22 protein-coding genes and 4 pseudogenes (1 of these 26 running past the window's edge) are annotated in these 57671 nt (G+C 49.1%); 19 read left to right on the forward strand and 7 right to left on the reverse strand.

Annotated elements, in window-relative coordinates:
• From AC58UW_RS19105 to AC58UW_RS19115, 3 genes and pseudogenes are all read right to left on the reverse strand, one after another.
• Positions 1–531 (reverse strand): annotated as a pseudogene (locus tag AC58UW_RS19105) (DUF6385 domain-containing protein); the annotation flags it as partial.
• Between the two features lie 132 nt (positions 532–663).
• Positions 664–1194: a DUF6385 domain-containing protein gene (locus AC58UW_RS19110; protein ID WP_497422202.1), complete on the reverse strand. Its 531-nt coding sequence runs from the start codon at positions 1192–1194 to the stop codon at positions 664–666.
• A gap of 1096 nt (positions 1195–2290) precedes the next feature.
• Complete coding sequence (locus AC58UW_RS19115) at positions 2291–3331, reverse strand: hypothetical protein (protein ID WP_497422203.1); 1041 nt, start codon at positions 3329–3331, stop codon at positions 2291–2293.
• A gap of 339 nt (positions 3332–3670) precedes the next feature.
• On the opposite strand from AC58UW_RS19115, the gene AC58UW_RS19120 reads away from it, so the two are divergent.
• The 16 genes and pseudogenes from AC58UW_RS19120 to AC58UW_RS19195 all read left to right on the forward strand — a co-directional run bounded on the left by AC58UW_RS19120 (position 3671) and on the right by AC58UW_RS19195 (position 53078).
• Entirely contained in the window at positions 3671–5395 is a 1725-nt protein-coding gene (locus tag AC58UW_RS19120) for a M20/M25/M40 family metallo-hydrolase (RefSeq protein ID WP_497422204.1), read from the forward strand.
• 279 nt (positions 5396–5674) lie between these two features.
• Complete coding sequence (locus AC58UW_RS19125; RefSeq protein ID WP_497422205.1) at positions 5675–6442, forward strand: MBL fold metallo-hydrolase; 768 nt, start codon at positions 5675–5677, stop codon at positions 6440–6442.
• Between the two features lie 34 nt (positions 6443–6476).
• Positions 6477–7499 carry a 2-ketoarginine methyltransferase gene (locus AC58UW_RS19130; protein WP_497422206.1) on the forward strand — a complete coding sequence of 341 codons (1023 nt, stop codon included), beginning with the start codon at positions 6477–6479 and terminating at the stop codon, positions 7497–7499.
• Positions 7500–7504: 5 nt separating this feature from the next.
• Complete coding sequence (locus tag AC58UW_RS19135) at positions 7505–8653, forward strand: beta-methylarginine biosynthesis bifunctional aminotransferase (RefSeq protein WP_497422207.1); 1149 nt, start codon at positions 7505–7507, stop codon at positions 8651–8653.
• Positions 8654–8771: 118 nt separating this feature from the next.
• A complete protein-coding gene (locus tag AC58UW_RS19140) occupies positions 8772–9386 on the forward strand; it encodes a YqcI/YcgG family protein (protein WP_497422208.1) in 615 nt (204 codons plus the stop codon).
• 45 nt (positions 9387–9431) lie between these two features.
• A pseudogene (locus AC58UW_RS19145) lies at positions 9432–13838 on the forward strand (amino acid adenylation domain-containing protein); the annotation flags it as partial.
• Positions 13839–20045, forward strand: a pseudogene (locus tag AC58UW_RS19150) (amino acid adenylation domain-containing protein); the annotation flags it as partial.
• A gap of 81 nt (positions 20046–20126) precedes the next feature.
• Positions 20127–27800: pseudogene (locus AC58UW_RS19155) on the forward strand (amino acid adenylation domain-containing protein); the annotation flags it as partial.
• Between the two features lie 37 nt (positions 27801–27837).
• A complete protein-coding gene (locus AC58UW_RS19160) occupies positions 27838–34833 on the forward strand; it encodes an amino acid adenylation domain-containing protein (RefSeq protein WP_497422209.1) in 6996 nt (2331 codons plus the stop codon).
• A 79-nt stretch (positions 34834–34912) separates the two neighbouring features.
• Positions 34913–44629, forward strand: coding sequence for a non-ribosomal peptide synthetase (locus AC58UW_RS19165; protein ID WP_497422210.1), 9717 nt, complete (start codon positions 34913–34915; stop codon positions 44627–44629).
• 14 nt (positions 44630–44643) lie between these two features.
• Positions 44644–45819, forward strand: coding sequence for a cytochrome P450 (locus AC58UW_RS19170; protein WP_497422211.1), 1176 nt, complete (start codon positions 44644–44646; stop codon positions 45817–45819).
• A gap of 12 nt (positions 45820–45831) precedes the next feature.
• Entirely contained in the window at positions 45832–48873 is a 3042-nt protein-coding gene (locus tag AC58UW_RS19175) for a cyclic peptide export ABC transporter (protein WP_497422212.1), read from the forward strand.
• 30 nt (positions 48874–48903) lie between these two features.
• The gene (locus AC58UW_RS19180; RefSeq protein WP_497422213.1) at positions 48904–49584 is read left to right on the forward strand and encodes a 4'-phosphopantetheinyl transferase family protein; all 681 of its coding nucleotides are present in this window, start codon (positions 48904–48906) and stop codon (positions 49582–49584) included.
• Positions 49585–49777: 193 nt separating this feature from the next.
• A complete protein-coding gene (locus AC58UW_RS19185) occupies positions 49778–51493 on the forward strand; it encodes a M20/M25/M40 family metallo-hydrolase (protein WP_497422214.1) in 1716 nt (571 codons plus the stop codon).
• A gap of 98 nt (positions 51494–51591) precedes the next feature.
• Entirely contained in the window at positions 51592–52740 is a 1149-nt protein-coding gene (locus AC58UW_RS19190) for a beta-methylarginine biosynthesis bifunctional aminotransferase (RefSeq protein WP_497422215.1), read from the forward strand.
• 122 nt (positions 52741–52862) lie between these two features.
• Positions 52863–53078 carry a YqcI/YcgG family protein gene (locus tag AC58UW_RS19195; RefSeq protein WP_497422216.1) on the forward strand — a complete coding sequence of 72 codons (216 nt, stop codon included), beginning with the start codon at positions 52863–52865 and terminating at the stop codon, positions 53076–53078.
• 104 nt (positions 53079–53182) lie between these two features.
• Here AC58UW_RS19195 and AC58UW_RS19200 read toward each other — a convergent pair whose 3' ends face one another.
• Complete coding sequence (locus tag AC58UW_RS19200) at positions 53183–53401, reverse strand: hypothetical protein (RefSeq protein ID WP_497422217.1); 219 nt, start codon at positions 53399–53401, stop codon at positions 53183–53185.
• Between the two features lie 160 nt (positions 53402–53561).
• Positions 53562–54326, reverse strand: coding sequence for an AIM24 family protein (locus AC58UW_RS19205; RefSeq protein ID WP_497422218.1), 765 nt, complete (start codon positions 54324–54326; stop codon positions 53562–53564).
• 545 nt (positions 54327–54871) lie between these two features.
• Between AC58UW_RS19205 and AC58UW_RS19210 the strand changes: the two genes are divergently transcribed.
• The 3 genes from AC58UW_RS19210 (at position 54872) to AC58UW_RS19220 (ending at position 56568) form a co-directional block, all read left to right on the forward strand.
• Positions 54872–55237 carry a DoxX family protein gene (locus tag AC58UW_RS19210; protein ID WP_497422219.1) on the forward strand — a complete coding sequence of 122 codons (366 nt, stop codon included), beginning with the start codon at positions 54872–54874 and terminating at the stop codon, positions 55235–55237.
• Positions 55238–55727: 490 nt separating this feature from the next.
• Entirely contained in the window at positions 55728–56099 is a 372-nt protein-coding gene (locus AC58UW_RS19215) for a hypothetical protein (protein ID WP_497422220.1), read from the forward strand.
• 76 nt (positions 56100–56175) lie between these two features.
• A complete protein-coding gene (locus tag AC58UW_RS19220; protein WP_497422221.1) occupies positions 56176–56568 on the forward strand; it encodes a VOC family protein in 393 nt (130 codons plus the stop codon).
• A 79-nt stretch (positions 56569–56647) separates the two neighbouring features.
• Here the strand turns inward: AC58UW_RS19220 and AC58UW_RS19225 are convergent, their stop codons facing one another.
• Complete coding sequence (locus AC58UW_RS19225) at positions 56648–57052, reverse strand: VOC family protein (protein ID WP_497422222.1); 405 nt, start codon at positions 57050–57052, stop codon at positions 56648–56650.
• A 344-nt stretch (positions 57053–57396) separates the two neighbouring features.
• Positions 57397–57671, reverse strand: partial view of a YhgE/Pip family protein gene (locus AC58UW_RS19230; protein WP_497422223.1) — the end only. It continues 1645 nt past the right edge of the window; 275 of the gene's 1920 nt are visible here — the last part of the coding sequence; its start codon lies off the right edge, out of view — the gene reads right to left on this strand; it ends in the stop codon at positions 57397–57399.

Consider the following 57671-nt stretch of genomic DNA (forward strand, 5'->3'; position numbering starts at 1 on the left):
ACCGCCGGCAATCGTCGCGCTTTCCACAGCCGTGAGTGTACCAGCAGTGATGGTTGTTCCAAGGACGGCAGCCAGAGTACCGGTTGTGATCGTTGCGCCAAGTAGCGCATTTAGCGTACCACCGGCAATCGTCGCGCTTTCCACAGCCGTCAGTGTACCTGCTGTGACGGTCGTTCCAAGGACGGCAGCCAGAGTACCGGTTGTGATCGTTGCACCAAGCAACGCGCCAAGCGTACCGCCGGCAATCGTCGCGCTTTGTACAGCAGTGATCGTACCTGCAGTGATCGTGGTACCAAGAATCGCAGCCAGAGTACCAGTTGTGATCGTTGCGCCAAGCAACGCATTCAGCGTACCGCCGGCAATCGTCGCGCTTTCCACAGCCGTGATCGTACCAGCTGTGATCGTAACTCCCCCAATCAATAATTGACCGTTGGAGTCGACGGCTATCGGCAGGGTTGTTGTTCCGTCTTTACCAAAAATGAGTGTTCGCAGATCATCAGGATCTGTATTGAATGCTGCAAAGTTTGGCATGTTATATCACCTTCCTATTTAAGTTGTTTTAGTACGGTTCATAGTATGACGAATCTATAAACATTGCCTGTACTAATACCAGACTTATATAAATAGGGCAGGCCGGTTAATGCAAACCATTAATAAGAATCATCATGTTATTGACTGCGCCTGGAAGTAAATATCCAATCGCACATTCCCAGCTTCTTTCAAACTAGTACGTACCGCAATCCGAGTAAACTTTAAAAATTTCGTCGGTACGATTGCCGATACACTTTCAGGATTTACGGTATCCTCGCGGTCGAGTGTAAAATGCTTGCTATCCGGGCTAATTTCCACGCGAACCAAAACAGGATTGCTGCTCCTGTTTATTACCGCGTAGGAATAAGTAGTTAGCATAGCTGTCTCCTGAGTGGGGAGATAAGTCCATTGTTGATCGGCATGTGTATCGGGAAATATTTCTTCATGAAATTTTCGAGATGATGGCGGTTCTACTACACTGACCTGCAGTACGCCTTGTTTATTGGTTCTTATCGGATTAACTTGGTTCCTATTGAGACCAAATATGATAACTTCGCGCCGTTTTCGCCGTAGAGACTTCCTGCTCTTTTTTAATTTTCTCTTTTTTTTGCAACAGCATGATAATCGGCTCACTTCCTTGTTTGACTTGTTTTTTTTTGTCATTGTCATTCCTCCAAGAATGCCTGCTTAAGCAGTATATGAACCTAAAAGATACAGTAGGAACGGCTAATGATGGTATACGTTAGGATTATTTAACCCCTGTGAGGAGTCGTATGACGCCGGACGAAACGGCTGTCGTTAACGGGTAAGCAGAGATCAGCCGGAGTAACCGCTGTCTGTAGAAGCGCTGCGAACGAATAACTGTGCCATTATGTCAAAGGAGGATAACAAAAGGTGATCTTGTGGCGCTGTTTACACCTAACGGCTCTTTGTTATTTTGATCTGTTGTTCGCTTGCACTCACATTGGGGCTAAGGATTTACAAAAAGGAGCAGGAAATCTTATTGTTTTTTTGTGCAAAATTAAAGGAATATAGTGAGTGACACTAAATACAGCGTTGAATAAATGTTCCAAATGTTTCTTCTTTTCCAGAATGCCTCAAAAAGTACCTTATGTTCACAACAACTTAGTATTCTTACGTTCACTAGATTACAAAGTGCCTCCATTGCTGTCTAGCGACACAAATCAACCTAATTGTATCGAAGTATTCAGATTGACTAGTATTTGATTGCCTATATTGTTAATGTCTATGAGGGCGGAAATTGTATGGAAGCTAAGAACGATTTTGAAAGGGGGATGCGGACGTGACGGTGGGGAAGGACCAGTAAAACAACAGGATAGAACAAATGGGGAGTGAAAGCCGAGCCATTGTGGAAGCAGCGATTTACTTTTTTACTTGTAATTACTGACCAATATCTTGCCCGAATCCCAATGAGTTGAACAACATGCCGCCTTTCCATGTATCTTCACTCTGTCCAAGAATCATAAATCTGACCACCAGTGACAATACTAACAGATATATCTTTTCGAATATTCCAAAACCGAGTAAAACCTAATCCAAAAAGCAGAAACCCGACCTTTTAATAAGGTCGGGGAAGTGAAGTGCTTAATCAGCTTTGTAAGTGAATATTGAAGTGTCACTACGTTCTAAGGATATAAAAACGATTTAATGTCCTCGGTATCACGCTCCTTCGTTTTATTAAAGCATATTTTGTTGTGGAGTGTATGTGGTAGTGACAGGAGCATATCAAAAACTTTTATTATAGCGGCATATCCGGTTGCACCCACATATCTCCGGCCCAGGTATGAATATGGTACCACCGTTCGTTTTGCGGATCGGTCCATCGTTCAAATGCATCTACGGTTTGAGCCGATAGTACCCCGAAGGATGGGAAAGGCATCGTTGGAAACAGATAGAGCCTCACGTCCTTCAATAGATTGAGCCGTTCATTGATAGGCTCGGCACCTACAGGTTGTGAGAAATTCGGCTCAACCCAAAATGTCTTGCCATCCTGAGACCGAACATGGTAAATTCCATTCTGTGTTTTTTCCAAGGCAAATACCTTCTGCGGTGGAATCAGCTTGGCATCCGAGGGACGTTGCAAACGACTCGACGTATCATAATCCTCCATGTACAAGGTTTCTGTCGGCAGATCCATCTCCTGATTCAAAATTTCCATATCTATTAGCATCCGAGGCTGAGAGACAACCCACATATCCCCTAACCACGAGGTCTCAATTCGATAGGAGTTGGACAAGTACGAGACAGGTGATTCGAATACGGCATTCGCATGAACCGTTTGCGGAGCGAGCACGACATCTGTCATCGTAGATAGGGATGGTTGCTTATAGAGAGCGGCCTCCCAGGTCAGTGTAATGTTCGTATCGAGCGGCTTGACGACGCCAATCTTGTCATAGTCCAGGTGCATCCAGAGATCACCTGCCCACGTGGTTTTGATTTTGATCCATACCTTGTCACCACGCTGCTTGGTGTACCATGCTTGCTCTGCATCGACCGAAGTCACATCTTGAGGAGTAAGTGCCGCTAATGGTTTGCGCGAATCGTCAGGTGTGGAATAGAGCGGCGTCTGTTCGAATAAGGTGATGACCGCTGGCACTTTGGGCGGGACAAATTGTTTATGCGGGAGCAATCCTGCATTTGCCTGCAAATTGCCGTAAGTGGGAAGGCTGACTTTGGAATTAACTGCAGCGTAAGCGACTGACGAAGATAGCGGATACGATAGCAAAATTGCTGCAACAGTAGTGAGAGCTAAGAATTTTTGGCGACCAAATCTCTTCATTGGGGTTTCACCTCATGTATTATACTTTTTCCACCTTCTATTGCCTAATGTTGTAAATATAGACTCAAAAGTTGAGTAAATTGTTGCGTTAGGAAATGGATTTTTTTGCAACCATACCATAAATCTCCATGTCTAGTATTAACAATTCCGGTGTTAGTGCTGGACATTTGTCCATTATGAAGGATTGGAAATACGGGGACTTAATCATTATAAATCCGATCACCAATGATAATACTAAGCGTTGCTTCAGCCTTGTAAGTGAATATTGAAGTCAGTACGTTCGTGTACTTTACTATGGAACGCATATGGCAGAATGTGAGCCAGAAGGAGTTATTCAACATGAATAAAGAAGTTGCCGACAAATCTCGTCATCGCCTGCATTCAGGAATCAACATGTTGCTTGCATTTGCTTGCCTTATCGTTCTAGTTTCCCTGACATTATTGTTACAGCGACCGCCAGCACCGAAAGCAAGCACTGCATCCGAGCAGGATTTTTCAGCAGAACGGGCGATGACTCATCTTCAAATGATTGCGTCGGAAGTTCATCCGTCCGGATCTCCAGCACAAGAAAAGGTTAGAGAATATCTAGTCAAACAAATGGAAACTCTTGGATTAAACCCTAAAGTAGAGGCATTCAAAGAAACAGTTGACTTAGGATCGGGCGAAAACGAAATCGAGTTGTCGAATATCGTTGGTATTTTGAAAGGGACGGAAAACGGCAAAGCCGTTATGCTGACTGCCCATTACGATTCAGTACCTGAAGGTCCCGGAGCCAATGACGATGGGACCGCGGTCGCCGCTTTGCTTGAAACCGCGCGGGTGCTAAAAGCGGGGGGACCCCTGAAAAATGATATCTGGTTCGTGTTGACCGATGGTGAGGAAGAAGGATCGTTAGGCGCGAAAAACTTTTGGGGCAACGGCGAACATAAACAAAAAATCGGATTCGTCGCCAATTTTGAAGCGCGAGGTTCGGGCGGTTCCTCGATGATGTTTCAAACGAGCGACGGTAACGGCAAGCTGATTCGGGAACTCGCGAAGGCTTCCCCGCCGAACGTACTTTCCAACTCTTTTATGGGCGATGTATATAAAATATTACCGAACTACACGGATTTTACGATTTCCTTACGAGCTGGAATACCTGGTTTTAATTACGCTTACATTGACGGTTGGGATAAATACCATTCCAAGGAAGATGACCTGAATCATGTTGGCATGTCATCGTTCCAGCATCAGGGAGAGAATGCGTTAGCCGTAGCAAGGCAATTTGGGAACATGGATTTAAGTGATTTGCGTGCGGATGATGAAATTTACTTCAGTGTTTTTGGAAAACTGATCCATTATCCTAAATCGTTTGACTTGCCGTTATTCGTTTTACTTATTGTATTGTTTATCGGGCTTTTGATCGCTTCTTTCAAAAAAGGCATCGTACGTCTGAAAGGAATTAGCAGCAGTGTGCTAATGACCATATTGTGCATCGTCGGCTCTGTCGCAATTTCGTATGCGCTATGTTATGGGATTTTTGCGCTATGGGCAGATCGGATGGTGCTTAACACGGGGTACGCGTTCGACTCTAAAAAGTATGATTTCAGCTTCTTGCTGTTTACTATGATCATCAATGCACTGCTCTTTAAGTTATTCCGAAAAAAAACAAACGACATGGAAATCATGCTGACAGGTATGTTATTTTTCATTCTTTTGCTCCTTAGTTCACTCCTATTCTTGCCTGGCGCAAGTTATTTGATGACCCTGCCTTTGCTCGTTCACACTGTCGTTATCGGATATGCGCTCACAAAGGCTGATCCTATTGCTGTGTTAAACAAGCCAATCGTTAGTGTTATCGCCGTGATTTTACCCATCATTTTGTTTACAACGGTGTTCTATCTTCTGTTTATTGGTCTCAATCCGACGTTGAATGTTGTGGGGGCACTATTGCTTTCGTTTCTTCTCCCCATGATTCATCCCGTCAACAAACGAATTATCGGATTACCCAGAATTTTGATACTGCTCGCATCGGTTGTCATAGTTCTGTTAATCGGCGCAGGCGCGTATCAAGCGTTCCAGTAAACATGCTGCAGGAATCGCACCTAATAATTTCCATATAACGATAAGCACCTAATCGCTGAGCGGCGGGGGTGCTTTTTTGTGTTCTAATCCGAGAGTCCTCGCAGGCAGAAATAACGTGTAAACATGCAAACCGATTAGCGCCGACCATCCCTGTTTATGCAATGTGTGGAATTATGCGCTTACAAGATGGAATTTATCGTTTTTCGCGTTAAATATCTCCAGAAATGAGTTTTACTTCGCATAGAACGAAGGAGTAAGATGTATCCTATGAATTGAAAATTGTCGAAAATTCGTACTGGAACTGGATTAGTAGGAGGAACTTTTTCGTCCATTAACGGAGTAAATACGGGTAATTTGGAGAGGGAATTAGCTGTGGATCCACTTTATGAAGTTCATCGGTTGAAGGTTAAGGGCGAGGAATCCATCAATTACTGTTATGTGATTGTGGACAAGTCAACCCGCACTGCGGCAATGGTTGATCCTGCATGGGAAATAGACAAAATTAATCAGTTAATTCATGAACTTGATGTTGAGTTGCACTATATTTTATTGACTCATTCCCATGAGGATCATGTGAATGCAGTTGATTTGCTTGTGGGACAATATGAACCACAAGTGTATTTATCTCAGGTTGAAAAAGAGTATTACAGTTTCGAAAGTGCGTCATTACATTGTTTTGCGGATGGCGACCGAATTCAACTTGGTTCTACGGTCATCACATGCTTATTAACTCCTGGACATACAGCGGGAAGTGCTTGTTTTTTACTGAAGCGTGATATTTTTACCGGCGATACCCTTTTTATTGAGGGTTGCGGCGGTTGTGATTCTAAAGGAGCTGACCCCTATCAGCTTTTCGATAGCGTGCAGAGATTGAAGAAGATGCTCTCATCCAACATTTGTGTTCATCCGGGTCATTCTTTTGGGGAACCGCTTGGACAACCCCTGAGCCGCTTATTCACGCATAACATTTATTTTCAGTTGGAAAAAGAGGATTTTGTCCATTTCCGAATGAGAAAAAATCAAACGCTCACGCACAGTTTTGTTTAGGCTCAGTAAAAAAATCAAAGGGTGGATTAGGATAATGACAACAGAAACTCGGTTAATAGAAGCAATACAACCTATTCGTTATTTTAGCTTGGCCGTCAGTATTTATCATCTATTTGAAACGGGCATTTACGACGTTCTTCTGAAACAAGGTCCGGTTTCGGTTGCTCAACTGACGAAAGATCTTGAACTCGATGAAAAAAAGTTGCGGGGATTTTTGAAGTATCTGAAAAACGAAGATATGATCCTGGAGACGAACGATCATTATCAATTGAGCCCGAAGGGGATCGAAATCGGGGATTTCCGCGGTTGGTACATTATGCTGATCGGCGGGTATGCAGAAACTTTTCTACAGATGGGTCCCAAATTGAAGGCGAATTCGGGCTGGGCAACGCGCAATTTGATGCAAGTCGGGGTAGGAAGCTGCGATATCAGCCATTACGACGCGATTCCATTAACGCAAAAGTTGATGACACAAATCACCGGTGAGAAGAAGAAATTGTTGGATTTGGGGTGCGGAAACGGTCGTTATTTGGTTGAGTTTTGTACGATTTTCCCGGATATCAAAGCGTATGGCATCGAGCCGAGCGAAGGCGGTTATTCCGAAGCGGTGAAATTGGTGGCCAAATACGGCCTTGAAGACCGGATTCAATTAATGCAAAGCTCGGCTTACGATTTTTTGAATCGCGACTTCGATTTTAAACCGGATTTTATGGTACTGGGCTTCGTCTTGCATGAAATTCTCGGTCAGAGCGGCGAAGAGGGCGTCATCAGCTTCCTCAATCAAATTACGGACCGATTCCCGGACATCAATATCATCATCATCGAAGTAGACGACCTTATCGACGATGCGAAAAAAATGGACGAAGGCTATGCATCGGCTTACTACAATCCGTATTATCTCCTTCACTATTTTACGAATCAACTGCTTGCGAAAGAAAAATATTGGGACGATTTGTTCGAGAAACTGAACTTTAAGGTCAAAGCCAAAGAAAGAGTCGACCACGACGTCGATTCAACCGATTTGACGATCGGATACCTTATCACGAAGGAGAAATGACGATCATGCAACGCGTCACCACGTCTTCCAGCCCGTTTACTTTACTGCAGCAGCGACTAAAGTACGTTAGTCTCCATCCGGATCGGAATTGGAATGTCTGGGTAGAAAACGTACCTCAATGGGACAAGCCCCCAGCTATTGAGGAGTATGACAATTTCCCATTCGTTAAAAGGTACGCTCCATGCGAAGGCTATGATTTTCTTTTGGACGCGATTCGCTGGCGTGAACAAACGATGTACGGCATTTCTCCGAATGAAGAACAGATGATGGTAACGAACGGTGCTCTTCACGCTGTCTCCCTCATTTTCCGTTTATTGTATCGACCCAATGCGGTTGCCCTGTGCCAAGGTCCAATATTAGGAAGCATCGGGTCCATATTGGAGAAATACGGTTTCCGCATCATCTATTTTTCAACCGAACAGGGAGAGGTCGATATCGAAAGGCTAGCGCGGGAATTCGATCATGCCGACGTTCGTTTGATATATATCAATACCCCCCACAATCCAACGGGGGACATCCTGTCGGAAGGCGCGATCTCCCGAATTTTGAAGCTCGTTAATGACAAAGGCATCAAGCTGATTTGCGATATGATTTACGATACGATCACCTTCGGTGGGGCGAAGACGAATTCTCCATTAAGTCAAGGATCGGATTGGAGAAACGTGTACTCGGTTCATTCGATGTCCAAAAATTACGGCTCACCGGGCTTGCGAATCGGCTGGATCGTGTCGGATCGGGAAAACATCAAACCGCTAGCCGGGCTCTTGGAACAGGAGTGCGTAGCAATTAGCGGTATTTCTCAGAAGAGAGCGCAGCTCCTGATCGAACATGGCAATCGTGAACTGCTGGAAAGCATCAATCAGCGCAAAAAAGAAGTTGAGCGATTGCTGCCCTTATTCAGCGATATTCAGTATGCCGTTCCTCGAGGAAGTACGCAGTATTACGTTAAATTCCCGGTGGACGATGTGGATTTATTCGCGGATTACCTTCTTGTCAACTGCAATCTGGCCATTACGACAATCAGTAATTACCATGGCGGCAGCGGCTCCTATATCCGAATACCGATTGTTTATCCGGTCGAGGCAACAAGGGACGCAATGAGGCTTCTTTCCGAAGGGCTTAAGCAATTTCAAAATAACCATGTATTTGCATGATCTCATTCCATTAAAATAACGAAGAAGTGAAGGGATAAACATGTTGCAAAACAGCGAAATATTAGCATTCGAGGAATCGGATTGGAGGAAAGAGGTTTTCCAATTTTTCGAGGCCGATATGAGGAGCGAATCACCGGCGTTTCCTTGTGTATTTGGTGCGACGGGATTTGCTAAAAATCAAATGAGATATACCTTCTTGGAAGACACGGAAGAAGGTTCCATTCGGCAATTAGGCGAGGCATTGAGCGAATACGTGAAAATCGGACGCGGACTCGGCCCTTATACGTCTTTCGCTGCTTTCTTCAATATCGATAAAACCAAAGCGATCGGGGACTATGAAAGTCTATTTTGGAGGCTCCTTAACCGGCTTCATGAACTTGATCCAAAGAAATGGCCGGAGCAAATACCGGCCGATCCAAATGATCCGAAATGGGAATTTTCGTTTGAAGGAGAGCCGATATTCGTCGTTTGCAATACGCCTGCTCATCAATTGCGCAGGAGTAGAAGATCGCAAACCTTTATGCTGACCTTTCAGCCAAGATGGGTGTTCGAAGAGGTTACGCAGCAACAAATTATGTACGTTAGAAGCTTGCTGAAAAAGTATGATCCAATCGCTCCGTTTCCTCTATTGGGAACATACGGGGATTCGAAAAATAGGTCCTGGATGCAATATTTTATTCCGGACACCAACGAAGCTGAAGTGAAGGGCTGCCCTTTCCATCAAAACACTTAATTTTCAATAGACATAGGCAAGAAATACGGACTCAGGGAGACTAGCATGTTAAATACGCCATTACTACCACTTTCTCATGCTCAAAAAAGGATTATGTATACGGAAGCGCTGTATCCCGGAACGAGTGTTTGCAATTTAGCCGGGGCAGCGGATTTTGAAGGCGAAGTGGATGAGCGAGTCCTTAATCGAGTCGTCAATCATCTGGTTTCGCAAAACGATGCTCTTCGAATCCGTATGGTCGCCCAGCTGGGAGAAGAGCCTAAACAATATATCGTTCCGTTTGCGGAGCATGCTATCGATATCGTCGATTTTAACCATGCTCCGGACGCCATGCACGCGTGGGAAGAGCAACAGACCCGAAAGCCTTTCGAGCTGTTTGACTCTCCTTTGTTTTATGCCGCATTTCTTCGGAAGGGTGCATCCGAGGGAAGGCTCTACTTGAAATTCCATCACTCAATTCTCGACGGGGTTTCAGTGAATTCACTTTGCCAACAAGTCATGAGTCTATATCCGAAATTTATCGCTAACGAAGAAATCGTAACGGTGGAGGCCGGATTTTCTTATTTGGATTACCTTCAAGAGGAAGAGCTCTATTTAGCTTCGACGAGATTCGAGAAAGATAAATTGTATTGGAATGAGCAATTTCATGCACCGCCGGCATGGCCAGGGCTGAAGCACTATCAAACGTATGAAATTAGTACGCGCGCAGACCGCGAAACCTTATACTTGGACAGCCGATTAGAGGGATTAATTCAAGGGTTTAGCTCGAAGCATGCGATGAGCCCGCCCTCTATTTTTTTATCTGCCTTGTATTTAACGTTGCATCGGTTGACTTCCCTTGACGACATCGTCATCGGCAACTCTTTCGCCAATCGCACCAGCAAAGCCGCCAAAGAATTGTTGGGAATGACTGTGAGCACGACGGCCTTGCGGATGAAAATAGATCCTGAACTCGACGTCCTTACTTTTATATCGCAAGTCGTCAAACAGCAGGCGGCAGCGCTTCGTCATCAGAAGTATCCTTTTAATTTGCTCGTTAACGATATTCGAGAAAGGGATCCCGAGTTTGATAGGTTTTTTGGCGTTTCCTTCGAGTATCGTCCGATTCTAAATAATAGCCTGCAATATGACTGGCTCTTTAATGGTGCGGAAACGAACGAGCTTATGTTTCACGTCGAACATAACATTCCAACGGGAGCCATCCTGATCCATATGGATTACTTGCAAGCTCTGTTCTCCAAAGAAGAAGCTCGCAGAATTCTAGCCTGTCTTCAGACGATCTTATGCGACTCCTTATTGAACGAAGAGAAGAATCTAGTGGAATTGGAATTCGTACCAACGGTTGAGAAAGCGCATATCCTGGGTGATTTCAACGCAACGAGAGTGGATTATCCGCGTGATAAAACGATCCATGATTTGTTCGAAGCGCAGGTAGAGAAGGCGCCGGTTAACGTAGCGGTCGTTTTTGAAGAGCAAACACTTACATACAGAGAGCTTGACACGCGGACGAATCGACTCGCGCGTCTTCTACGTCGTAAGGGCGTGCGACAGAATGAGCTCGTAGGCTTGATGATGGAGCGCTCACCGGAAATGATAATCGCCATCTTAGCAGTCTTGAAAGCGGGCGGCGCGTACGTGCCGATCGATCCGTCGTTACCAATGGAACGGATTCGCTACATGCTGCAGGATTCGGGAGCGAAGCTGCTGCTCACGCAGAGGCGACTTCAGGAGATGATTTCGTTCGAAGGCGAATCGATTGATCTGGATGATCAGCAATCGTACGATGCAGATGGTTCGCGCTTAGAGCCTGTATCTACGGCAACCGATTTGGCTTACGTTATCTATACTTCCGGTTCAACGGGACAACCGAAAGGTGTCATGATCGAACACCGTTCGGTCGTCAACTTTATTCAGGGAATGACGGATCGGATAGATTTTGCCGGCGGGAAGTCGGTGCTTTCGATGACGATGTTCTCGTTTGACATCTTCGGACTGGAAACGTTCGTGCCGCTTAGCCAAGGGGCCAAAGTGGTGCTAACGAGCAGCGAGCAACAGGATAATCCGAATACGATGATCGAGTTCATCGCGAAGCAGCATGTGGACATCGTGCAAATGACGCCGTCGAGGATGCAGCTTCTTCGCCAAGCAGGAGATAGCGCCTGGATGCGGCAGATTCAAGCCGTACTGATCGGGGGAGAAGCATTCCCTGAAACGCTGTTGGGAGCCTTGCAAAACGAGACGTCGGCACGTTTGTATAACATGTACGGTCCAACGGAAACAACGATATGGTCGTCTATGAAAGACGTGACGGAGGATTCGACGTTATCGATCGGGCAACCGATCGCGAATACGCAAATGTATATCCTGGATGCATACCACAGACTGCTACCCGTAGGGATAGCGGGCGAACTGTGCATCGCGGGAGATGGTTTGGCACACGGGTACTTGAACCGTCCGGAACTCACGGCGGAGAAATTCGTATCCAACCCATTCGCAGCCAGTGAGCGGATGTACAAAACCGGTGATCTTGCGAGATGGCTACCGGATGGCAACATCGAGTACTTAGGCCGGATCGACCACCAAGTGAAAATCCGTGGCTATCGGATCGAGCTTGGGGAGATCGAAGCGCAGCTGCTGCAGGCGGAGCTTGTGCAGGAAGCGATTGTCGTGGCTCGCGAGAATATTCAAGGGCAAAACGAACTGTGCGCTTACGTGGTGGCGAAAGGCGAGCTAACAATCGCGCAGCTGCGCGAAGCGCTCGCGAAGACGCTGCCAAGCTATATGGTTCCGACGCACTTCATTCAACTGGAGAAGCTGCCGCTGACGCCGAACGGAAAGCTAGACCGCAAGGCACTCCCCGCGCCGGATGGCAAGCTTTCGACGGGCGTCGCTTACGTAGCGCCGCGCAGCGAAACCGAGCGGCAGCTTGCCGCTATTTGGCAAGAGCTGCTTGGCGCCGCGCAGGTCGGCGTAAACGACAGCTTCTTTGAGCTGGGCGGACATTCGCTGAGGGCGATGACGCTTATTTCCCGCATTCACCGGCAGTTCGAGGTGGAAATCAGTTTGCGCGACATATTCCGCTTTCCAACACTAGAAGCGCAAGCGGCGGTCATCGACGGTAAGGCGAAGAGCGCGTATGCGGTCATTCCGCAGGCGGAAGAGCGGCCGAATTATCCGGTAACGTCCGCGCAAAAACGGATGTACGTGCTCAGCCAAATGGAAGAGGCGGGCACGAGCTACAACATGCCGGCCGTTCTGCAAATCGAGGGGAAACTGGATCACGCTCGGCTGGCGGCAGCTATGAACGGTTTGATCGCGCGACATGCATCGCTACGGACGATGTTTATGCGTTTTGGCGAAGACGTCACACAAATCGTACACCCTACAGCAGCTTTTATATTAAATGAGAAGCGTTGTACGGAAGCCGAGGCGAAGGCGTATATCAAAAACTTTGTGCGCCCATTCGATTTGACGCAAGTTCCGCTGCTTCGGGCAGAATTGCTCGAACTTGCGGAAGAAAACCATTTGCTGCTGCTTGACATGCCGCATATTATCTCTGACGGTGTTTCAATTGGGATCTTGGTGGAGGAGTCTACGAAGCTGTATGCCGGAGAAGAGCTTCCAGCATTATTGATCCAGTACAAGGATTACGCGGTTTGGGAGAAGGAACGGCAAGGCAGCGAAGCGATGAAGGAGCACGAAGCGTATTGGCTGGAGCGCTTCTCTGGCGAATTGCCAGTGCTGCAATTGCCGACAGATTATGCAAGACCGGCGGTGCGCAGTTTTGAAGGCGATAGGATGTCTTTTACAATTGACAGAAAGTTGACGCAATCGCTTAGACGACTTGCGGAAGAGTCGGGAACAACGCTTTATATGGTTCTGCTGGCAGCTTACAAGACGCTGTTGTATAGGTACACAGAACAAGAAGACCTCATTGTTGGCACTCCGGTTGCGGGCAGAGAACATGCGGATTTGGAGAGACTCATGGGTCTGTTCGTCAACACGCTGGCGCTGCGGAGCTACCCGTCGGGCGAAAAGACGTTTGTGGATTTCCTCGGGGAAATCAAACAACAGACGCTGGAAGCTTTTGAACATCAGGCATACCCGTTCGAAGCGTTACTCGAGCAGCTCAATATGAAGCGGGATACGAGCCGGAATCCGCTGTTCGACACGGTATTCGTGCTGCAAAATACGGCAACTCAAAGGTTGGAGTTGCCAGGACTGCGGATATTGCCTTATGAAACCGACAATCGGATTGCGAAATTCGATTTAACGATGGAAGCGACGGAGACCGAAACGGAAATTTCTTTTTGCGTCGAGTATAGCACCGCGTTGTTCAAAGCTGAGAAAATTCAGCGGCTGATCGGCCATTTCCGTCAGCTGATGGAAGCCGCCGTTCATGATCCAAAGGCGCGGTTGGCGGAATTGGTACTGCTGACCGAAGCGGAGAAGATGGAAATCCTTAACGACTTCAACGCGACAGAAGTGAAATACCCTCGAGCTAAGACAATTCACGAGCTGTTCGAGGCGCAAGTGGAGATTACGCCGGACCATGTCGCAGTCGTGTTCGAGGAAGAGGCGCTGACGTACCGGGAGCTGAACGCACGCGCGAATCAACTCGCGAGGGTGCTGCGAGAGAAGGGCGTACGGTCAGATCACCTGGTCGGCATCATGTTGGAGCGCTCACTTGAGATGAGCGTGGGTATTCTGGCGATCATGAAAGCCGGCGGCGCGTATGTGCCTATTGATCCAGAATATCCAATGGAGAGAATTCACTTCATGTTGGAGGATTCCGACGCCAAGATCTTGCTGACACAGCAACATCTGATGAGTCCGAGCGAATTTACAGGTGAACGGTTATACCTAAATGAGACCAGCTTATTCAAGGGGGATGCAACCAATTTAGAGCCGCTCTCTGCATCACATCATTTGGCGTATGTGATTTATACCTCAGGCACGACTGGGAAAGCGAAAGGAGTTTGTATTGAGCATCGGGCTATCGTAAACACCTTGGTGTGGCGCAAGCGGGCTTATGCGTTCGGAGAAACAGATCGTGCGATTCAATTGTTCTCCTATGCTTTCGATGGCTTTGTTTCGAGCTTTTTTACGCCGGTTCTATCTGGCGCAAGCGCCATATTGGTAAGGGAAACGAACAATCCGATTGCCATTATCGAAATCATTGAGAAGCGGCAAGCGACTCATCTCTTTTGCGTGCCTACCTTGTATCAGGCAATCTTGGAAAGTCTGAAGAACCAAGAAGGACGAAGCCTGAAGGCCGTTACTCTCGGCGGCGAAAAAACAACGAAGCAGGTTGTCGAGCTTAGTGATCAAAAGCTTGCCGGAACTCAGTTAATGAACGAGTACGGTCCTACTGAGAACAGCGTAAATTCCACGATGTACAGGTATCAGGCCCATCGGTTTGTCCCCACCATCGGCGCGCCGATCGATAATATAAAGGCGTATGTGGTAGGAGCGGAAAACGGCCAACTGCAGCCGATCGGCATCGCGGGCGAGCTTTGCGTCGCGGGTGCAGGTTTAGCGCGCGGCTACCTGAATCGTCCGGAGCTGACTGCGGACAAGTTCGTTAAGAACCCTTTCTCGCCAGGCGAGCGGATGTACAAGACAGGCGATCTCGCGAGATGGCTGCCAGACGGGAACCTTGAGTACTTGGGGCGAATCGACCATCAAGTGAAAATCCGGGGATACCGGATCGAGCTAGGAGAAATTGAATCGCAGCTGCTGCAAGTCTCGCATGTAAAAGAAGCGGTCGTCATCTCTCGGGAGAACGAGCGGGGACAAAACGAGCTGTGCGCGTACGTGGCGGCGGAAAGCGAGTTGACGGTAGCGCAGTTGCGCGGAGAGCTCTCGCAATCATTGCCGAACTATATGATTCCGGCTCACTTCATGCAACTGGAGAAGCTCCCTTTGACACCGAACGGCAAGATCGATCGCAAAGCGCTGCCGGAGCCGGACGGCAAGCTTTCTACGGGGGTGACTTACGTTGCGCCACGCTCAGATGTGGAGAAGAGGCTTGCCGCAATTTGGCAAGAGATTCTTCACGCAGAATCGGTAGGTGTACTCGATTCTTTCTTCGAATTAGGCGGACATTCGCTCAATGCAATGACTCTTGTTTCCCGTCTCCATCAGCAGTTCGAGGTGGAAGTAAGTTTGCGGGATGTGTTCCAGCATCCAACACTGCATGCTCTTGCCAAGAAGATTGAGTCATTGGGATCAAACGAGTATGCGGCTATTCAGCCGGCAGGGGAACGGACCTTTTACCCGGTATCGTCGGCTCAAAAGCGGTTGTATGTTTTAAGCCAAATGGAAGCTGCTGGCACGAGCTACAACTTACCGGTCGTGCTTCGCCTGGAAGGGAAGCTGGACTGCGATTATTTGTCGCACGCGATGAACCAATTGATCGAACGTCATGAATCCTTGCGCACTTCCTTTGAACTGGTCGCAGGAGAAGCCGTGCAAGTCGTTCATCCTTCGGTGCCGTTTGAGATCAGCGTAAATAGGGCTTCGGAGGCTGAAGCGGACGCGTTGGTGGAAGTTTTTATTCGTCCTTTCGATTTAAGCCAAGCTCCGCTGTTAAGAGTGAAAGTAATTGAGTTAGACGATGAGAGTCACCTGTTGCTGCTCGATATGCCTCATATCATTTCCGACGGCGTTTCTATGGGCATATTGGTCGAAGAATTTACAAAGCTGTATGCCGGAGTATCATTGCCCAAGCTGCGAATCCAGTACAAAGATTACGCGGTGTGGGAGCAAGAGCGTCAAAGCAGCGAGGCAATGGCGAAGCATGAGTCATTCTGGCTTGACGCGTTTGCAGGCGAGCTTCCGGTGCTGCAGTTGCCGACGGATTATCCAAGACCGACTATACAGCGCTTTGAAGGCGATCGGATGGCTTTCACGCTAGACGCTGCGTTGACGGATCGTATTCATCGCATTGCGAAGCAAACCGGTACGACGCTGTATATGGTGCTATTTGCCGCTTACAATGTGATGCTGTCGAAGTACACGGGACAGGAAGATCTCATTGTCGGTACGCCGATCGCGGGCCGAGCGCATGCAGATCTGGACCGAATCATGGGGATGTTCGTAAGTACGCTGGCGCTGCGCAGCTATCCGTCGGGAGAAAAAACGTTTGCGGTTTTCTTAAACGAAGTGAAGGAACAGACTCTTGAGGCGTTCGAACATCAGGAATATCCATTTGAGAAATTGGTGGAAAAGCTGAATTTGTCTCGTGATTTGAGCCGTAATCCACTGTTTGACACGATGTTCGTGCTGCAAAATACGGAGATGCAACAACTAGAGATGGCGGGACTTGGCGTAACCACAGTTGAAATCGAGAATCACATCGCAAAATTCGATTTGAAACTGGAAGCAGTTCAAGTAGAATCTGAGCTCAGCTTTAGCTTGGAATACAGCACGTCGCTGTTCAAGCCTGAGACGATATCGCGCATGATCGGTCATTTCAGACACCTAATCGAAACGGCGGTAAGCGAGCCGGAAGTCCAGATTTCGGAGCTGGAGCTGCTGACTGCAGTAGAGAAACATCAGATTCTTGTCGACTTCAACGCGACGAATGCGGAGTTTCCGCATGACTCGACGATCCATGAGCTGTTCGAAGCGCAAGTGGAGAAAACGCCGGATCAAGTGGCGGTAGTCTTCGAAGATCTGGAACTCACGTACTCTGAGCTGAACGCTCGAGCGAACCAACTGGCGCGGGTATTACGGGCGAAAGGCGTAGAGCCGAACAACCTCGTCGGTGTTATAGCGGAACGTTCGCTGGAGATGATCGTTGGCCTCTTGGGGATACTGAAGGCGGGCGGCGCATACGTACCGATCGATCCGGCGTTTCCGGAGGAACGAATTCGCTACATGCTGAAGGATTCGGGAGCGAAGCTACTGTTGACGCAGCGGCGGCTGCGGGAGCGGATCTCGTTTGAAGGCGAGTTAATCGAGCTAGATGATCAGCAATCGTATGATGAAGCCGGTTCGAGCTTAGCGCCGGTATCTGAATCCACCCATCTGGCTTACGTTATTTACACTTCCGGTTCGACTGGACAACCTAAGGGCGTCATGATCGAACACCGGTCGGTTGTCAACTTTATTCAGGGGATGGTTAACCGGATTGATTTTGCCGGGGGGAAATCAGTCCTATCGACGACGACGTTCTCGTTTGACATCTTCGGTTTAGAAACATTCGTGCCGCTAAGCCAAGGGGCCAAAGTGTTGCTGATGAACAGTCAGCATCAGGAAGACCCGAAAGCAATGCTCGAATTTATCGAGAAGCAGCACGTGGACATCGTGCAAATGACGCCGTCGCGGATGCAGCTCCTTCGCCAAGCGGGCAACAGCGATTGGTTGCAGAAGCTTCAAGCGGTGTTGATTGGGGGAGAAGCATTCCCCGAATCGTTGCTGGGAGCTCTGCAGTACGAGACAACGGCTCGTTTGTTTAACATGTACGGCCCAACGGAAACGACGATTTGGTCCACTATGAAAGACGTAACGGATGCGAAAACGTTATCGATCGGACAACCGATTGCAAATACGCAGATTTATATCGTAGATGCGAATCGAAGGCTTCTTCCCGTTGGCGTAGCAGGCGAGCTATGCATCGCGGGCGAAGGATTGGCGCGCGGCTACTTGAACCGCCCGGAACTGACGGCGGAGAAATTCGTGGGGAACACATTCGTCCCTGGAAAGCTGATGTACAGAACCGGGGATCTTGCGAGATGGCTGCCCGACGGAAACATCGAGTACTTGGGCCGGATCGACCATCAGGTGAAAATCCGGGGTTACCGGATCGAGCTTGGGGAAATCGAGGTCCAGCTCGTCCAGACGGGGCTGGCCAAGGAAGCAGTTGTCATCGCGCGCGAGAATGAGCAAGGACAAAACGAATTATGCGCGTACGTGGTAGCGGAAGACAAACTGACAGTCACGCAATTGCGAAGAGCTTTAGTCGAAACATTGCCGAGCTATATGGTTCCGGCGCACTTTATGCAGCTTGAGAAATTGCCGCTGACGCCGAATGGGAAAATCGACCGCAAGGCGCTGCCGGCACCGGAAGGCAGCCTGTCTTCAGGGATTACCTATGTGGCACCGCGCAGCGAAATGGAGCGGCAGCTAGCTGCGCTCTGGCAAGAGATTCTCCACATTGAGCAAGTAGGCGTACATGATCACTTCTTTGATCTAGGCGGTCATTCGCTTCGCGCAATGACACTTGTCTCTCGAATCCACCGTCAGTTCGAGGTGGAAGTGAGTCTTCGGGACGTGTTCCAGCATCCGACGCTTGAAGCGATGGCGACTGTCATCATTTCGCAAGGAACGAGTGCGTTCACGGCGATTCAACCTGCAGCGGTACGGCCGTACTATCCAGTATCGTCAGCGCAAAAACGGATGTATGTGTTAAGTCAGATGGAAGGAGCCGGCACGAGCTACAACATGCCGGTGGTGCTTCGTCTAGAAGGAAAACTGGATCGTAAGCGTTTGGCGCAAGCTTTGAACCAATTGATTGCACATCACGAGTCACTGCGTACCTCGTTTGAGCTGGCCGAGGGAGAAGCCGTGCAAGTGATTCATCCTTCAGTGCCATTTGCAATCACTGAGAAGCAATCCTCGGAATCCGAAGCAAACGCACAAGTGCAAGCTTTTATTCGTCCATTTGATTTAAGCAAAGCTCCGCTGTTGCGTGCCGAAGTAATAGGGCTGGATACAAAGGGAGAGCGTCACTTGCTCCTGTTGGACATGCCGCATATGATTTCTGACGGCGTATCTTTGGGAATATTGGTCGAGGACTTTACGAAGTTGTATGCCGGAGAAGAGTTGACGGAGCTGCGGATTCAGTATAAGGATTACGCGATTTGGGAGCAAGAACGGCAAGGCAGCAAGTTGATGGAGGAGCATAAGACATTCTGGCTGGAGGCATTCACGGGAGATCTGCCTGTGCTTCAACTGCCAACGGATTACCCGAGACCGGCGGTGAAGCAATTTGAAGGCGAACGGATGACGTTTACACTGGACGCCAAGCTGACCAAAGATATCAAAATCTTAGCAGATGAATCCGGTACGACGCTCTATATGGTGCTTTTGACGGTGTACAACGTGATGCTGTCGAAATACACGGGACAAGATGACCTCATCGTGGGTACGCCGATTGCTGGAAGAACGCATGTCGACCTAGATCGGGTCATGGGGATATTCGTGAACACGCTGGCGCTGCGGAGCTATCCATCGGGCGAGAAGACGTTTGCGACCTTCTTGGACGAAGTGAAGCAGCACTTGCTCGAGGCGCTTGCGCATCAGGAGTATCCGTTCGAGGCACTTGTGGAGCAGTTGGATTTGTCGCGGGATATAAGTCGCAATCCGCTTTTTGACACGATGTTCGTGTTACAGAATGCGGAGATGCAAGCACTGGAGATGCCCGACATTTGCGTAGCTCCGTACGAGTTGATGCACAATATTGCCAAATTCGATTTGATGCTGGAAGCTTCGGAAGCGGCAGAAGAAATTCACTTCAACCTGGAATACAGCACGGCGCTGTTCAAGGCCGAGACCATTGCGCGGATGATTAACCATTTCCGCCAACTGATCGAAGCGGCAGTGAGCAAGCCGAAATCACGAATTGCAGAGATGGACATGCTGACAGAATTCGAGAAACAGCAAGCCCTTCAGAACTTCAACAGCGCGAAAGCGGAGTATCCACGGGATCAGACGATCCATGAGCTGTTCGAGGCACAAGCGGAGAAAACGCCTGACAACGTGGCGGTCGTATTCGAGAAAGTGTCGCTTTCATACCGGGAACTGAACGCGAGGGCGAACCAGCTCGCTCGGGTATTGCGCGAGAAAGGCGTTCAGCCGGATGACTTAGTCGGCCTCATGACAGATCGTTCGCTAGAGATGATCGTCGGCATTGTCGCGATCTTGAAAGCTGGCGGCGCGTACGTACCGATCGATCCGGAATATCCGGACGAGCGGATCAACTATATGCTGGAAGACAGCAGGACGCGGCTTCTGGTGACTCAGTCGCATTTGCAAGCACCGGCTTCCTTCATGGGAACGATTATTGAATTGGACGACAAGCGATTGAACGATGTGAACGATACCAATCTGGAGCCCGTATCCGGTCCAACCTCGCTGGCGTATATTATCTACACCTCGGGCTCGACAGGACGGCCGAAAGGAGTGATGATTGAGCACCATAATGTCGTGCAATTGCTCCTAAACGATCGGCTGCCGTTTGATTTCGGTGATGAAGATGTGTGGACGATGTTTCATTCGTACTGCTTCGATTTCTCGGTCTGGGAAATGTATGGAGCGCTTCTGTACGGCGGACGGATCGTCATGGTGCCGAAAATTGTGGCACAGGATCCGTCGGCGTTCCTTAAACTGTTGTCGGAGAAAGGCGTAACGGTGCTGAATCAGACGCCGACGGCATTTAGCGGTTTGATTCAGGAGACCGCAAACAACGCCGTGCCGCTCAGCTTGCGCTATGTTATCTTCGGAGGAGAGGCGCTGCAGACAATGATGCTGCGCTCGTGGAAAGAGCACTATCCGAGGATGCGTATGATCAATATGTACGGCATCACGGAAACAACGGTCCACGTCACGTTCAAGGAAATCGGCGAAGCGGAAATTGAAGAGAACCGAAGCGTGATCGGCTTGCCGCTCCCGCCGTTAACCGCCTATGTATTGGATCAGGCAGGCAAGTTTGTGCCGACAGGAGTTGTTGGAGAGCTGTACGTCGGCGGTGCTGGCGTCGCTCGAGGCTATTTGAACCGCGAGGATCTAACGCACGAGCGGTTCGTGAGCAACCCCTACCGCCAGGAAGAGCGGTTGTACCGTTCAGGAGATTTGGTCCGACGGCTCGAAAACGGGGAATTGGAATACTTGGGGCGGATCGACCATCAAGTGAAGATCCGGGGCTTCCGGATCGAGCTAACCGAGATCGAAGCGAAGCTGCTGCAGATGGAGCAGGTGAAGGAAACTATCGTTCTTGCGCGGAAAAACGCGCAAGGACTAGAGGAGCTGTGCGCGTATGTGGCAGCGGAAGAAGAACTGACAGTGGCACAGCTGCGCGCGGAGCTCTCGCGAACTTTGCCGAGCTATATGATTCCAGCGCATTTCGTCCAACTGCCGAAGCTGCCTTTGACGTCAAACGGCAAGGTTGATCGCAAAGCGCTGCCGGCGCCGGACGGCAATCTGTCATCAGGCGTCCCTTATATCGCGCCGCGCAACGAAATGGAGCAAGCGCTGATTGATATTTGGCAGTCACTCTTAAAAACGGAACGCGTGGGGGTTCATGATAATTTCTTCGAACTAGGCGGCGATTCAATCAAAGCGATTCAGTTGATGTCGCGTCTGCATGCACGGGGATGGAAGCTGGAAATGAAGCAGCTGTTCCAATTTCCGACATTAGCTGAGGCGGCGCTGCAAATTCGTACGATAGAGATACGTGCAACGCAGGAGCCTGTAGAAGGTGAATTGGCCCTGATTCCGATTCAGCGATGGTTCTTCGAGTCGGCCTTTCAGGATGAACATCACTGGAATCAGTCCGTGATGCTCTATAGTGAAAATGGCTTCGACGAGCGCCTCGTGAGGGAAACATGGATGAATCTTGTACAGCATCATGATGTTTTGCGCAGTGTGTTTCGCAGAGATACGCAAGGCGTGAAGGGATGGAACCGCGGAGCTTTGGAAGCGGCTGAAAGCTGCTTCCGCCTGACGGTGAAGGACATAACGGACGCAAGAGATATAGCGGCTAGTGTCCAAGCTCAAGCAACACAGGTGCAAAGTGGTCTTAATCTGGGCGAAGGCCCGTTGGTAGGTATGGGATTGTTCCACACGGCAGGAGGAGACCATTTGCTGATTGCGATCCATCACTTGGTGGTGGACGGAGTGTCCTGGCGGATTCTGCTGGAGGATTTCGCGCAAAGCTACGCGCAAGCGGAGCTGGGTCATGCAATCGTACTGGCTGAGAAAACAGCGTCTTATCAGGCGTGGGGCAAAGAGTTGCAACAATACGCTCAAAGTAGCGCGCTGCGTCGGGAACGAGATTACTGGCAGAGGCTGGAGGCGACTGAGTTGAAGCCGCTGCCGCAAGACGGAGTCGTCAGCAAGCGGCTGACGGTAGAGCGGAAGAGCGTCATCATCGAGCTCTCGCCGGAAAATAGTTCGAAGCTCGTGAAGGAAGCGCCGCGCGCCTACCATACTGAAATTAATGACTTGCTGCTGACGGCGCTGGGGAAAGCACTCGGTGAATGGAGCAGCGAGCATCACGCGGCCTTCACTTTGGAAGGGCATGGCCGGGAACAAATTGCGGAAGGGCTGGATGTCAGCCGGACCGTAGGCTGGTTTACGACGATGTATCCGGTTGTATTGAAGCTTAGCGAAAGCCATGACCTGGGCGAACAGCTCATCGAGGTGAAGGAGCAGCTTCGGCGCATCCCGAATAAGGGCATCGGATACGGTGTTCTGGCCTTTTTGGCGGGAGAAGAAGGTCAACCTCCAATCTTAAGAGGAAGCTTGCATCCGCAAGTGAGTTTCAATTATTTAGGTGAGTTTGGGGAAGAGTCGGTAGGGAATTGGCGTATGTCATCCTTACCGGCGGGCTGGGAAAGCAGTCCTAACAGTGTCAGCCCTTACGCCTTGGACATCAATGGTACGTTAATCGAAGGGAAATTATCCTTCCGGTGGAGTTACCACCCGTCGGAATTTCGAGAAGAGACGATTCGAACACTAGCGGAAACGTTCTCGAATCATCTGCAAGAGTTGGCGGCGCACTGCGCGGCGAAAACGGAAAGCGTATGGACCCCATCGGATTACGGTTACGGCCGGCTGTCGATGCAAGATCTCAGACATTTACAACGAGAATTGCAGGAGCAACTCCCTGGCGCCGAAATTGAGCAGATTTATCAGATCAGCCCGATGCAAGAAGGGATGCTGTTCCATGCACTCTTGGATCCGGTTTCGAATGCGTATTTCCAACAGTCGAGTATGACTCTAAATGGAAAGCTTGAAATAGAGAGCTTCGCGGCGAGTTTCCGTAAGCTGGCGGAGCGCCATGATGTGCTGCGGGCGTTGTTCGTGCACGAAGGGCAGAGCCAGCCGCTGCAAGTGGTGCTGAAGACGCGAGAATTACCGGTACAAATCGTAGATTTGTCGGGAATGACCAACGAGGAGCAAACGGCATATATCCAGCAATGGGAAGAGCAGGATCGGAGTCGCGGCTTCGATCTGTCGCGCGATCCACTCATGCGCCTCGGAATTTTACAAACCGGCGCATCCGTCCGGATCGTGTGGAGCCACCATCATGTGCTGATGGACGGCTGGTGTCTGTCAATCCTGATGCGGGAATGGCTTGAACTGTACCGTGCGGAAAGGACAGGAACGCCGGCGCGATTGGGCCCGGCATTGTCATATCGTATCTTTATCGATTGGCTGGAAGCGCAAGAGAAGGAAGAAGCACAGGTGTACTGGCAAGCGTATGTTGCGGGATATGACACCCCGGCGGAATTGCCGAAACGGTCTGCCATTGCTACAAACTGCGGATACGAAAAGCGCGAAACGGTCCTAATGGTGGAAGAAGCGATGACGGCGCAGTTGGAGGCATTAGCGAAACAGTACCGGGTAACGGTCAGCACGGTGATGCAATCACTGTGGGGGATTATGCTTGGTCGATACAACGGCACGCAAGATGTGGTTTACGGCAGCGTCGTATCAGGCCGTCCAGCGGATATTGTCGGCGTAGAGGAAATGATCGGACTGTTCATCAACACGATTCCAGTACGAGTGAACTGGGATACGGAGCAGCGTTTCGCAGATGTGTTAAGCGAAATGCAGCGACGCGCAGTGGAGATGAAAGCGTACGATTACGTACCTTTGGCCGATATTCAGGGGCAAAGCGATCTGAAACGAGATTTGTTCAGCCATATTCTGGTGTTCGAGAATTATCCGGTGGAAGAAGGCTTTATGGAAGCCGGGGATGAAGAGATCGAGATCGTGGACGTGTCCGGATTCGAGCAGACGAATTACGACTTCGATGTGGTTGTTTTACCAGGTAAGACGATGCAGATCAAGTTGAAATACAACGCACTGGTCTATGAGCCAGAGATGGTGCAGCGACTGAAGGGACATCTTCTGCGTCTGATCGAAGCAGCTATCAGCAATCCGCAAGCGCGGATCTCGGAGCTCGAGCTTCTGACGGAACCGGAGAAACGGCAAATTTTAAGCGACTTCCAGGCGACGGAAGCGGAGTATCCGCACGATAAAAAAATTCACGACCTATTTGAGGCTCAGGCGGCGAGGACGCCGAATGGCCTCGCAGTCGTATGCGGCGAGGAGAAACTCACTTACGCGGAGCTTGGCCGATGCGTTGATCGACTTGTTCGCGCACTTCGCGAGCAGGGTGTAGGGCGGGAAGCCGTTGTAGCGCTCGCGCTTGCGCCTTCCGTCGAGACGATCGTCTCTATGCTTGGCGTCGCGAAGGCTGGGGCGGCTTTCCTGCCGATGGATACGGAAATGCCGAGGGAACGAATCCGTTACATGCTGGAGGACAGCGGCGCAAGTCATCTTCTGACCCAGCGGGAGTATGCTTCCGAGCTTTCCGTCCTATTCGATGGAATCACGATGGATGCCAGTCATTATGGGAAGCCGGAAGGCGACGCCATCGCACCGACAGTAGAAACGGAACTTTCGGATGAAGGTTCAGCAGACGATCTGGCTTATTTGATTTATACGTCAGGAACGACAGGCAAACCGAAAGGCGTTCAGCTGACGCATCGCGGACTTGTTCATTATGCGACCTGGTTTTGCGATGAAGCGCATCTTACGCCTGCGGACCGGACGGCGCTCCTCTCATCGTACGCGTTCGATCTCGGGTATACGAGCTTGTTTCCGATCCTGCTGGCAGGCGGACAGCTTCATCTCCCAACGAAGGATACGTACACGGATCCTGAGCTGCTCAGCACCTATCTCGGAGAGCAAGGTATCACATATTTGAAAATGACCCCTTCGCTATTCCAAATGCTCGTTGGCTCGCACGGCTTCGCCAGCGACAACAAGCTGTCGAAGATTCGGCTAATCGTGCTAGGCGGGGAGAGCATTCATGCGGCTGATCTGCTTCAGTTCCATGGTCAATATGCCGAAACGGTTTTCATGAATCATTACGGCCCAACGGAGACAACCGTTGGCGCCGTATACCATCGCATCGAGCCGGAACAATTGGCTTCATTCGCCGCACGTCCGGTTATCGGCCGTCCGATTCGGAACGCCGGGGCGTTCATTCTCGACTCGACGCGGCAACCGGTGCCGATCGGCATTATCGGCGAGCTGTATTTGGCGGGACCCGGCATGGCACGCGGTTATTTGAACCTGCCGGAGCTGACGGCCGAGCGGTTCGTGAGCAGTTCCTTCGATCATTACGATCGGATGTACCGGACAGGGGATTTGGCAAGATGGTTGCCGGATGGGAACATCGAATACCTTGGCCGGATCGACCACCAAGTGAAAATTCGCGGTTACCGGATTGAGCAGGGAGAGATCGAGGCGCAGCTGCTGCGAATGGAGAACGTGAAAGAAGCGGCCGTCATTGCAAGCGAGAATGAACAAGGTGAGCATGAGCTGTGTGCGTATGTGGTGGCGGACAAGGAGCTGACGGTAGCGCACCTCCGGGGTGAACTGGCTCAGACCCTGCCGAATTATATGGTTCCGACGTATTTCATGCAAATCGAGAAACTGCCTTTGACGCCGAATGGAAAGCTGGATCGCAAAGCGTTGCCGGTGCCTGACGGCAGGCTCTCGACGGGCGTTGCTTACATTGCGCCTAGAAACGAAACGGAGCAAGCGCTAGCCGAGATCTGGCAGATGGTGCTAAACGCCGTTCAAGTCGGCGTTCACGACAACTTCTTCGATCTCGGAGGACATTCCCTCCGGGCGATGACGCTCGTTTCCCGCATCCACAAGCAATTCGAGGTAGGCGTGAGTTTGCGCGAGGTCTTCCAGTATCCGACGCTGGAAGAGATGGCAGCCGTCATCGCTTCGAAGACGACCAGAGCTTATGCGGACATTCCGCAAGCGGGAGAGCGTCCTTATTATCCGGTATCGTCCGCGCAAAAAAGGATGTACGTGCTCAACCAAACGAATGAGATGGATACGAGCTACAACATGCCGGCTATGCTGCGCTTGGAAGGAAAATTGGACCGCGAGCGCCTTCTGGCGGCGATGAATCAATTGGTCGCGCGGCATGAATCGCTGCGGACGTCGTTCACATTTTCCGGAGGAGAGGCCGTACAAATCGTACACCCTTCGGTCGCCTTTGCGATCAGCGAGAAAAGCTGCAACGAAGCAGAAGCGAAGGTATACGCAGAATCTTTTGTCCGTCCATTCGATTTGACACAGGCACCGCTGCTGCGAGCAGAAGTCCTTACGTTTGCGGAAGATCGCTATTTGCTCTTGCTGGATATGCCGCATATCATCTCCGACGGCGTGTCGAGAGCTATCTTGGTGGAAGAGTTTACGGAACTGTATAGCGGAAAAGAGCTTCCTGATTTACGCATCCAGTACAAGGATTACGCGGTATGGGAGCATTCCATGCAAGGCAGTGAAACAATGAAGGTGAATGAGGCGTACTGGCTGAGGCGTTTCGCGGGCGAATTGCCGGTGTTACAGCTTCCGATAGACTATCCAAGGCCAGCGGTACGCAGCTTTAAAGGTGACCGAGTCTCATTTACGCTTACCAAAGCGCTGACAGCGGAATTGAGACAAATAGCAGTGGAGACAGACACAACGATGTATATGGTGCTGCTTGCGGCTTACAAGGTCATGCTGTACCAACTCACGAGACAGAAAGACATGGTTGTCGGCACGCCGGTTGCGGGCCGAGTGCATGCGGATCTCGAAAGGGTCATCGGCATGTTCGTAAATACGGTGGCGCTCAGAAGCTATCCAACTGGAGAGAAGACATTTGCAGCATTCCTCGAGGAAGTGAAGCAGCTTACGCTAGAAGCGTTCGAGCACCAGGAATATCCGTTCGAGACGCTGGTGGAGCAGCTTCACCTACCGCGAGATTCAAGTCGTAATCCGTTGTTTGACACGGTGTTCGTGCTGCAGAACACGGGGATGCGGAAGCTAGAGCTGCCGGGACTGCGAATTTCTCCTTATGAATCCGGCCAATGGATCGCGAAGTTCGATCTGTTGCTGCAAGCTACGGAAGAGGAATCGGGCATCCGAATCGACCTGGAATACAGTAAGGCAGTGTTTAGCGACGATACCGTGCAAAGAATGGCCGACAACTATCTCTTCGTGATCGAATTTATTATCAACAATCGGAATACGGTCCTTGAAGGTTTCCCTTTGAATCTGAAAAAGAAATCGCAGGCGATCGAAGAAGAAGTGAATTTTAGCTTCTAATTGTGCTGCAATGGATGGAAGAACGCGGAGGTACAACATGACGGATGATCAAATCATCTTAGACAGCGAATACGAGTTGGAAAGGGAGTATTGGATACAGCAGCTGAAAGGCAGCCCTGTTCCCAGTCGGTTTTTTGTCAAACCAGATTTAAGAACCCACTCGGAGTATGGCGTTTTTCAAACCGTGTTGCCAGCTGGACTATCCGACAAAATTGAACAAGTGACAAAGGGCTCTTTCTTCGCAGTGTATATTTTGCTGCTAAGCGGAGTCAAACGGTTGCTGTCGATTTACTCGGGCGACGAAGATATTTTGGTCGGCATGCCTCTATTGGGCGCGAAGAATGGAGAAGCGAATCATTTGCTTGCGCTCAGAACGAATATGGATTCGACGGCTACATTCAAGCAACTGCTGAACCAGGTCAAGGCCACCGTCGTTGAAGCCGACAAGCATCCGAACATTTCGTACGAGGAAATATCCAAGTTGATGAATCAATTGGAGCAGCAAACCGTGTTAGCGGATTTAGAAACCGTCGTGCTTCTGAAAAACGTTCATGATGCTTCTCGTATGGATTTTCGAGGAAAAGATATGATTTTTACCTTCCATGCTCAAGAAGGAACGATCGATCTGCAGCTGCAATACGACAGCCAAGTTTACGGTGCAGATACGATGGCTTCGTTGGTCCAACATTTCATTTCGTATCTTCACCAAGCATTTGAGAAACCGGATTTACCGGTTTCTCAAATCGAGATTTTATCTATGGAAGAAAAGGAGTTTCTCTTAGAACCATTCAACCGAGCGAAAGCGGAGTACCCGCGGGACAAAACGATCCACGAGCTGATTGAGGCGCAGGCGAAGAAAACGCCGGACAACGTGGCAGTCGTGTTTGAGAACGTATCGCTTACGTACCGGGAGTTGAACGCGCGGGCGAACCAGCTCGCACGAGTATTGCGCGAAAAAGGCGTGCAGCCGGATGATTTGATCGGCCTCATGACGGACCGTTCGCTTGAGATGATCGTCGGGATCCTCGCGATTTTGAAAGCGGGTGGCGCGTACGTGCCAATCGATCCTGATTATCCGAACGAGAGGATCGACTATATGCTGAAGGACAGCGGGACGAGACTTCTGGTGACCCAGTTGCATTTGCAGGCACCGGCTTCCTTTACGGGAACGATCATCGAACTGGATGACAAGCGATTGAATGAGGTGAATGATGCCAATTTGGAGAGCATATCCGGTCCAACCTCATTGGCGTACATCATCTATACTTCGGGCTCGACGGGACGGCCGAAAGGGGTCATGATCGAGCACTGCAACGTCATTCAGTTGCTAATGAACGATCGGCTGCCGTTTGATTTTGGCTCGGAAGATGTGTGGACGGTGTTCCATTCGTACTGCTTCGATTTCTCGGTTTGGGAAATGTACGGAGCGCTTTTGTACGGCGGACGCATCGTCATGGTGCCGAAAATCGTGGCTCAGGATCCTTCTGCGTTCCTGAAACTGTTGTCGGAAGAAAGCGTAACGGTGCTGAATCAGACGCCGACGGCGTTTAGCGGCTTGATTCAGGAGTCTGCGAACAACCAAGTGCCTCTCAGTCTGCGCTATGTCATCTTCGGAGGAGAGGCGCTGCAGACGGCGATGCTGCGCCCGTGGAAAGAGGGTTACCCGAAGACGCGTTTGATCAATATGTACGGCATCACGGAAACGACGGTCCACGTCACGTTCAAGGAAATCGGCGAAGCGGAAATTGAAACTAACCGAAGCGTGATCGGATTGCCGCTTTCGCCGTTAACCGCCTATGTGCTGGATCAAACAAGTAAGCTCGTGCCCACCGGAGTCATTGGAGAGCTGTATGTCGGTGGGGCCGGCGTCGCGCGCGGTTATTTAAACCGTGATGAACTGACGAGCGAGCGCTTCGTTAGCAACCCCTACCGCCCGGAAGAACGGCTGTACCGTTCGGGTGATTTGGTCCGACGACTCGAAAACGGGGAATTGGAATACTTAGGTCGGATCGACCATCAAGTGAAGATCCGGGGCTTCCGGATCGAGCTAGCGGAGATCGAAGCAAAGCTGCTGCAGATGGAGCAGGTGAAAGAAACGATCGTACTTGCACGGAAAAACGCGCAAGGACAAGACGAGCTGTGCGCGTACGTGGTAGCGGAAGAAGAGCTGACGGTGGCGCAGCTGCGCGCGGAGCTCTCGACATCGTTGCCGAACTATATGATTCCGGCGCATTTCGTGCAGCTCTCGAAGCTGCCATTGACATCGAACGGCAAGGTCGACCGCAAAGCGCTGCCGGCGCCGGACGGCAATCTGTCGTCAGGTGTAGCTTATGTCGCGCCGCGCAATGAAACAGAGCGGGTGCTGGCCGAAATTTGGCAGGAGCTTCTCCAAGCCGAGCGAGTTGGCTTAAATGACAACTTCTTTGATCTGGGCGGTCACTCACTTCGCGCGATGACGCTTATCTCCCGGATTCATCAGCAGCTTGAAGTGGAAGTGAGTTTGCGCGACGTGTTCCGTCAACCGACGCTGGAATCGTTAGCCGCGATCGTAGCCTCACAAGCGAAGAGCGCGTATATTTCCATTCCGAAAGCGGAAGAGAGAACGCACTACCCGGTATCGTCCGCGCAAAAACGGATGTACGTACTCCAACAATTGGATGCGGCAAACGTGAGTTACAATATGCCGACCGTGCTGCGCTTAGAAGGGAAGCTGGCACGCGAGCGTTTGTCGACGGCGTTGAACGGGTTGATCGCTCGGCACGAATCGCTGCGGACGTCGTTTGCGCGATCCGGTGAAGAAGTCGTGCAGATTGTACATCCTTCTGTGGACTTCAAGCTCGGCGAGAAGCGGTGTACCGAAGAGGAAGCGAAGGCACTTGTCGTGGCTTTCATCCGTCCATTCGATTTGGCGCAGGCGCCGCTGCTTCGCGCTGAATTGCTCACATTTGATACAGAAAACCATATGTTGCTGCTCGACTTGCCGCATATCATCTCCGACGGCGTGACGAGGGGCGTATTGATAGAGGAATTTACGAAGCTGTATGCCGGGGAAGAACTGCCGGCATTACGGATCCAATACAAAGATTACGCGGTGTGGGAGCAGGAGCGCCAGGCTAGCGAAGCGATGAAGGGGCACGAAGCGTTCTGGCAGGATCAGTATGCGGGCGAAGTGCCAGTACTGCAACTGCCGACGGATTATCCAAGACCGGCGGTTCAGCGTTATGAAGGGGCCCGAGTTTCGTTCACGCTAGGCAGAGAACTGACGGAAGGACTCCGAAGACTAGCGGAAAAGTCTGGCTCGACGTTGTATATGGTGCTGCTGGCGGCCTACAAGTCGCTGCTGTTTAAATATACAGGGCAAGAAGACCTCATCGTGGGTACGCCGGTCGCGGGCAGAGAGCACGCAGATCTGGAGAGAGTTATCGGTCTGTTCGTCAATACACTGGCACTGCGGAGCTATCCGTCGGGCGAGAAGACGTTCGCGGCTTTCCTGGAGGAAGTGAAACAGCGGACGCTGGAGGCGTTCGAGCATCAAGCGTATCCGTTCGAGGAGCTAGTAGAGCAGTTGGATTTGACGCGGGACACAAGCCGCAATCCGGTGTTCGACACGATGTTCGTGCTGCAGAATACGGAGATACAGAAATTAGAGCTGTCGGGCTTGCGGATTTCTCCTTATGAGTCCGATAATCGGATTTCAAAATTTGATCTTACGTTGGAAGCTTCAGAAAGCGAAACGGAAATCTACTTCAAGGTGGAATACAGTACGGCGCTGTTTAAGGCAGATACGATCCAGCGCCTCATCGGCCACTTCCGTCAGCTGATTGAAGCGGCCGTTATCGATCCGAAAACGCGTTTGGCGGAGCTGAATCTGTTGACGGAAGCCGAGCAGACACAAATCTTGCGTGACTTCAACGCAACGAAAGCAGAATACGCCCGGGACAAAACGATACATGAGCTGTTCGAGGCGCAAGTGGAGAAAACGCCGGATCACGTCGCGATCGTTTTCGAGGAACAATCGATGACGTATCGTGAGCTGAACGCTCGTGCGAATCAACTGGCTTGGGTTTTGCGGGAGAAAGGCGTACGCCCGGATCATCTCGTTGGCATCATGATGGAACGTTCGCTTGAGATGTGCGTGGGGATCCTAGCGATCATGAAAGCCGGCGGCGCATACGTTCCTATCGATCCGGAATATCCGAAGGAGCGGATTCGCTATATGCTGGAGGATTCTGGCGCGGAGATCTTGCTCACGCAAAAGCGCCTGTTAAAGCAATATGATTTTAATGGCGAACGGATATGCCTGGATGAGATAAGCCAAGATAAGGGGAATGAATCCAATTTAGAACCGCTCTCAAGGTCCCATCATTTGGCGTATGTCATTTATACTTCAGGCACGACGGGAAAAGCCAAAGGGGTAGGCATCGAGCATAAGGCCATTCTAAATACTCTGGAATGGCGCAAGAAAGCCTATGCCTTTTCGGAGAAAGATCGCGCGATACAGCTCCCTTCCTATTCCTTCGATAGTTTTGTGTCGAGCTTCTTTACGCCGATTATTGCCGGTGCAAGCGCGATTTTGTTGAAGGAGACAAATGATCCAGTCGCCATCATGAAGGTCGTGGAAAAGCAAAGAGTGACGCATCTCTTCAGCGTGCCCACCTTGTATCAAGCGATATTGGAAAATTTGCAAAGCGGCGAAGGATACAGCTTAAGTGTCGTAACGTTAGGCGGTGAAAAGGTAACGAAACAGCTTGTCGAGCTTAGCGGACAAAAGCTGGGCGAAGTGGAAGTGATTAACGAGTATGGCCCTACCGAAAATAGCGTTATCACCACGGTGCTTCGTTACGGGCAAGAACCTTTTCGAAATTCGATCGGTCGACCGATTAGCAATACGAACGTGTATGTGATCGGCGACGATGCCCATCAACTGCAGCCGATCGGCGTCGCAGGCGAGCTGTGCATTGCTGGAGATGGATTGGCACGCGGCTATCTCCACCGTCCAGAATTGACCGAGGGTAAGTTCGTGCCGAACCCCTTCTCGCCAGGCGAGCGGATGTACAGGACAGGAGATTTGGCCAGGTGGCTGCCGGACGGCGAAATCGAATACTTGGGCCGGATCGACCATCAGGTGAAAATCCGGGGGTACCGGATCGAGCTTGGGGAAATCGAGGCGAAGCTGCTGCAAGTCCCGCAAGTGAAGGAAGCAGTTGTCATCGCACGGGATAACGGGCAGGGACAAAACGAATTATGCGCGTACGTGGCGGCGGAAGAGGAGTTAACGATTGCGCAGTTGCGCGGACCGTTAACAGTAGTATTGCCAAGCTATATGGTCCCGGCGCACTTCGTGCAGCTTGAGAAGCTACCGCTGACACCGAACGGAAAGATTGACCGTAAAGCGCTGCCGGCGCCAGACGGAAAGCTATCGACGGGTGTCGCTTACGTGGCGCCGCGCAACGAAACGGAGCGGCAGCTTGCGATGATTTGGCAAGAATTGCTTGGTGCCGATCAAGTTGGCGTAAACGACAATTTCTTCGATTTAGGTGGGCATTCGCTGAAAGCGATGACCCTCGTTTCCCGCGTCCATCGGCAATTTGAGGTGGAGGTCAGCTTGCGCGACGTGTTCCTGTATCCGGCGCTGGAAGCACTGGCAGCGGTCATCGCTGCCCAGGCGAAGAGTGCATATGCGGCGATTCCGCAGGCGGAAGAGCGGCCGCACTATCCGGTATCGTCCGCGCAAAAACGGATGTATGTGTTAAGCCAAATGGAAGAGGCGGGCACGAGCTACAACATGCCGATGGTACTGCGCTTAAAAGGGAAGCTGGACGGGGAGCGGTTGTCGGCAACGATGAATTCCTTGATTGATCGGCATGAATCGCTGCGGACCTCCTTCGGAATTTCCGGAGAAGAAATTGTGCAGATCGTTCATCCTTCGGCAGCCTTTTCGATTAGCGAGAAGCGTTGTACCGAAGCCGAGGCGAGGGAGCTAGTCGAAGCCTTTGTCCGTCCATTCGATTTAGCGCAAGCGCCGCTGCTCAGAGTGGAAGTGCTCGAGCTTGCGGAAGAGAACCATTTGCTGCTGCTAGACATGCCGCATATCATCTCCGACGGTGTGTCGTTAGGTATTTTAGTAGAAGAGTTTACGAAGCTGTATGCCGGTGAAGAACTGCCGGTTATGCGGATCCAGTACAAGGATTACGCGGTGTGGGAGCAGGAACGACTAGCCAGCGAAGTGATGAAGGGGCACGAAGTGTTCTGGCTGGAGCAGTTTGCCGGCGATTTGCCTGTGCTGCAACTGCCGACGGATTACCCAAGACCGTCGGTACAACGATATGAAGGCGACCGGGCGAAATTTACGATAGACGTCGAGCTGACGGAAGAACTCCGCCGACTCGCCGACTCGACGGGAACAACGCTATATATGGTGCTGCTTACAGCCTACAAGACATTGCTGTTTCAGTACACCGCACAAGAAGATCTCATCGTGGGCACGCCTGTCGCAGGCCGAGAGCATGCCGATCTAGAGGCGGTCATCGGATTGTTCGTGAACACCCTGCCATTGCGGAGTTCTCCATCAAGCAAGAAGACTTTCTCGGCTTTTCTGGAGGAAGTCAAGCAGATGACACTGGAGGCGTTCGAGCATCAGGCGTACCCGTTTGAGGCGTTAGTCGAGCAGTTGAATATGACACGGAATGTCAGCCGCAACCCGCTGTTCGACACGATGTTCGTCATGCAGAACATGGAGGTGCAAAGCCCAGAGCTGCCAGGACTGCTCATTGCACCTTATGAAACCGACAATCGAATAGCGAAATTCGATTTAACGATAGAACTATTTGAAGCATATGATCGTATGAATATGCAGCTTGCGTACAACGTAAACCTTTTTAGGCAAGAAACGATCGAGCACATGGGTAATGATTTGATCGTCTTATTGCAACGCATCGTTCTGGATCCTGAAATGCTTCTGATCGATTCGGGAAATGAGCGGAATTCCGCGATAACTAACGAAATGAAGGATTTTTCAAGCTGGTCGTTTTAAGGAACGTCAGGAGGAGTAGCTTCGTTGCCCACGACGCGAAAGTCCTGATGATTCCAACCACTACAAAGGGTGAATCAATATGTTGTTTAAGCACGACAACCAAAGTTTACAACAACGAAAATATTGGATTAACAAGATTCCATCATATACAGCACATACAGATCTTCCATTAGATTTTCAGAGAACAGAGACGTATCGGAAACAATCGGTGCTTATTGAGCTGCGTCCCGATTTATCGGCAAGCTTATGGGATAAATGCAAAAATTCTGATTATGCTCTTTTTACATTTATTACAGCCGCAATTAAAGCTTGCCTTTATCACTATTCCGGACAGGTTCAGTCCGTCGTAGGTACCCTTGTATTTAAAAAAGAGGACGATGCGGAGTCCAACCTTCTGGCGCTTTATGATGAAATTCAAGCAGACGGGATATTCCGAGAGTTTCTAAACCAAATGAGAAAGACGATCCTGGATGCAAATGAGAACGGACAGTATCCATTCGATAAGCTGATTCAAGATTTACAGCTTCTCGAAGAAAGGAATCGCCATCCGTTATTCGATATCGTTGTTGTTTCATCCCGGATCCATGAAATTGATAAACTCGAGTCTATTCAAAATGATATCACGGTACGCATCGATTCTAACGCTACCGGATTCATATCCTTGTTCATTCAATTTAACGGTGCGTTATACGAACAGAGCACGATGGCTAGGTTTGGCATACATATTCAGCAGGTGCTGGATCATGTGCTCAAACAAGAATTGGACATTCAGATCGCGCAAATCGAAATCTTATCCGATGGAGAACGAGAACAGATCCTTGGCGAGTTCAACGCGACGAAAGCAGCGTATCCGCAGGAGAAGACGATCCACGAGCTGTTCGAGGCGCAAGCGAAGAAGACGCCAAACAACGTGGCGGTCGTGTTCGAGGATGCGGCGCTGACGTATCGAGAGTTGAACGATCAGGCGAATCAACTTGCGCGGGTATTGCGTGAGAAAGGCGTGAAGCCGGATAGCCTAGTCGCTATCATGGCGGAGCGTTCGCTAGAGATGAGCGTGGGAATTCTGGCGGTATTGAAAGCCGGGGGCGCATACTTGCCCATCGATCCAGACTATCCGGAGGAGCGGATTCGCTTCATGCTGGAGGATTCAGGCGCTAAGATCATGCTCACGCAACAGCGACTGTCCAAGCCATATGATTTTGTCGGCGAACTACTTTACATAGATGAACCAAGCGGCTTTAAAGGTGATACATCTAATCTAGAGGCGCTCTCCCAATCCCATCATTTGGCGTACGTCATTTATACGTCGGGCACCACAGGAAGAGCGAAAGGAGTCTGCATCGAACATCGGTCTATCATCAACACCTTGACGTGGCGCCAGCGGGAATATGCGTTCGGGGAGACGGATCGTGCGATTCAATTGTTTTCCTATGCCTTTGATGGTTTTGTTTTGAGCTTTTTTACACCGATTCTGTCGGGTGCAAGTGCCATTTTCTTAACGGAAACGAATGATCCTGCCGCAATTCTCGAAGTTATGGAGAAGGAGCAAGTGACTCATCTCGCATGCGTGCCGACCTTGTATCAAGCGATACTCGAAAATCTGCACAATGAAGGACAAAGCATGAAAGCCGTTACGCTTGGCGGCGAAAAGGTGTCGAAGCGGCTTGTCGAACTCAGCAGGCAAAAGCTTGCCGGAGTTGAACTTGTGAATGAATACGGTCCGACCGAGAACAGCGTCAATTCCACGATGTTCAGGTATCAAGGTGAAGTATTTATCTCTACGATCGGTCGACCGATCAACAATACGAAAGTGTATGTGATCGGTGCGGCGTCCGGCCAACTACAGCCGATCGGCATTGCGGGGGAGCTGTGCATCGCGGGAATGGGCTTGGCCCGGGGCTACCTGAATCGACCGGAGCTGACGGCGGAGAAGTTCGTGCCGAACCCTTTTGCCCCAGGCGAGAGAATGTATAAAACCGGGGACCTCGCGAAATGGTTGCCGGACGGGAATCTGGCATATTTGGGACGCATCGACCATCAGGTGAAAATCCGGGGGTACCGGATCGAGCTTGGGGAGATCGAAGCGCAGTTGCTGCACGTTCCGCAAGTGAAAGAAGCGATTGTCATCGCGCTCGAAAACGAGCAAGGCCAAAACGAGTTGTGCGCGTATGTAGTGGCGGAACAGTCGGTAACGTTGGCGCAGCTTCGCGGGGAACTCGCGCAAATGTTGCCGAACTACATGATCCCAGCGCACTTCGTGCAGCTTGAGAAGCTGCCGCTGACGCCAAACGGAAAGATCGACCGGAAGGCGCTGCCTGCGCCGGACGACAAGCTGTCGACCGGCGTAACCTACGTAGCGCCACGCAGTGAATCGGAGCAGAAGCTTGCGAAGATTTGGCAAGAGTTGCTCGGCGCTGCACAAGTCGGTATTCACGATAACTTCTTTGACCTGGGTGGACATTCGCTTAAGGCAATGACGCTCGTTACCCGCATTCATCAGCAATTCGAGGTGGAAGTCAGCTTACGGGATGTGTTCGGGCATGCAACGCTGGAGGCGCTGGCCGCATTTATTGCTGAGCAAACGAAAAGCGTTTATGCAGACATTCCGAAGGCGGAAGAGCGCCAAGCCTATCCGGTTTCGTCTGCGCAAAAGCGGATGTATGTGCTAGGCCAAATGGAAGGCGCAAATGTGAGCTACAACATGCCTGCGGCGCTGCGTTTGGAAGGGAAGCTCGATCATGAGCGGCTGGCGGCTGCCATGAACGGGCTGATCGCGCGGCACGAGGCGCTGCGGACGTCGTTTGTGCTATCCGGCGAAGAAGTCGTACAGATTGTTCACCCAACCGCGGCCTTTACGATTGGTGAGAAGCATTGTACCGAGGCCGAGGCGAAGGCGCACGCAGAGACCTTTGTGCGCCCGTTCGATTTGGCGCAGGCGCCGCTTCTTCGTGCTGAATTGCTCGCGTTTTCGGAAGAAAATCATCTGCTGCTTCTGGACATGCCGCATATCATCTCAGACGGCGTGTCCATGGGCATATTGGTGGAGGAGTTTTCGAAGTTGTATGCCAGGGAAGAGCTGCCTGCATTGCGGATCCAATATAAGGATTTCGCGGTATGGGAACAGGAGCGTCAAGGCAGCGAAGCTACGAAAGAGCATGAGGCGTTCTGGCTCAAGCAGTTTGCGGGCGAATTGCCTGTGCTGCAGCTGCCAGCGGATTACGCAAGGCCTGCGGTGCAGCGATTTGAAGGCGACCGAATGAAATTTACCCTGGACAATTCTCTGACGCAAGGGCTCAGACGAATCGCGGAAGAGACGGGCACGACGTTGTATATGGTGCTGCTGGCAGCCTATAAGGCGCTGCTCTTTAAGTATACGGGACAAGAAGACCTTATCGTGGGTACGCCAGTCGCGGGCAGAAGGCACGCAGACCTGCAGAAGATCATGGGTCTGTTCGTCAACACATTGGCGCTTCGGAGCTACCCGTCGGGCGAGAAGAGATTTGCGGACTTCCTGCAGGAAGTGAAGCAGCAGACGCTGGAAGCGTTTGAGCATCAGGCGTATCCTTTCGAAGCGCTCGTGGAGCAATTGAATTTGAAGCGAGACACGAGCCGTAATCCGCTGTTCGACACGATGTTCGTGCTGCAGAACATCGACATGCAAAACCTAGAGTTGCCGGGACTGCGGATTTCTCCATATATAACGGACAAGCGTATCGCTCAATTCGATCTGACGCTGGAAGCGTCGGAGGGCGAAACGGAAATTTACTTCACTGTGGAATACAGCACGTCCACGTTCAAGACCGAGACGATTCAGCGAATGGTCGGGCACATCCGACAATTGATTCAAGCGGTCGTGCTCGATCCACAAGCGAGGATTGGAGAATTGGAACTGGCAACGACAGCTGAGAAGGAGCAAATTCTCCTAGGTTTCAACGCAACAGAAATGGACTTCCCGCGGGACAAAATGGTTCACGAACTATTCGAAACTCAAGTCGAAAAGACACCGGACAACATCGCGGTGGTGTGCGAGGAAGTTGCGCTGACATACTGGGAGCTGAACGTGCGTGCGAATCAGCTCGCAAGGGTATTGCGCGAGAAAGGCGTTCAACCGGACGACTTGGTGGGCATTCTGGCGAAGCGTTCGGTAGACATGGTCATTGGGGTGCTAGGCGTATGGAAAGCAGGCGGCGCGTATATCCCGATCGACCCGGAGTATCCGAACGACCGGATTCAATTCATGCTCGAGGAAAGCCGGGCTCCATTCCTGTTGGCCCATCGCGAACCGCTTAAAGTGATTTCGTTTGCGGGACAAGTCTATTGTTTTGAAGATGGACTTGCCGAGCAGAAAGAAACGACGAATTTGGATTCGGTTACGAAGCCGCAGCACTTGGCTTACGCCATGTACACGTCGGGCACGACCGGGCAGCCGAAAGCCGCGCTGGTGGAGCACGGCAATCTGCAGAACATTATCCACGCGTGGGAAAAGTTCTACAGACTGGATTTGCATGCGGCTAGCATGCTGCAGTTGGCCAGCTTCTCCTTTGACGTATTCGTTTGCGACTTGGGAAGATCCCTTATGCACGGAGGCAAGATGGTCATTTGTCCGAGCGAGGTTGCGCTGGAGCCCGAGAAGGTCTATCAGCTCGTCCGGCAACACGATCTGAATATCCTCGACGGTACGCCGGCCGTCATGATACCGACGATGCAGTATATAGACGACAATCAATTGGATACGTCGATGCTGGATTGGATCATGATGGGAGCGGATCGTTGTCCAGCGCAGGATTTTATTTGGCTGCAAAATAAGTTCGGCTCGCAAACACGCATTTTCAATTGCTACGGCGCGACGGAAGCTTGCGTAGATGTCAGCTATTACGAAATGGACAAAGAGTTCACTAGTCATGTTCCGGTTGTTTCGGGCAATGCGCCGCTCGGCAAACCGCTCGGGAATATGAAGGTTTATATTCTAAACGAAGGCAAACATCTTCAGCCCATCGGAGTTGCCGGAGAGCTCTTCATTGGGGGGGCCGGCGTAGGCCGAGGTTACTTGAACCTTCCGGAGCTCACGAAAGAGAGGTTCGTGCCGGATCCGTTCGTTCCTGGAGAACGCATGTATAAGACTGGGGATTTGGCGAAATGGATGCCGGACGGGAATATCGAATATTTGGGCCGTGCGGATCACCAGGTGAAAATCCGGGGGTACCGGATCGAGCTCGGTGAAATCGAGGCGCAGCTGCTGCAAATCGAGCAAGTGCAAGATGCGATTGTCATTGCGCGCGAAAACGAGCAAAGACAAAACGAGTTGTGCGCGTATGTGGTATCAGAAGGCGAGCTGACAGTGGCGAAGCTTCGTGGGGAGCTTGCGCACACATTGCCGGGTTATATGATCCCGGCGCACTTCGTTCAACTCGAGAAGCTGCCGCTCACGCCTAACGGAAAAGTCGACCGCAAGGCGCTGCCGATTCCGGACGGGAAACTGTCTTCGGGCGTGGCTTACGTGGCGCCGCGAAGCGGAACGGAGCGGGCACTTGCCGAAATCTGGGAGGAGTTGCTTGGCGCTTCGCAAGTCGGCATTCATGATAACTTCTTTGAGTTGGGCGGACATTCACTGAAAGCTTTGACGCTTGTCACGCGCATCCATAAGCAGCTTCAAGTTCAGATTCCGTTATTCGAAATTTTCCGAACCCCTGTCCTTGAGCAATTAGCGGCTTCGATCGAGGCACTTGACAAGCGGGAATTCTCGTCCATTGAACCGGCAGCCGAAGCAGCGTATTATCCGCTCTCGGCCGCGCAAAAAAGAATGTTTATTTTAAATCAGATGTCCGAGCGTTCGACGACGTACAACATGCCGGCCGTCATGCATTTCAAAGGTACTCTGGATCCGGAATTTGTTCGTCTCACGTTTGATAAAATGATCGCTCGCCACGAAATTTTGCGTACGTCATTTAAACTTGTCAAAGGCGAGCCCGTGCAAATCGTTCATCGCGATTTGCCGCCATTCGAATTGGCCTATACGGATGTGGTGGAGTTGCTTGGTCAATCCGCGGAAGAGCCGAATGTCCGAACGTTTGTCGAAGAGTACTTGATAAACTTTATTCAGCCTTTCGACCTAGGTATTCCGCAATTGTTGCGAGCAAGCTTGCTTCGGGTTCGTCAAGACGAGTATTTCATTCTGACAGATATGCCTCACATTTTGGGAGACGGCGTTAGTTCCATAATCTTGGAGAAAGAATTCGCCGCCTTGTATGCGGGCAAAACACTCCCGCCGCTGCGAATTCAATACAAAGACTATGCGGCGTGGCAATCGAAGCAGATGAATAGCGACGGAATGAAGCAACAGCAGCAGTTTTGGCTGGAGCAGTTCGCCGGGGAAATTCCGGTACTTGATCTCGCGACCGACTATCCGAGACCGAGGGTTCAACGGTTCGAGGGAGACCGGATCACGTTCCGGTCGGATGAAAGACTGACGAGCGAACTGAATCGATTAGCGTCCACGCTTGGCGTGACGATGAATATGCTCCTACTGGCTGGTTACAGTATCATGCTTCACCTTTATTCGGGGCAAGAAGATATCGTCGTCGGCATGCCGACATCTGGGCGCTCGCACGCGGATTTGGAGGAGCTGGTCGGCATGTTCATTAACACGCTGCCAATTCGCAGTTACCCGAAGCAGAAGTCAACGGTATTGGCGTTTATCGAGACCGTAAAAAAGACGACATTACAAGCTTTCGACAATCAGGATTATCCGTTCGAAGAGCTGGTGAGACAGGTCGTCGCGTCTCGGGATCCTAAGCGAGGACCTTTGTTCGATACGATGTTCGTCGTGCAAAATTTTGCGGACGATGATAAAGGTTCCAGATCGGTTCAAACGGCAATGCCGATTGAGATGCCGGTATCGACGTCTAAATTCGATCTGACGCTGACCGCGACCGAGACCGAGACTGCCGGAACGATCGAGTTCCATTTGGAATACTCGACGTCCTTATTCAAAAAATCTACGGCAACTCGGATGGGTCAGCATTTGATTCAAGTGCTGCAGCAAATGGCAGCTCACCCCGAGCAACGGCTGGAAGAGCTGGAGATGGCGACAGACGAAGAGAAACGTTTTCTAATGTCACTCAATGAAACTTACACGGACTATCCTAGAAACAAGTCCTTGAACGAATTGTTCGAAGATGAAGCCATTCAAACGCCCAATCATGTAGCCGTCAAATTCGGCGATGAAATGTTGACTTATGAGGAACTTAATCGGAAGGCCAATCAGGTGGCGAGATGGCTACAGCAACATGGGGTCTCCAAGGGCGCAATCGTCGGCCTCATAACAGGGCGCTCGCTCGAGCTAGTCATCGGAATCTTAGGAATTCTGAAAGCTGGTGCAGCGTACTTGCCGATGGACCCGGATTATCCGATGGAGAGAATCGACTACATGCTAAAGGACAGCGAAGCCCGTGTTTTGTTGACGCAGCAGTCGCTTGCGCCTGTCTTGGAGGGGACTGAGGTTGAGGTTACGCGGTTGTTCGTTGATGATCCGCAGATGGATAATGTGGCTACGGATAATCTCAATACACGTATCGATGGGTCTGATTTGGCTTACGTCATGTACACATCGGGTACGACGGGCACGCCGAAGGGTATTATGACGATGCACGCCAACATTACCCGGATCGCGAAAGATACGAACTATGTCGATGTTCGTGAAGATGATCATATTTTGTCCGTATCGAACTACGTTTTTGATGGATTTACGTTTGACCTATACGGAGCGCTGTTAAATGGAGCAACGCTAGTGCTAGTCTCGAAAGAAACGATCTTGGATGTCGAAATGCTGGCTAGCGTGATCAAGGTACAACGAATTTCCATCATGTTCGTCACGACGGCCTTGTTCAATCTGTTGGTCGAACGTTCACCTCAAGCGCTGGCCGGCATTCGCAAAATACTGTTCGGAGGAGAAAGAGTATCCGTCAAACATGCTAGACTTGCTTTGCAAGTCATGGGGAAAGACAAAATCCTGCATATGTACGGACCTACGGAAAGCACCGTATTTGCGACTTTCTATCCCGTTGACGAAATCGCGGAAGACTCAACGACGATTCCGATCGGTAAGCCGATCAGCAATACGAAGGCGTATATTTTGGGACCAAGCGATCAAGTACAGCCGATCGGGGCGCCGGGAGAGTTGTGCTTATCCGGTGACGGGCTGGCGAGGGGCTACTTGAATCAACCGCAAATGACTTCCGCCAAATTCGTCAAGCATCCGCTGGAGAATGGACAGCTGTTGTACCGCACAGGCGACGTGGCGCGTTTCCGATCGGACGGAAACATCGAGTTCTTGGACCGGATCGATCAGCAGGTCAAAATCAGAGGGCATCGAATCGAGCTCGGAGAAATCGAAAAGCAATTGCTCGCTTTGGATCACGTAAAGGAAGCCGTCGTTCTGGCCCGTCAGGACCATGAAGACAAAGAGCTTTGCGCGTATCTCGTTGCTGACGCGGCGTTAACGGCAAACGATCTGAGGGAGCAGCTAGTCAAATTTCTTCCTGAGTACATGATCCCGCTCCATTATGTGACGCTGGATAAAATGCCTTTAACGGCAAACGGCAAGCTGGATCGTAAAGCTTTGCCAAAGCCGGATGCCAAGAACCTGGCGATGAGAAACGGGCTTGCGCCTCGAACCGAAACGGAGCGCAAGCTGTTCCATATCTGGCAAGAGATTCTGGGTGCGGATCAGATCGGCATCGATGACAACTTCTTTGAAATCGGCGGACACTCTCTGTTGATCGCGAGAGCCGTTATGGATATCAATGAAGCATTTGAAATCCAATTGCCTTTGACGAAAGTATTCAATAGTCCGACCATTCGTACAATCTCCGAGATCATTGATGAATTAACGACTGTTAAACCTTCGATATCCCAGGATAAACAAATGGTTTTGCTGAAAGAAGGCGTTAGCAACGCGAATTACGTCTTTTTCGTCCATGCCGGCAATGGCGACACCAATGCTTACGTGCCGTTAAGTCAACGCTTGACGGACGATTATCATTATTGGGCGATCAAGTCGGATGTCACGCAAGACTTCGAGCCGGTGGTCACTTCCATGGAAGAACTCGCACGATCGTATATTCAGAAAATTAGAGCGGTTCAGCCGGAAGGTCCTTATACTCTTTCGGGCTGGAGCGTTGGCGGCACAATTGTTTTCGAAATCGCAAGGCAAATGGAACAAATGAATCTTGACGTGGCGCTCCTGGCAATGATCGATACGCATCTCGTAATCGATCGGGAAATGAAGGGAACGACCGTGTTCCAACACGATACGGAAACCGAAATTTTACGTTCGCTGTTTGCAGCTGTTCATGATGAGTACGAGCTGCAAGAAGTACTGGACATCGCATGCGATAGCGATCGGGTATGGACGTCTTTCGTTCGAATGTCCGAAGAGAGGGGCTATAGCGATAGCTTTCTTCAAAGAATGGATTCGCACAGAGACGCCATGCTCGCTCAAATCGCGGCCGATTTCTCCCAGTCGGATTTGAGCGAAATCGTTAAGATTTACAACGAAACGCGTTCCCTAACGCATGCGCGCAATTCGTATGTGCCTCATGGCAAAGTGCTCGCGCCGGTTTATTTCTTGCGGGCAACGGATAACGTGCTTCCGGTAGATGCTTCGCTTTGGCAAAACTATTGCTTGAATCCGATGCACGTAATGGAAGTACCGGGCGATCATTATTCGATTTTCCGCGAGCCGGAAATCCAACATCTGATTCGTTTGTTGAATGCGATATTCACAGACAAGAACTAATTGTGGAGGACAACATGGAACAATTCCCGGGTTGGAATGTGGAAAACCCTTTTCCGTTCTACCAGAGCATGCGTAATGAAAAGCCCGTATTCAAAGATTCAAGTCATCGTTGGAACGTGTTTCTATACGAAGACGTGAAGCGGGTGTTGAGCGATCAAGAGTACTTTTCTTCCCGAATCTCTTTTGAGCCGCTGAGCATACTGTTTATGGATCCGCCGGAGCATCAGAAGTACCGTTCCAACTTTAGCAAAGCGATGACGCCTCAACTCATGAACCGGCTATCAAGCGGTATCGCCACGCATACGAAGAAAGCATTGCACAAATTTATTGAACAGGGCAAGGTTGATATTGTCGATTCCTTCACTTTGCATGTGCCGCTAGAGGCCATTACGCTTTTACTTGGCATCGCCACGGAAGAGAGCCAGCCATTCAAAGAGTGGGCAAAGCTTGCTTTTGCGCACTTTGCCGATTCAACGATGGACCAAGATGAATTGCTAAGACTGCAAAGAGAAACAACGGAAAAGATCCAAATCAGCCTTTCACAGACGATCGACTACAAAAAAGAACATCCGGCTGATGATCTGATCAGCGCATTAGTTCAGGCGCAGTCGAATAGCGATTTGCTGACGAGAGATGACCTTGAACATTTTTGCTTCCTGCTGTTGGTCGGGGGTATCGATACGTCGGTGAATCTCATCACCCATTCGTTGGTTCTGCTCGGCGAGAAACCGGAATTGTTCGCCAGGTTGAAGACGAATCCGGAGGAGTTGCCGAAATTCGTAGAAGAAGTGCTTCGATTCCGTTCGCCCGTTCAGTCGGCTTATCGGGTCGCCGCCAAAGCCGTCCAGATCGGCGGTCACTCCATTCGCCGTGGAGAGCCCATCGTCGCATGGATCGGTTCGGCCAATCATGACGAGCGCGAGTTCGAGAATGCGGAGTCGTTCGATGCCACACGCAAAAATAATCATCAGCATCTTGCGTTTTCCAATGGCGGTCATTATTGCATGGGCGCGCATTTGGCAAAAATGGAGGCTAAAATCGTCTTAACGGAGGTGCTCTCCAGCTGCGAAGAAATTCGCATCGTGCCTAGTGCGGACAAGAAATCGATTCAAAGCACCGTTGCGTTTGGTTATGAACGTTTTCCTATGAGCTTCACGTTATCGGATCGTTCTGATGAAAGGGTACCATGAAGGAGGTGAGCTATGAAATTGTCATTTAAGATCGGCATTTTAATGCTTATGCTTTTTAATGGTTTGTTTTCTTTCGCCAGCGCGGCACCTGCACAACCATTATCACCTATCGAGCAGACGGAAAGCTTTATCAATTCGCATCAACTGGATAAGAAATTGCCGGGCTTTGCCATCGGCATCGTACAAGATGGACAAGTCATTTATACGAAAGCGTTTGGTTTCTCGAATGTCTCTCATCAAGTCCATTCGACAACAAAAACCCAATATCGCTTAGGTTCCATCGAAGAAACGTTTACCGGGGTTGCGATACAGCAATTGGTGCAATCGGGAAAAATCCGACTGGATGATCCCGTAAGCCAATACTTGCCCTGGCTTAAGTTGTATGATGAGGGAGCTGAAGTGCCCGTAACGCTGGAACAGATTCTCTACCAGAAAAGCGGGGTATCCTCAAACATCGGATTGAACGAATGGGATAAAGGGGTTTCCATAGAGCAACAATTACGTTCTCTTCAGGGCATTGAACTTCGTTTTCGGCCGGGCAGCCGGTCGAAATACGCAGAGCTGAACGATGTCATCCTTCGTCTCGTTATCAAGGAAGTAACGAACCTAACGGCTTCTCAATTCGTGAACGAAATGATTTTAGAGCCATCAGGTTTAGAAGAGACGTATGTTTTGCCATCATCGAAATTACAAACGGATACCGCGTCGACGGGCTACAAGAAGAGTTTTTTGAAAACGAGGGAGCACAAGTCATTGGCGGATGGCGATTATTCGTCTAATGTGGAAGACATGGCTCATTGGCTAGCATTGCAAACGAAGACGGGATCGGCGGATAGCCTCACTCCGGTAAATCAAGCGCCTGTCCGTCTGGCGCAGGAGGCTGACCGTACCGTCAGTCCCGACTCGGATGGTGTTTCTTACGCGAGCGGGTGGAAGGTAAAGTCCGTTGAAGGGCTGGAGCTATCGCAAGGTCAAATCGGTTCTAGTTATACTTCTTATTTGGTATTTCGTCCTAAAGATCGGATCGGCGTCGTCGTGTTATCTAATATCGCTTCGCCGGTTGTTCCTTACATCGGTCAAAGCGTTATAGCTATGCTTTCGGATAGGTTGCCAGGGCCTGAGCCGGCGGAAGTCAATAAGCGCTCGGATGTGATGGCGGTTTCGCTTATCGCGGTGTTTGTATTATTAGGATTGCTCTTCGCTTGGCAAACGATCGTATTGATCCTCGATATCATAAAAGGAAAGATAAGAATGAGCCGTCTAGGCTGGAAGGGCGCGGTCTATGTTCTAGTTGTAACGGGGGTACTCGCCTATTTCGGTTATAGCCTGTATCAATTACCGAGCACGTTCGCGGGAGAGCCTTCTTGGCGTTCGTTAGCCGATTCGCAGCCAGCAAGCATCGCATATGCCGCGGCCACTGCTTTCGGAGCCGCTTTCCTGTATTATGCGTATACGTTGCTTGGACATGTTTTCGGTCTTCAACAACGGAAATCGTGGATATATCTCATCGTATTAAGTGTGAGCAGCGGGCTGGGCAACTCGTTCATTATTTTTATCGTGAACTTGGCGCTCACGGAAGACGCCTTCGATGCAAGCAAGCTTGCGCTTTACTTCGGGCTTGGACTGCTTATGTTCGTCGTTTGTCAGAAACTGCTGTTGAATCAGCTGATTCACATGACGAATGACCAGGTTTACAACAAACGAATGGATCTTATCGGGCGAATTTTAGCTACTCCTTATTATCGTCTGGAAAAGATGAAGAGAGAGAAGTTTTATACGAGTTTAGAAGGCGATACAGAAATGATCAGCGGATTTGCCAATACGGTAATCCCTTTATTGGTAGCTGCCATTACGTTGGTGTGCTGCTTCGTGTATTTGGCTTTCTTGAACATATACGCCTTTCTCGTTGCGATTGGAGGAATTTCGCTTGCAGTCGGGTTGTACGTGTATGTCAGTAACCGCGCGGAAAAACTGTGGCAAATGAATCGCGATTTGCGGAACGTGTTCTTTAAGAACATTCAGGATTTGATCGGCGGGTTCAAAGAACTTAGCCTTGACCCTAAGAAGCGGATGCAAATCAAGAAGGACATTCAGATGAATTTAGGCGTCTACAAATCGAGCAGAGGGCAATTCGAAATGAAGTTTGCCAACGTCTATATCATGGGACAGTCGTTATTGATGTTGACGATCGGCTGGGTGGCGTTTATTTTTCCATTACTCTTTAAGAATATCGGGACGGGGACGCTTCAAAGCTATGTGTTTGTGTTTCTGTACATGATGGGCCCAATGCTTGCGATCTTGAATTCAGTCCCGAGAATCGTTCAGATGAAAATCAGCTGGGGTCGGATTAAGGATCTGATTCAAGAACTAAATGTTACCGAGAAAGAAGCGAATATCTCGAGCGTCGAAGAAGGAACGAAAAAAATCGAAAGCGTGGAATTGAAAGCCGTCCAATACCAGTACGATGACGAGAATGGAAATCGCTTTTCAGTCGGTCCTCTGAACTATCGATTTGCAGCAGGCGAGCTTATCTTTATTACGGGGGGAAACGGTAGTGGCAAATCTACGCTGGCGAAGCTGTTGACTGGGCTGTATGAGCCAAGTGAAGGCGATCTTTTACTCAACGGCGAGAAAATAGGTTCCAGCGAGCTTGGCGTCCATTTTTCGACGATTTTTACCGATTACTATTTATTCGATAAGCTTTACGGTTTAGACGAACAGCAAGTGAAAGAAGAAACGGTTGATCATTATTTGAAATTGCTAGGTATGAAAGAGAAAGTGAATGTAACCTCCGGTAAGCTAAGCACGCTGAATTTATCGACAGGCCAAAGAAAGAGATTGGCTTTGCTGATCAGCTACTTAGAGAATAAACCGTTCTGCTTGTTCGATGAAGTCGCGGCGGATCAAGATCCGGAATTTCGTAAATATTTTTACGAAGTACTGTTGCAGGAGCTGAAGTCGCAAGGGAAATGCGTGATTGCGATTACGCATGACGATGAATACTTTCATCTGGCGGATAAAGTCATCAGGATGCGGGCAGGCCAAATGCAGTAGGGGAAGAAACAATCAAGGAGATCTACAGTGATGGAAATATTCGCGGTCAATCGTGCAGGCAGTGATCGAATCCTGCATCAAGAATCATGGCTTCGACTTCTGACGGAAGAGAACCGAAACCGAGTCTTACGGTTTCGCAGGTGGGAAGACGCGGAGCGGGTGATGATCGCAGATCTCATGGTGCGATATGTGATTTCCCGAAAGAAGGGCTGCACAATTAATGACATCGTTATCGAAAGAGATCGCTATGGAAAGCCGTTTGTTCAGAACATGGAACATATGCACTTTAACGTTTCGCATTCAGGGAATTGGGTTGTATGCGCCATTGACAATCAAGTAGTAGGGATTGATGTAGAACAAGTTTGTCCCATTGAAATGGAGGACTTGGCAAAAAGGTTCTTTTCCGAAGAAGAATATCACAATATCGTCCAAGCTCCTCACGATCGGCAGCTGGGATTTTTTTATGACCTGTGGACATTAAAAGAGAGCTTCGTGAAAGCCGAGGGCCAAGGGCTTTCCATCCCGCTGAACAGTTTCACGTTCAAGATACGCGATAACCGGATTTCCGTCAAACAATCGAATGGAGAAGAGGTTCGATATTTCTTTAAGCAATATCCCATTGCTGAGAAATATAGGATGTCCGTATGCGGTTGTACGTCGGAGTTTCCAAGTCAAGTGAAGTTGCTTGATTTTTACAATCTTGCTTTTTAAACCGAGAAACTGACCATTTGAGTATGGTCAGTTTCTCGGTTTTTTATTTCTTCAAATCTTGCAAACTTATGGATTCGATTACCAGAAAACTATACGTTTTATTTATATGATTTTTACGTTATATGAGCTATAATTTATGAATTTTTTACTCAAATGAGTGATATTATTTTCATCTATAGAGGGGGCAATACAATTGCAAAGAGAAGTCGTCGTCAAAAATCAGCATCAAAAAAGTTTAGGAATAAAAATGGTATTAGCGCTTGTTTGCTTGATCGCTCTTGTTTCTTTGACATTATACTTGCAGCGACCACCAACACCTAAAGCAAGCACAGCATCCGAACAGGAATTTTCGTCTGAACGGGCTATATTTGATCTCAATTCGATTGCGGTAGAAGCTCATCCTGCTGGCTCACCCGCAAACGATAAGGTAAGAGAATACATCCTAAAGCAAATGAGTATTCTTGGCTTGAATCCCAGAGTCGATTCTTTCAAACATAGTAGTAATAGTGGAGCTGCTGGTGTCGATCTCGAGTTGCATAATGTAATTGGAACTCTGAAGGGTACGGAAGACGGTAAGGCAATTATGTTGTCCGCTCATTATGATTCAGTACCCGAAGGACCAGGAGCCAATGACGATGGCACTGCTGTCGCCGCTCTCCTTGAAACCGCAAGGGCGCTAAAGGCGGGGACACCACTGAAAAACGATGTATGGTTCGTTTTTACCGATGGAGAAGAACAGGGATTATTAGGAGCACAGGAGTTTTGGAAAAACACTGAATATCGCCACAAAATTGGATTGATCGCTAACTTTGAAGCGCGAGGTTCGCGAGGTCCTTCGATCATGTTTCAAACTAACGCTGATGATGGCAAATTGATACGAGAGCTCGTAAAGGCATCGCCTCCGAACATACTCGCCAACTCCTTTATGGGTGATGTATATAAATATATGCCCAACGATACCGATTTTACAATTTCGTTGCAAGCGGGGATACCAGGATTTAACTTCGCATACATGGACGGTTGGGAAGCGTATCATTCCAAGGAAGATAACGTGGACCATACTAGCATGTCTTCATTGCAGCATCATGGAGAGAATGCTTTAGCCATTGCCAAGCACTTTGGAAATATGAATTTAACAGACTTGCGTTCGGGTGACGAAATCTATTTCAGCTTTTTTGGAATTCTCATTCACTACCCAAGCTCGTTTGCAGTTCCGTTAGCTGTTTTACTTTTTGTACTGTTTATTGGACTGGTAGCAGCTTCTCTGAAAAAAGGCGTTGTTCGATTGAAAGGGATAGGATACAGCTTACTTATGACTGTATTGTGCATCGTTATCTCTACTGCAATTTCTGCTGTTCTGTGTTATGGGCTTTATTGGAATTTGGCAAGCCATATTGAACTAGATACGTATGACTTAATTCGATTTGATTTAAGCTTCTTGCTAGTTACGATGGTGGTAAGTACATGGCTGTTCTTTGTGTTTCGTAAAAAAATTAACGATTTGGAAATTATTCTAACAGGCATGCTATTGTTCTTACTTATGTTATTTGCTTCATTGTTCTATTTACCGGGAGCAAGTTATTTGATGACCTTGCCGTTGTTCGTTCACAGTCTCATCATTGGATATGCCCTTACGAAGCCAAATCCTATTGATGTGTTGAACAAACCTCTCACTGTCTTTATTGCCGTGTTTTTACCGATCGTTTTATTTACAACTGTATACTGGCTATTTTTCATTGGTTTAAAGCTATCGACCAATATTGTTGGGGCTATCATTCTTTCCATACTTCTTCCCATGATTCATCCAATAAATAAACTATTTGTTAAAACACCTCGAATTTTCATCCCGCTAGTATCGATAGCCATCATTTTGTTAGTCGGTGCTGAAGCGTATGCTGCATTGCAATAAACAGGATTTGTAGAGTCAAGCAAAAAAGAGAGTTAATCATGATGTCGATTCTAGCGATCTGACGATTGGTTTTCTCATAAAAAAGGAGAAATAACATCATGCGCGTCACCACATCATCGAGCCCGTTTACTTTGCTGCAACAGCGTTTAAAATACGTAAGCCAACATCAAGATCAGCCTTGGAATGTATGGGTAGAGAATGTTCCTCAATGGGACAAGCCTGCTTCTATTCGCGACTACGATAGTTATCCTTTCGTTAGCGAGTACGCTCCTTGCGAAGGCTATCCGTTTCTCCTCGAAGCTATTCGTCAGCGCGAACAAACGATGTACGGTATTGTGCCGGATGACAAACAGATTTTAGTATCGAACGGTGCGCTTCACGGACTATCTCTCATTTTCCGCTCGTTGTATCGGCCCAATGCCGTTGCCTTATGTCATGGTCCAATACTAGGCAGCATAGGGACTATATTGGAAAAATACGGCTACCGAATTGTTTATTTTTCATCCCAACAGGGAGAGGTCGATATGGAACGTCTTGCATCGGAATGCGAACATGCGGATGTACGTTTGATTTATATCAACACGCCACATAATCCTACAGGAGACATCCTTTCGGAAAACGCGATTTCTAAACTTTTGAGTCTTGTTCATAACAAGGGAATTAAGCTAATCGCCGACATGATTTACGATACGATTACCTTTGATGGGGCTAAAACGTATTCTCCTTTAAGCGTAGGAACGGATTGGAGACATGTATATTCCGTTCATTCCATGTCCAAAAATTACGGATCGCCAGGCCTAAGAATTGGCTGGATCCTATCAGACCAGGAGAACATCAAGCATTTAGCCGGCTTTTTGGAACAGGAATGTGTAGCCGTTAGCGGCTTGTCTCAAAAGAGAGCGCAGTTATTAATAGAGCATGGTAATCGTGAATTACTAGAAGGCATTAACCAACGCAAGAAAGAAGTAGAGCAGTTGCTATCCTCGTTTACTGACATTCAATATGCTGTTCCGCGGGGAGGGACACAATTTTATGTGAAATTTCCCGTGGATGACGTCGATTTATTTGCAGATTATCTTCTTGTTCATTTCAGCCTTGCCATTACGACGATCAGTAATTACCAAGGAGGCAACGGTTCCTATATTAGAATCCCGATTGTTTACCCGATCAAGGAGACGAGGGAGGCACTTGGGATTCTTTCTGAAGGTCTGAAACAGTTCCAGAATGATTATGTTTTTTCAAGATAAATTCAATTGAAACTTAAGATGAAATGAAGGGATTAACATGTTGCAAAACAGCGAGATACTGACATTTGAGGATTCGGATTGGAGAAAAGAGGTATTCCAATTTTTCGCGGGTGAAATGACTAGTGAAACTCCGGTATTTCCATGCGTATTTGGAAATTCCCGCCGATCCCAAAGATCCGAAATGGGAGTTTTCTTTTGCTGGAGAACCCATATTCGTCGTTTGCAATACGCCTGCCCATCAATTACGCAATAGCAGAAGGTCGCAAACCTTTATGCTTACCTTTCAGCCCAGATGGGTATTTGAAGGGGTTTCGCAACAACATCCCCGATTCCAATGAAGTTGCAGAGAGGGGTTGTCCCTCCCATCAGAAGTCGGTCTAATTAGACTAACAGCCGTTATTTAGTGAATTTGGAATGTTTAAGGGCTCCCTTATTCACACGATTACTGTGGATTCGCCTTGATTTTCCCGCCCTGCCATTCAAATTGATACTCGAACTGCGCCGTTGAACCGTACGCATCCGGTGAATAAGGAATGACGACCGGATTCGTTTCTGTCGGCTGGAGAGGCTGATCATAGGCAAGAAATCCGTTAGCGCTTACACCGATTGCAGTTGCCGAAAACAAGCCAATGCATATCCAAACTATTTTTATTGTCTTCATTGATCCCAGCCTCCGCATCCGTTTCCTTGAAGTTTGTCTTCATTGTACGAAAGAATTGTCATGGGCGAATTAGCGGGATGTAAAAATTGCGTTGCAATCAGCCTTGCATGCAAATAAAATGGCGGCGAGGGTTCATGACCCTACGCCGCCACCTCTATTTTTACTTGTAAGCGGACAACGGCGCCAGCCAAACGAGTCCCGTTCCCCGGTACACATTGACAAGCCCCTCGCCGGAGGCTGCAGACCCGAGCAATGATTTCCCCGATCGTTCCACAGTAAAATCCAACGAATGCGACCACATCATTGCGAAATTTCCATCAACTCTAAGCACATCATTCTTCAGTTCCACAATGACCGCTTCTTCCGAAGGAATCGGTGCCTCAACAACGAGCACGCCTTTGCCTTTGGCACTGAGATTGAATAGGCCTTCGCCTCCGAGCGCGGCGGAAGACAAGTTCTTTCGGGATACCACTTGCGTTTGGAGCGATCCCTCGCAGGCGAGGAATAGACCGTCATCCAGCACGATATGGTCATTGTCGACATCGATCAGCCACAAATATTTGTAGGTCGGCTCCATCATGATAGTCCCTTGACCTCTATATACGGGCTTGACGGCACTTTCACCGGATACGGCGCCTGAAACGAGATTGCGAAGCAAACCGCCAGCTCCTCTAACCCCTGACGTCATTTCAATATTGCCGACATAATACTGCATCGCACCTGCGCTCATCATGATCTCACCGTTCAGTTCAATCATAACCTGCCTTTTTTTCATATTGCTCTTGGTCATAAAAAAGTTGGCTTGCGCGTCGGCAATGGTGGTGCTGCTCAAATCCTGCTTATATTCCAGCACACTGAAAGGTCCTAATTTCTCTTTGATCACAACATTGCTGTTATCCGTTAAATTACTTATTGAAAATGCCATCTGAATGCCTCCGTTTTTTTATGTGACGATTATCGCAGCGTCTATCATTTTGGCGAAATCTATCACATTCATACGGATTTCAATTAGAAAGGTTACATGATCCTTATGCAATGGATCATTTTTTTTGCTTTTGTAATATTTTGAACATATTTCACGACGCTCTGTTTCTTCGAGGGCAGAGAACTTGGGCAGTTTGAGAGATCAAACAGAGAAGTTTAGGTCGAAACCAAAATGGAATGAAATATTGACAGCAAACTGTTGACAGGTAAACTACTCTAATGATAGGATAAATATATACTAGTTATAGAGTAAATTGAACTAGCGATTTATAAAGATGTCCATTAAGGGAGGCGCCATGGATCTAGACATAAGCTAAAATAATTAAAATGAACTAACCTATGCAGTCGATGAGTGAGAGAGAAAAGGACTCGTGAAAAGGCAAGCAAGTGCTACTGATCGATGGGAATCAAATGTCCTATTGAAGGAATTATTCGATTCTAAATCTGTTTGAACAAAATAATAAACACACAAGGAGTTATTTAAAAATGAAGTGGACTACACGTATTGTACAGGGATTATTGATTGTTGGTTTTATCATGTTTGGACTTATGAAACTTACTGGAAATGCACAGCAAGTTGAATTGTTTACCGTAGGCTTTGGATTCGCAAAAGGCTTTATGTATTTTGTTGGGGCTTGTGAAGTTTTGGGTGCAATCGGCTTAGCTGTAGGTTTTATAAAGCCAAAAATCACTTTTTTTGCATCGTTGGGGTTCGTATTACTAATGGCAGGTGCTGTGATTTCCCATCTTAGTGCAGGTCAAGGTGTGCCAGCTGCAGCACCAGCAATTATTCTTCTTATTTTAAGTATATTTGTTTTGATTAGAAGCAGACTGACTATCAAATCAATTTAACTAGAAACTATTAATGAATGATCGCGTTACAGCTACCTTATTCTGCTCTTGAGGTAGCTGTGACGCTTTTTTATGCAAAAAAATCAATCCAAACCTAGTAAATTTCTGATTAAGTTAAACTTGAATGGGGGCGAAGACAGGATTGATACGCAACTAATTTTCCCCAGCACGATTGATGGTATTCTAAGTCCGGATAGGAGATAATTCCAATTGCCTTCTTTATTTTCTAGTAGGAGATTAGAAAATCAAGTTGAATTTAGTAGTGGATGATTAAGCAAAGGGATGTGTTCTCATACTGCTTGGAGAGATCAGGTCGAGTCATTTTGTTGCTTAAATCGCTGTACGATTGACTTCATTTAATTTCATATCTCTTTTTCTTATCGTCGATGCCGACAAACCATTGCCTTTTCCAGACGACTCTTTTGACGTCGTTTACACGAAAAAGGGTCCGTGGCTATTCCACAAGGGAAATGAGGAGGGCCATCGGATCATGAAACCCGGAGGCATGGCGCTGGGATTGTATCACTCCGGAACAGACGGAGGTCTTCGAAGTCTCTTCCCTGGGTTGTATTCGCCACTTCCGGACAATTACTTGGAGGAGCTTAGAGTGAAGTTTGAACGCCAGCTGTCCGAAAGCAATTTAGAGAATATTGAATTACAGATATTTGAAGAGGTTGAATACCTGTCAAGACCCGAGGATGTATTGGTCAAGAAATGTTTTGGACAGAAGGAATCATTAAAAAAAATTGTCTGGCAGCAATGCCTAAAAGATGTAGAGGAAATATTTCTCCAGAATGCGACTCCAAGAGGCCTTAAGGTCGTTAACTATCATGATTTGATGATTGGAGAGGCGAGACTGTGAAATCGCTATTTACAAGCGAACGTATATTCGCTATATTATACTTGGGTATAATTTCCATGCAGGGAGTGGTTGATGAGTGGAGGAAATAGTCAAAACGAAAATAGAAAATTCCCTTACGGTATTATTAGTTTCAGATTTAAAAAATTCAATGAAGTATTATGAAGATGCCTTGGGATGTGAAGTCAACGAACACTGGGCAATTCGAGATAATTTTGGGTTAGGCTTTAAATTGATTCAAGCAAACGCCATTGAAGATGTTAGACCTAATACAGGAACCTGGAATACATATGCTTATGTAAAAACCCATAACGAACTTGATGCTTTATATGTTGAACTAAAGACAAATGGTGCGATAATTGCATTTGAACCAAAGGTAACCGAACACGACTGGGGGTATTGGAAAGATTTCTCCGTTCGAGACTTGGATGGATACGCAATAGGTTTCGGTTCGGGAAATAGATCGATTTAGTTATATGAAGAGACCTTAGCTCGTTGCTAGGGTCTCTTAGCTATGAAGCGGTCAGCCAAATACACACTTCAACAGTCCGTCAACGCCTACCGTTGAACCGTATAATTGCTTCCTCGGTCACCGGCGTGAAGAGGTTAACGAGGTTGCCGTCGGGATCGCGAAACAGCACAGCACGGTTCCCCCATGGCATCGTGGTTGGTTCTTTTACCCACTCTTCGACAAACGGCTTCAAGCGCTCATATTCGGCATCGACATCATGGACGCGGAACTCGATGATGACTGTGCGATTGTCCGCGGCCACTGCGGAACCTGCTCCGAACAGTTGCACCGTCTCGGAGTGGCCGATCGCTAACGTGCACGATTGCACTACGAGTTCGGCAAAGACAGGCGCGGGGCGTTCCGCCGAAACACCCATGATTTTCTCATAGAACTCGACAAGACGATCAACATCGTCGGTAATGATGCGTACAGAAGCTAAATTCACAAGATAACATCCTTCCTATCATACATGATACAAAACCGTATCAGATCATTTTGGGCCATAATACAAGGCATTTATCTCCCACTCCTTTACGATTACTCACTCCGATTATAAAAAAATACTACTGACAACTGTATGTCAGTGAATATTTAGCTCGTATTGATAACCCCGGCCACCGTGAAGGATCATTTATGCTGATGCGCAGATTCTGCAATCGTCAACGTACGTCCAAGCACAGTAGTCGGATGCCTGAGGGTTTCAGGAGAATCTAATGCAAGTAAGCTAAAAACGCGGTAAGATTGGACTCAACGTCCATCTCTAACCGCGTTTTTTAATTGAATAGTCAATCAAGTGCTCTCCGCGAGTTTGCTTTTCTCCGCCTGTTTCAGTCGCAAGTACGACAGGAAGAACCAGGTACACAAAGCAAGACACACCCAAAAAACGAACAATATCAGCACATCATGCCGCAAGAGAGTGTAATCTCCCGTCGATAGCAAAACGCGGAATCCTTCCACTGTATACGTCATTGGCAATGCCCCGTGAAGCGCCTGCATAAATTTCGGGGTCAACTCCGCTGGGAATACTCCTCCAGTAGCCGTCAGTTGCAGTACGAGAACGACAA

Source organism: Paenibacillus sp. J22R160, from assembly GCF_059692135.1.

What these genes read in the sequence shown, in the direction of transcription:
- AC58UW_RS19120 (WP_497422204.1), top strand. Translation starts at nt 3,671, where the DNA reads ATGAATAAAGAAGTTGCCGACAAATCTCGTCATCGCCTGCATTCAGGA.
- AC58UW_RS19205 (WP_497422218.1), bottom strand. Translation starts at nt 54,326, where the DNA reads ATGGCATTTTCAATAAGTAATTTAACGGATAACAGCAATGTTGTGATC.
- AC58UW_RS19135 (WP_497422207.1), top strand. Translation starts at nt 7,505, where the DNA reads ATGCAACGCGTCACCACGTCTTCCAGCCCGTTTACTTTACTGCAGCAG.
- AC58UW_RS19190 (WP_497422215.1), top strand. Translation starts at nt 51,592, where the DNA reads ATGCGCGTCACCACATCATCGAGCCCGTTTACTTTGCTGCAACAGCGT.
- AC58UW_RS19170 (WP_497422211.1), top strand. Translation starts at nt 44,644, where the DNA reads ATGGAACAATTCCCGGGTTGGAATGTGGAAAACCCTTTTCCGTTCTAC.
- AC58UW_RS19180 (WP_497422213.1), top strand. Translation starts at nt 48,904, where the DNA reads ATGGAAATATTCGCGGTCAATCGTGCAGGCAGTGATCGAATCCTGCAT.
- AC58UW_RS19215 (WP_497422220.1), top strand. Translation starts at nt 55,728, where the DNA reads ATGAAACCCGGAGGCATGGCGCTGGGATTGTATCACTCCGGAACAGAC.
- AC58UW_RS19160 (WP_497422209.1), top strand. Translation starts at nt 27,838, where the DNA reads ATGACGGATGATCAAATCATCTTAGACAGCGAATACGAGTTGGAAAGG.
- AC58UW_RS19115 (WP_497422203.1), bottom strand. Translation starts at nt 3,331, where the DNA reads ATGAAGAGATTTGGTCGCCAAAAATTCTTAGCTCTCACTACTGTTGCA.
- AC58UW_RS19210 (WP_497422219.1), top strand. Translation starts at nt 54,872, where the DNA reads ATGAAGTGGACTACACGTATTGTACAGGGATTATTGATTGTTGGTTTT.
- AC58UW_RS19200 (WP_497422217.1), bottom strand. Translation starts at nt 53,401, where the DNA reads ATGAAGACAATAAAAATAGTTTGGATATGCATTGGCTTGTTTTCGGCA.
- AC58UW_RS19165 (WP_497422210.1), top strand. Translation starts at nt 34,913, where the DNA reads ATGTTGTTTAAGCACGACAACCAAAGTTTACAACAACGAAAATATTGG.
- AC58UW_RS19110 (WP_497422202.1), bottom strand. Translation starts at nt 1,194, where the DNA reads ATGACAAAAAAAAACAAGTCAAACAAGGAAGTGAGCCGATTATCATGC.
- AC58UW_RS19175 (WP_497422212.1), top strand. Translation starts at nt 45,832, where the DNA reads ATGAAATTGTCATTTAAGATCGGCATTTTAATGCTTATGCTTTTTAAT.
- AC58UW_RS19140 (WP_497422208.1), top strand. Translation starts at nt 8,772, where the DNA reads ATGAGGAGCGAATCACCGGCGTTTCCTTGTGTATTTGGTGCGACGGGA.
- AC58UW_RS19130 (WP_497422206.1), top strand. Translation starts at nt 6,477, where the DNA reads ATGACAACAGAAACTCGGTTAATAGAAGCAATACAACCTATTCGTTAT.